This window comes from Streptomyces sp. NPDC048352 (genome assembly GCF_040651895.1).
In the GTDB taxonomy this organism is placed as follows: Bacteria; Actinomycetota; Actinomycetes; order Streptomycetales; family Streptomycetaceae; genus Streptomyces.
This window is the reverse complement of sequence record NZ_JBEZKZ010000010.1, coordinates 1-57,671: the sequence shown is the minus strand read 5'-3', so window position 1 is coordinate 57,671 and position 57,671 is coordinate 1. Positions and strand designations below refer to the sequence as shown.

Here is a 57,671-nt window from a genome sequence, read left to right as displayed (position 1 = left end):
CCGGCCAGCTCCATCAGCTGGTCGCCGAGGAGCGGGTTGCACTCCACCACGACGTTGATCTTGCCCTCGGCCATCGCGGTGAAGGCGTCCTTGATCCCGTCCACCGAGATCACCTTGATGTCCGTCCCGGGCTTCTTGCCGGATTCCTCGATGGCCTGGATGGCGCCGAGGGCCATATCGTCGTTGTGGGCGTAGAGGACGTCGATGTCCTTCTGGGACTTCAGGAACGCCTGCATGACCTCCTTGCCCTTGGCGCGCGTGAAGTCGCCCGTCTGCGAGGCGACGACCTTGAACTTGCCGTCGTCGCGGATGGCCTCGGCGAAGCCGGCCTTGCGGTCGTTGGCGGGTGCGGAGCCCGTGGTGCCCTGGAGCTCGACGATGTTGACCGGACCCTGCTCGTTGGCGTACGCGGCGGTCAGCCACTCCCCTGCGGACCTGCCCTCCTTGACGAAGTCCGAGCCCAGGAAGGTCTTGTAGAGGGAGGTGTCCTTGGTGTCCACGGCGCGGTCGGTGAGGATGACCGGGATGCCAGCGTCCTTGGCCTCCTTCAGCACCGTGTCCCAGCCGGACTCCACGACCGGTGAGAAGGCGATCACGTCCACCTTCTGCTGGATGAAGGTGCGGATCGCCTTGATCTGGTTCTCCTGCTTCTGCTGCGCGTCGGAGAACTTGAGCTGGATCCCGGCCTTCTTCGCCGCCTCCTGGACCGACTTGGTGTTGGCGGTGCGCCACCCGCTCTCGGCGCCGACCTGGGCGAAGCCCATGGTGAACGCGCCGCCGCCCACCTTGGCCTTGGAGGACGGGCCCTTGGCGGGGCCGCCTGAGGGACCCTCGGTCGAGCAGGCGGTCAGCGCCGAGGAGGCGAGAAGCGCGGTGGCGGCGAGGAGGAGAGCTGCTCTGCGGGCCATGAGGGAATCCTTCGGGTCGGATGCGGCTGGGGAGGCGTGCCGGGAGGAAAGGGGAGCCGCGAGGAAGGGGGAGCCGTCGCATTGTGAGCGTTAACAAAGACGGTTCTCAACCCCCGTGCAGGCACTACCTCTCCGCGTTACCTGTCCGTTATGGAGCTGGGGCGCTCCCATGAGGCGTCATGCATGCGATCTTCTCGGACCCCTTGCCTCGCCATATTGTTAGCGCTCACACTGCACGGGGCAACGGGCTCCCCCGCCGCCCCGCCCCTCCTGCGAAAGGCACTCCGTTGACGTCACCCCCACGCCTCACGCCCGCCCCGCCCTCCGGGGAACCGGAGCAGTACACGGTCGGCGTCGACTTCGGCACGCTGTCGGGCCGCGCCGTGGTGGTGCGCGTCCGCGACGGGCAGGAGCTGGCGGCGGCGGTCCACCCGTACCGGCACGGCGTCATCGACCGGCGCCTGCCGCACGGGGGCGCCCGGCTGCCTCCGGACTGGGCCCTGCAACACCCCGAGGACTGGCGGGACGTACTGCGTCACGCCGTGCCGCAGGCCGTGGCGGCGGCCGGGATCGATCCCGCCTCGGTGATCGGCATCGCCACCGACTTCACCGCCTGCACCGTCCTGCCCACCCTCGCCGACGGCACCCCCCTCGCCGAGACGGATCTCGCCGGACGGCCGCACGCGTGGCCCAAGTTGTGGAAGCACCACGCGGCCCAGCCGCATGCCGACCGCATCAACGCGCTCGCCCACGCCCGCGGGGAGAAGTGGATCGCCCGCTACGGCGGCCGGATCTCCGCGGAGTGGCAGTTCGCCAAGGCCCTCCAGGTCCTGGAGGAGGATCCACTCGTCTACGACACCTGTGAGCGGTGGATCGAAGCCGCCGACTGGATCGTGTGGCAGCTCACCGGAACCGAGTCCCGCAACGCCTGCACCGCCGGATACAAGGGCATCCACCAGGACGGCGCCTACCCGAGCGAGGAGTACCTGGCGGAGCTGAACCCCCGGTTCGCCGACTTCGCACGCACCCGCCTCGCGTTCCCCCTCTCCCCGCTGGGCTCACGCGTCGGCTCCCTCCGCCCCGAGGCGGCGGCGTGGACCGGGCTGCGCGCCGGGATCGCCGTGGCCGCGGGCAACGTCGACGCCCATGTCACCGCGGCGGCCGCCCAGGCCATGGAGGACGGCCGGCTGCTCGCCATCATGGGCACCTCCACCTGCCACGTCGTGAACGCCTCCGTCCTCGCCGAGGTCCCCGGCATCTGCGGCGTCGTGAACGGCGGGATCGCCGAGGGGACCTACGGCTACGAGGCGGGCCAGAGCGCGGTCGGCGACATCTTCGCCTGGGTCCTTGACCAGGGCGTCCCGTCGGACTACCTCTCCGAGGCCGCCGAGCGCGGCGAGGACCTGCACACCCTGCTGACCCGCAAGGCCGCCGCCCAGCCGGTCGGGGCCCACGGACTGGTCGCCCTCGACTGGCTGGGCGGCAACCGGTCGGTCCTCGTCGACCACCGCCTCTCCGGAGTCATCGTGGGTCTGACCCTCGCCACCCGCCCCGAGGACGTCTACCGCGCGCTGCTCGAAGCCACCGCGTTCGGCACCCGCGTCATCGTGGAGGCCCTGGAGAGGGGCGGCGTACCGGTGCACGAGTTCATCGTCGCGGGCGGACTGGCCAAGAACGAACTGCTGATGCAGATCTACTCCGACGTGCTGCGCCGCCCCGTCTCCCTCGCCGCGTCGGACCAGGGGCCCGCCCTCGGGTCCGCCATCCACGCCGCCGTGGCCGCCGGCGCCCACCCCGACGTACGGACGGCCGCTGCCGCGATGGGCCGCCGGCTGCCCGCCGTCTACACGCCCGACGCCTCCCGGGCCGACGCCTACGACGCCCTCTTCGACGCATACCGGCTCCTCCACGACCACTTCGCCGCCGGCGGCCTGCTGCACCGGCTGAGGAGCATCCGCGACACGGCCCACCGCACCGGCTGACCCGCCGCGCCGTCCGTCCATCCCCGCCCGTCCTCCCTCGTCCGTCCTCCCCGTCCGCCATCCCCGTCCGCCCGACGCGCCGACGCCGTCGCGGGACACCGCCCTTCAGGAGTCCATGTGCCCAGCCCCACGTCTCCCGCCCAGGAAATCTGGTTCCTCACGGGCAGTCAGCGCCTGTACGGGGAGGAGACGCTGCGCCAGGTCGCCGAACAGTCGCGGCGGATAGCCGCCGCGCTGGCCGACGCCTCCGGCATCCCCGCACGCGTCGTGTGGAAGCCGGTGCTCACCGACGCCGACGCCATCCGCCGGGTGTGCCTCGACGCGAACGCCGAGGACCGGTGCACCGGGCTCATCGCCTGGATGCACACCTTCTCCCCGGCGAAGATGTGGATCGCCGGACTGGACGCACTGCGCAAGCCGTTGCTCCACCTCCACACCCAGGCGGACACGGCCCTGCCCTGGGACACCATCGACATGGACTTCATGAACCTCAACCAGGCGGCCCACGGCGACCGCGAGTTCGGGTTCGTCCAAACCCGCCTGGGCGTACCCCGCAAGACCGTGGCCGGCCACGTCAGCGACCCGGTGACGCGGGCGCGCGTCGCGGTCTGGGCGCGGGCGGCGGCGGCCCGGTCCGAACTGGCGACCCTCAAGCTCGCCCGCTTCGGCGACAACATGCGCGACGTGGCCGTCACGGAAGGGGACAAGGTCGAGGCCCAGCTGCGCTTCGGCGCCTCCGTCAACACCTACGGCGTCAACGACCTGGTGGAGGTCGTCGACAGCGCGGACGAGAGCGAGGTGACGTCCCTCGTCGAGGAGTACGCGGACCTCTACCGCCTGGCGCCGGAGCTGCGGCCGGGGGGCGAACGGCACGACTCGCTGCGCTACGCGGCCCGCATCGAGGCCGGACTGCGCACCTTCCTCACCTCAGGCGGCTTCAGGGCCTTCACCACCAATTTCGAGGACCTGGGCGGGCTGCGCCAGCTGCCCGGCCTCGCGGTGCAGCGGCTCATGGCCCAGGGGTACGGCTTCGGAGGGGAGGGCGACTGGAAGACCGCCGTCCTCCTGCGCGCCCTCAAGGTGGCCGCCGCCGGGCTCCCCGGCGGCACCTCCTTCATGGAGGACTACACGTATGACATGACGCCCGGCGAGGAACTGATCCTCGGCGCGCACATGCTGGAGGTCTGTCCCTCCCTCACGACCGCCAGGCCCAGCTGCGAGATCCACCCCCTGGGCATCGGCGGGCGGGAGGACCCGGTCCGTCTGGTGTTCGACGCCGACCCGGGCCAGGCGGTCGTGGTCGGTCTCGCCGACCTCGGCGACCGCTTCCGCCTGGTCGCCAACGACGTCGACGTCGTGGCGGCCCCGCACCCGCTGCCGGCCCTGCCGGTCGCCCGCGCGGTCTGGCGGCCCCGCCCCGATCTGCGGACCTCCACCGAATCCTGGCTGACGGCCGGAGGGCCGCACCACACCGTCCTCAGCACCGCCCTGACCTCCGACCACCTCGACGACCTCGCGGAAATGATCCGCCTGGAACTCCTCCTCATCGAGAAGACCACCACCACCCGGCAGTTCCGGCGCGAGCTCCGCTGGAACCAGGCGTACCACCGGCTGGCACGGGGGCTGTGAGGGGGTGCGTGAGGACGGGCGCGGCGCCGCCGGCGCCGGCCACGGCGTCCGGCGGGGGATGTGCCTGACATGACAGAGGTTCTCCTCGCTGCTCGGGGGGACGGGCAGGGGCAGAGGGGTCGTACACGAGCCGTGCGCCAGTGGGAGCGCTCCCACTGTGCGGACCCGGAATGGCGGCGTCAAGACGCGTGAGGGTGCGAAAGCCTTTCGCCGAAGAATTTCACCGACCCCCTTTTCCTCGGGGTCAGTTGGCGCTACGGTCTGGCCCCAACCAGTGGGAGCGCTTCCACCGATCGGCGCCTCACGAGCGCGGCCTCGCTCTCTTCCCGGTCGCGGCCCGGCCCTTCCCGCCCGCGCACCGGGACGGCCCCACCCCCCGCGGACATGCGTGCACCGGCCCACGCCCCGGCCTGGTTCCGGCGAACGCGCTCCTCCCGTACGAGGCAACGCCCCCCACACCGGCGCCCGGCCTGACGACGGCCTGCGCGCCCCGACCCGAAAGGCACCCCACGACATGAGCCGCGTCATCCCCCGCACCGCGCTACTGGCGGCCCTCGGTCTCGTCACGGCCGCCGGCGCCACCGCCACCGTGTTCGGCACCCCCGCCGGCGCCGCCGCCGCCGGCTGCAAGGTCGAGTACCAGATCACCAACCAGTGGAACAACGGCTTCGGCGCCAACGTGATCGTCACGAACACCGGCGACCCGGTCGCCTCCTGGACCGTGGAGTGGTCCTACGCCAACGGCCAGCAGGTCACCCAGGGCTGGAACGCAGCGATCACCCAGTCGGGGGCGGCCGTGACGGCCAAGAGCCTCTCGTACAACGGGTCGCTGACCACCGGCGGTTCGACGTCGTTCGGGTTAAACGGTTCCCACAACGGCACGAACGCCGTGCCCGCGACGTTCAAGCTCAACGGAGTCACCTGCAACGGTGCCACCGAGCCCCCCACCACACCGCCGACGACACCGCCCACCACCCCGCCGACCACGCCTCCGCCCTCGGGCGGCAAGGCCGACAACCCGTACGCCGGCGCCAGGGTGTACGTGAATCCCGAGTGGTCCGCCAAGGCGGCCGCCGAGCCGGGCGGCACGAGGGTGTCGAACCAGCCCACCGCCGTCTGGCTGGACCGCATCGCCCTCGTCACGGGCACCAGCGGCAAGATGGGCCTGCGCGACCACCTCGACGCGGCCCTGGCGCAGAAGGGCAGCGGCGAACTCGTCGTCCAGCTGGTGATCTACGACCTGCCCGGACGGGACTGCTCCGCGCTCGCCTCCAACGGCGAGCTGGGCCCGACCGAGATCGACAGGTACAAGACGCAGTTCATCGACCCGATCGCCGCGATCCTCGCCGATCCCAAGTACGCCGGTCTGCGGATCGTCACCGCCGTCGAGATCGACTCGCTGCCCAACCTCGTCACCAACGTCTCGGGCCGCCCGACGGCCACGCCCAACTGCGACGTGATGAAGGCCAACGGCAACTACATCAAGGGGGTCGGCTACGCGCTGAACAAGCTGGGCTCGCTCGCCAACGTCTACAACTACGTGGACGCGGGCCATCACGGCTGGCTCGGCTGGGACGACAACTTCACCGCATCCGCGGAGATGTTCAAGCAGGCCGCGACCGCCGAGGGCTCCACGCTCTCCAAGGTGCACGGCTTCATCGTGAACACCGCCAACTTCAGCGCGCTGAAGGAGGACCACTTCTCGATCGACGACTCGGTGGGCGGCACCTCCGTACGCCAGTCCAAGTGGGTCGACTGGAACCGCTACACCGACGAGCTGTCCTACGCCCAGGCCATGCGGGCCAAGGTGGTCTCCCTCGGCTTCGACGCCGGCGTCGGCATGCTCATCGACACCTCCCGCAACGGCTGGGGCGGCACGGCCCGCCCGACCGGACCCGGCGCGACGACCAGCGTGGACTCCTACGTCAACGGCGGCCGCTACGACCGGCGCATCCACCTCGGCAACTGGTGCAACCAGGCGGGAGCCGGGCTCGGCGAACGGCCGCAGGCGGCGCCCGCGGCCGGCATCGACGCCTACGTGTGGATGAAGCCGCCGGGCGAGTCGGACGGGGCGAGCAAGGAGATCCCGAACAACGAGGGCAAGGGCTTCGACCGGATGTGCGACCCCACCTACACGGGCAACGTCCGCAACGGCAACAGCATGTCGGGCGCGCTCCCGGACGCCCCGCTCGCGGGACAGTGGTTCTCCGCCCAGTTCCAGCAGCTCATGAAGAACGCCTACCCGGCTCTGTGACGGACCGCCGGTGAAGACCCCGCAGCCGTACGGATCCCTCCGGATTCCGTACGGCTGCGGGGCGTACCGCGCCCAGGGCCCGGCAGCCTGCGGAGTCCGCTCGGAGCTTCCGCCCTCAGGAGGAATCGCGCACGATGAGCTCGGTGGGCAGGACCCGGCGCCGCTCCTCCCCCGCCGCGGGACCGGCTCCGGTGCCCTCCGCGATCTTCTCCAGCAGCAGCCGGGTCATCGTGCGGCCCATCTCCTCGATGGGCTGGCGCACGCTCGTCAGAGGCGGATCCATCAGACGGGCCACCACCGAGTCGTCGACGCCGACGAGGGCCACGTCCTCGGGGACCCGTCGCCCGGCCTCGCGCAGCACCCCGCGCGCGCCCGCCGCCATGACGTCGGAGGCGGCGAAGACCGCGTCCAGGCCGGGGGCGCGCTCCAGCAGGGCGCGCATCGCCCGTCTGCCGCCCTCCTCGGTGAAGTCCGCGGTCGCCACGAGCGCCTCGTCGGGCGCGATCCCGGCCTCGGCCAGCCCCGCGCGGTAGCCGCCGAGACGGGCGCGGGCCACGTACATGTCGGACGGGCCGCTGATGGTCGCGATCCGGCCGCGGCCCCGGCCCACCAGATGGGCGACGGCGGCGCGTCCGGCGCCGATGTTGTCGGAGTCCACGTAGTCGACGGGTTCCGCCTCGGAGCGCCGGCCGTTCATGACGACCGGCAGCCCCAGCCGCGCGATCCGGTCGGGCAGGGGATCGTCCCCGTGGACGGACGCCAGCAGGACGCCGTCGACCCGCTGGGCGGCCAGGTAGTGCTCAAACCGTCGCCGCTCCGCCTCGGTCCGGACCAGGGTCAGCAGCAACTGCTTGTCGGCCTGGGCGAGTTCGGCGCTGACCCCGCGGATCAGGTCCAGGAAGTACGGCTCCGAGAACACCCGGGCCTCGGTCTCCGGGATGACCAGGGCGACCGCGTCGGTCCGGCTGCCGGCCAGTGCCCTGGCGGCCTGGTTGGGTACGTACCCGAGCTCGGCCACCGCGCGGGCCACGGCCTGCCGGGCCTGCTCGCTCACCCTCGGCGAGCCGTTGATCACGCGGGAGACCGTGCCCCGGCCGACGCCGGCCAGGGCCGCGACCTCCTCCAGGGTGGGCCTGCCGTTCCGCCGTCCGCTCACGCCTCTCGCACTCCCCTCGTGCATCGCACTCCGCGTGGGTCCTGATCCCGTGGACCAGGCACGATGATGGACCCCACCGCGCCGCGCGGGGCACCTTACGCCGGTGAACCTTACGCTGGTGACCCCTGTGGGAGCGCTCCCACACTACCCCCGATTTCCCCTCCACGCCACGTAGGCGCCCACCGGGCCTCCGCCCGGGGAATCCGCCCTCCTCTCTTGACACCCGCACCCCTGAGGCAGCAACCTTCCGGCAACGACGTGGGAGCGCTCCCATCCAGGGGTGCGACAACGCCCTTCACCTTTCAGGTCCGCGCGGGCACTCGCCCGGAGCCGCGAACAGCCCGGCGGGCCCCTGGCGCACAACGAGCACCACCTTGGACGAGGAGAGTGGAATGCGCACTTCCAGCAGCAGACGCGGGCGCGGGCGCCGCACCGCGAGCAACACGCTCGTCGCGGCCGTCGCCCTCGTGACGGGCACGGCCTTGCTCGCCGGCTGCGCGGGCGACGACGGCGCGGACACGGGCGCGGCCGGCGGCGGGCAGATCACGCTGCGGGTCGGAACCTTCGGTTCCTTCGGCTACGACAACGCCACCGGAGCGAAGCTCTACGCCGAGTACGAGAAGTCCCACCCGCACATCAAGATCGAGGAATCGAACGTCGCGGACGGCCAGAAGTACTGGGACACGCTCAAGCTGCGCCTCTCCCGCGACAGCGGCCTCGCGGACATCCAGGCCCTGGAGGTCGGGTACATCGCCGAGGCGACCGGCCCCGCGATGGCCGGCAAGTGGGTGGACCTGGGCACGACGGGCGGCGCGGACCTCGGCGCGTTCCTCGGCTGGAAGGTCAAGCAGGCCACCACGGCCGACGGCAAGGTCATCGGGCTCGGCACGGACATCGGCCCGATGGCCATCTGCTACAACAAGGACCTCTTCGCCCAGGCCAAGCTGCCGACCGAGCGCTCGGAGGTCGCGAAGCTCTGGGAAGGCGACTGGGCGAAGTTCCTGGCCGCCGGGGAGACGTACAGGAAGAACGCCCCCGCCGGGACGGCCTTCCACGACTCCGCCAGCGGGCTGTTCAACGCCGTGATATCCAGCGAGCCCGTGCAGTACGCCAACGCCAAGGGCGAGCTGGACTACGAGAACAGCCCGGGCGTGAAGAAGGCGTGGGACACGGCCGTGGCGGCGGCGAAGGGCGAACTGACGGCCAAGCTGCGCCAGTTCGACGAGAAGGGCACGTGGAACGCGGCCTTCAAAAACTCCAGGTTCGCCACCGTCGCCTGTCCCAGCTGGATGACGGGCATCATCAAGGAACAGGCGGGGCCGGAGAACCAGGGGAAGTGGGACATCGCCGCGCCGCCCGTGGCCGGCAACTGGGGCGGCGCCTTCCTCGCCGTGCCGAAGTCGGGCAAGCACGCCAAGGAGGCGGCGGAACTCGCCGCCTGGCTCACCGCTCCCGCCCAGCATGCCAAGGTCTTCGGGGTGAACGGCAACATCCCGTCCTCCAAGGACACCCTCACCTCCCCCACGGTCCAGGAGGCCAAGCTGCCGTACTTCGGTGACACCCCGGTCGGCAGGATCTACTCGCAGGCCGCGGCCGGCATCACACCCGCCCCGATCAGCCGATGGGACGGCCAGGTGAAGACCTTCCTCACCGACAACGGCATCCTCGACATCGAGCAGCGCGGCACCGACCCGGCGAAGGCGTGGGAGAACGTCAGGAAGCTGGTCCAGGACAAGATCGACCGGTAACGGGAGCAGCTCGACGGCCCGCCGCCACCCGCTGCCTCCCCCGGGTGAGGCGGGCCGCCGCTCGACGGCACCGCCGTACCACCGCACGCATCGACCTGGAAGGAAGCCCCCGTGGCCACCTCCGTACGGGCGACGGGCGGCTCCGCCCCGCCCGCCCCACCCGCTCCGGGCGCCGACGCCGCCCCCGGCCCCCGCAGACAGCGGCCCTCCGGCCGGAGCCGCCGGCGCAGCACGCTGTACCGCCTCGACCTGAAGGCGGTCCCCTATCTCCTCGTCGCCCCCTTCTTCCTCACCTTCGCCGCCTTCGGTTTCTTCCCCCTGGTCTACACGGGCTGGCTCTCGCTCCACCGGGTCGAGCTCGGCGGGGTCCCCCAGTGGAAGGGAACGGAGAACTACAGTGCCCTGGCGACCAGCGAGTTCTTCTGGAACGCGCTGGCCAACACCTTCACCATCGGTGTGATCTCGACCGTTCCCCAGCTGCTGATGGCTCTGGGCCTGGCCCATCTGCTCAACTACAAGCTCCGCGGCCGGGCGTTCTTCCGGGTCGCGGTCCTCGCTCCGTACGCCACCTCCATCGCGGCGGCGACGCTCGTCTTCGCCCAGCTCTTCAACACCGACTACGGCCTGATCAACACGGTGCTGGGCTGGGCCGGTTTCGGCCCGGTCGACTGGGAGTCCTCCAAGTGGCCCGCGCAGATCGCGATCTCGGTCATCGTGACGTGGCGCTGGACGGGCTACAACGCGCTCATCTACCTGGCGGCGATGCAGGCCGTATCCCAGGACCTCTACGAGGCCGCCGCTCTGGACGGGGCTTCGCGCTGGCGCCAGTTCCTCAACGTGACCATCCCTTCCATCCGGCCGACGATCCTGTTCACCATCGTCGTCTCGACCATCGGCGCCACGCAGCTGTTCGGCGAGCCGATGCTCTTCGGCGGCAGCGTCGGGATCAGCGGCGGCAGCGGCAACCAGTTCCAGACCCTGAGCCTGCTCATGTACGAGAAGGGCTGGGTGACCGGTGCGCTGGGCCAGGCATCCGCCATCGCCTGGGTCATGCTCCTGCTGCTCCTGCTCGTCGGCGGCCTCCAGGCCCTGGTCTCCCGCTCGCACCGCAACCGCGACCGGAGCCGCGCCGACCGCGCGCGTACGAAGGCGGGGAGCTGAACCATGGCCCGCACCCTCCCCACGTCCACCCGCAACGCGCCGCGCGCCGGGCGCCTCCGCCCGTCGGCCGGCCGTCAGCACCACGCGGGACCGCTGACCTACGTCCTTCTCGGCCTGGCCGCCCTGGTCTCCCTCTTCCCCCTCTACTGGAACCTCGTCGCCGCCTCCCACACGGGTGAGCGCGTGGTCAAGGCGCCGGCGCCGCTCCTGCCCGGGCCCCGGCTGTTCGACAACCTCTCCTTCGCCTGGAACCAGGTCGACATGGGCGAGGCACTGGTCAACACGACGGTCGTGGCCGGGCTGGTCGCGCTGTCGACCGTCCTGTTCTCCACGCTGGCCGGATTCGCCTTCGCCAAACTGCCCTTCAGGGGCCGGGGCGCGCTGCTGGCGCTGGTGGTGGCCACCATGACGATCCCGCCGCAGCTCAGCGTGATCCCGCTGTACCAGATCATCACCGGCCTCGGCTGGGTCGATCAGCTCCAGTCGGTCGTCCTGCCCTCATTGGTGGCCGCGTTCGGGGTGTTCTTCATGCGCCAGTACCTCGTCGAGGCGCTCCCGGTGGAGCTCGTGGAGGCGGCCAGGATGGATGGTGCGCACAGCCTGCGGGTCATCTGGCACGTGGTGTTCCCGGTGGCACGGCCGGCGATGGCGGTCCTCGGGATGCTGGTCTTCGTCCAGGCGTGGAACGACTTCTTCTGGCCGTTCATCGCCCTCACCCCCGACGGCAGTCCGACCCTCCAGGTCGCCCTGGCCGGCCTCGGGGCGGGCAACCACACCGTCGACCAGGCCGTCGTGCTGACCGGTGCGCTCATCTCCACGCTGCCGCTGCTGCTGGTCTTCGCCGTCCTCGGCAAGCACGTCGTGGGCGGCATCACCGCCGGCGCCGTGAAGAACTGACGAACATCCGAACCCGCGTTGGGAGCGCTCCATGACCGTGTCCGAGACCCGGCCGCCCACCACCCCCCGCACCTTCCCGTCCGGCTTCCTGTGGGGCACGGCCACCGCCGCCTACCAGATCGAGGGCGCCGCCCGTGAGGACGGCCGGACCCCGTCCATCTGGGACACCTTCTCGCACACCCCCGGCAAGGTCTTCGGGGGCCACACCGGTGACGTGGCCGTGGACCATTACCACCGCTTCTCCGAGGACGTCCGCCTCATGGCCGAACTCGGCCTGGGGGCCTACCGGTTCTCGGTCTCCTGGTCACGCGTCCAGCCGACCGGCCGGGGCCCGGCCGTCCAGAAGGGCCTGGACTTCTACCGCCGGCTCGTCGACGAACTGCTCGCCGCGGGCATCGAACCGGCGCTCACGCTCTACCACTGGGACCTGCCGCAGGACCTGGAGGACGCGGGCGGCTGGCCGGAGCGGGCGACCGCGGGGCGGTTCGCCGAGTACGCGGGCCTCGTGGCCGATGCCCTCGGGGACCGGGTGAAGCGCTGGACGACGCTCAACGAGCCCTGGTGCAGCGCGTTCCTCGGCTACGGCTCCGGGGTCCACGCCCCGGGCCGGACCGACCCGGTCGCCGCCCTGCGCGCGGCCCACCACCTCAACCTCGGCCATGGCCTCGCCGTCCAGGTCCTGCGGGCCTCGCTGCCGGGTGACGCCCAGCTCGCGGTCTCCCTGAACCTCCACGCCGTCCGCCCCCTGACCCCCTCGGACGAGGACGGGGAGGCGGCCCGCCGCATCGACGCCGTCGGCAACCGGATCTGGCTGGGCCCGATGCTGGAGGGCGCGTACCCCCGGGACCTGCTCGCGGACACCGCGCACCTGACCGACTGGTCCTTCGTCCGGGACGGCGACACCGCGACGATCCACCAGCCCCTGGACCTCCTCGCCGTGAACTACTACACCCCGACCGTCGTCTCGCACGTCGCGGAGGGCGCCGAGCGGCCGCAGGACGACGGCCACGGCCACAGCGAGCACTCGCCCTGGCCCGGCGCGGACGACGTCGCCTTCCACCGGGCGCCGGGCGAACGCACGGCCATGGGCTGGTCGGTCGACCCGGGCGCGCTCTACGACCTGCTCACCCGCACCGCCGCCCGCTATCCCGGCCTGCCGCTCGTCATCAGCGAGAACGGCGCCGCGTACGAGGACGAGGTGGGCCCCGACGGGACGGTCCACGACCCGCGGCGCACCGCCTACGTCCACGCGCACCTCGACGCCGTGCACCGGGCGATCACGGACGGGGCGGACGTGCGCGGCTACTTCCTCTGGTCGCTGCTCGACAACTTCGAGTGGGCCCACGGCTACGCCAAGCGCTTCGGCGCCGTCCACGTCGACTACGACACGCTGAAGCGCACTCCCAAGTCGAGCGCGCTCTGGTACTCCCGCGTGGCCCGGACGGGACGGCTGCACGCTCCCGGCGACGCCGCTAGGTCGTCTCTTTCGGATCTTGCCGGTTAAGCCCGCGTTGTCCGGTGCCGTGCATCGCAAGGCGGAGAGGCTCCCGATTACTGGACGTCCTCGGGTGCCTCGACAACGCGGCGAGGTGCGGTGCCGGGCGACGCGGGTCAGGCAAGATCCGGAAGAGACGGCCTAGGTCGTGACCGGCGGCTCACTCGGCCCGGCGGACCGGCAGGCGGGCGGGGTCGGCGATGATCCGCTGGACGGTCGACCAGGCCGCGCCCAGGACCGGTCCGCCGCGCCCCAGGGAGGAGGGCCGTACCGCCTCCGGTGCCCAGGGCCGGACGGTGACCCGGGCGGCCAGTTCGGCGCGCAGCGGCGGGAGGAGCCAGTCGGCGAGTTCGGCGTAGGCGCCGCCCAGGACGAGGGCGTCGGGGTCGATCAGGTCGACCGCCGAGGTGAGGGCGAGGCCCAGGGCCCGTCCGGCGCGGTCCAGGGCGCGCAGGGTCGCCGGGTCCCCGGCGCCCGCCCGTCCGGCCAGTACGGCCACCGGGTCCCCGGTGTCGTCCAGCCCGGCCTCGCGCAGGACGGCCCGTTCGCCCGCGTACTGCTCCAGGCAGCCTCGTGCCCCGCAGGGGCAGGGTGCGCCGTCCGGGTGGACGGGCAGGTGGCCGAGTTCGCCCGCGAAACCGCGGGCGCCGCGGAACAGCCGGCCGTCGATGACCAGTGCGGCGCCGATTCCGGCTTCGGCCGAGACGTGGACGAAGGTCTCGGCGGACCGTCCGCGCCGGCGCTGCTCGGCGAGCGCCCCGAGGTTGGCCTCGTTCTCCGGCTCGGGCACGGTGTGGGGGTCGGGCCAGTGGTCGGCGGGGCGGACGTCCCGCCAGCCCAGGTTGGGGGCGTGGGCGACCAGTCCGCCGGGGGCGTTCGGCACCACCCCGGGCACGGCCAGGACGCGGCCCTGGACGCGCAGGCCGAGGGCGGCGGCCTCGGTCTCCGCGTCGGCGCCCAGTGCGGCGGTCTCCGCCAGCACCTGCCCGGCCGGTCGGCCCGCGTTGGCCCGCTGTATCCGCCGCCAGACCCGGGGTTCGCCGCGCAGGTCCACCACGCAGGCGGCGAGATGGGTGACGCCGATCTCCAGGCCGAGGCCCGCGGGGCCCTTGTCGTTCAGGGCCAGGGCCCGCCCGGGGCGGCCGACGCGTCCGCTGGGCGCGGTCTGCGTCTCGATCAGTGCGGCGCGGCCGATGAGTTCGTCGGCCAGGGAGGAGACGGCCGGCCTGGTCAGGCCCGTGTGTCCGGCGATGTCGGCCCGGGAGAGCCGGCCGTGCGCGGCGACCGCGCCGATCACCGCCGCGAGGTTCTGCCGGCGCATCCCCTGCTGTGAGGCGGGCGCGGTCTCCACGTTCCCGCCCGCTCTGCCGTTGGCCGTCATGGTCCCGGCCCTCCTATCGTCCGTCCGGCGGGACCTGTTGCAGGGCCCGTGCCCGCCGCAGCGTACGGGTGATCCGTTCGAGCGCGTCGTCGTCACGGGGGACGGGTTCGAGCACCCGGCCCTCCGCGGTCCGCCAGCGCCGGGCGACGGCGTCGGCGGGCTCACCGGTGAGCAGGGCGGCGGCCTGGGCGGCGGCCCCGAGCGCGACGAGTTCCCGGGCCTCGGGTACCTGGACGGCCCGGCCGGACAGCCGCAGGACCGTACGCTGCCAGGCCCTGCCCCTGGCTCCGCCGCCGATCAGCAGCAGGGGTTCGTCCGCGGCGGGGTCCTCGCCGCCGGCCCGCAGTACGGCGTCCAGAGCCGCGAGCAGGGCGTGGGCGGCGCCGTCGTAGGCGGCCTGGAGCAGCCGGCCCGGGGTCGTGTCGTGGCGCAGGCCGTGGACCAGGCCGGAGGCGTCCGGGAGGTCGGGAGTGCGCTCGCCGTCCAGGTAGGGGAGCACCACCGCCGTGCCGCCTTCCTCGACGTCCTCGCGGTCGCGGCCGAGGAGGGCGGCGAAGCGGTCGACGGCCAGGGTGCAGTTGAGGGTGCAGGCGAGCGGCAGCCAGCCGCCGAGGGCGTCGGCGAAGCCGGCGACGGCCCTGTCGGGGCCGGTGGGCCGGGTGCGGCAAACGGCGTAGACGGTGCCCGAGGTGCCCAGGCTCAGCACCGGACGGCCGGGGGTCAGGCCGAGCCCGAGTGCGGCGGCCATGTTGTCCCCGGTCCCGGTGGCCACGGGCGTGCCCTCGCGCAGGGGCGTTCCGGCGCGGGCCCGGCCCGCCCGGGCGCCGGGCGGGAGGACCTCGGGAAGCAGTGCGGAGGGCAGCCCGATCCGGGCGAGGACCTCCTGGTCGTAGCCGTCGGGGCCCCACCATCCGGTGCCCGAGGCGTCACCGCGGTCCGTCACCGCCTCACCGGTCAGCCGCTCCGTGAGGAAGTCGTGGGGGAGCCGGACGGCGGCGACGCGGTCGGCGGTGGCCGGCTCGTGGGCGCGCAGCCAGGCCCACTTGGCGGAGGTGAAGGCGGCCGTCGGGACGCTGCCGGTGCGGCGGGCCAGCTCCGCGGGGCCGACGGCGGCCGCGAGCGCGGCGGCCTGCGGGGCGGAGCGGACGTCGTTCCACAGCAGGGCCGGGCGCAGGGGCCGGCCGGCCGGGTCGAGGGTGACCAGGCCGTGCTGCTGGCCGGCGATCGAGCAGGCCGCGGCGCGGTCGACCCAGCCGGTGGCCGCCATCGCCTCGCCGAGCGCCCGCCACCAGTGCTCGGGGTCGCTCTCGCGCCCGGGGCCCGCGCTGACGGCGTGCGCGGCGCGGCCCTCCCCCAGGACGGCGCCGGTCTCCAGGTCGACGGCGAGTGCCTTGGTGGACTGGGTCGAGCTGTCGACACCGATCACGACACGCTGAGCGGACATGGTCCCTCCGATGGGGTTCCTCCTTGCGTCCCGGCATACTAATTTGTTTTTCGCCCTTACAAACAGCCCCCGGCCCGATGCGGAGCCCCTCATGACCAGCGACCCGCTCGTCCCCTCCCCCGCGCACAAGTTCACCTTCGGCCTGTGGACCGTCGGCTGGCAGGGGCGGGACCCCTTCGGCGACCCGACCCGGGCGGCCCTCGACCCCGTCGAGAGCGTGCACCGGCTGGCCGACCTCGGCGCCTACGGCGTCACGTTCCACGACGACGACCTGATCCCCTTCGCCGCCGGCGAGGCCGCCCGCGAGCAGGCGGTCAAGCGCTTCCGCACCGCCCTCGACGTGGCGGGGCTGAAGGTGCCGATGGCCACCACGAACCTCTTCACCCACCCGGTGTTCAAGGACGGCGCCTTCACCGCCAACGACCGCGACGTGCGCCGGTACGCGCTGCGCAAGACGATCCGCAACATCGACCTGGCGGTGGAGCTCGGCGCCACGGTCTACGTCGCCTGGGGCGGGCGCGAGGGCGCGGAGTCGGGTGCGGCCAAGGACGTGCGCGCCGCCCTCGACCGGTTGAAGGAGGCCTTCGACCTGCTGGGCGAGTACGTCGACGAGCAGGGCTACGACCTGCGCTTCGCGATCGAACCCAAGCCGAACGAGCCGCGCGGCGACATGCTCCTGCCCACCGTCGGCCACGCCCTGGCGTTCATCGACGCCCTGGAGCGGCCCGAGCGGGTCGGCCTCAACCCGGAGGTCGGCCACGAGCAGATGGCCGGACTGAACTTCCCGCACGGCATCGCCCAGGCCCTGTGGCACGGCAAGCTGTTCCACATCGACCTCAACGGCCAGTCCGGCATCAAGTACGACCAGGACCTGCGCTTCGGCGCGGGCGACCTGCGCCAGGCCTTCTGGCTGGTCGACCTGCTGGAGTCGGCGGGCTACGAGGGGCCGCGCCACTTCGACTTCAAGCCGCCGCGCACGGAGGACTCCGCCGGCGTCTGGGCGTCCGCGGCGGCCTGCATGCGCAACTACCTCCTCCTGGCGCAGCGCTCCCGCGCCTTCCGGTCCGACCCGGAGGTCCGGGCGGCGCTCGCCGCTTCCCGGCTGCCCGAACTCGCCGTCCCCACGGCCGAGGACGGCCTGGCCGGGCTCCTGGCCGACCGGTCGGCCTTCGACGGGTTCGACGCCGAGGCCGCCTCCCGCCGCGGCATGGCCTTCGAACAGCTGGACCAGCTCGCGCTCGAACACCTCCTCGGCGCCCGCTGACCGGAAGCGGGTGGACTTTTCCCACCGAAGAGCCATGTTAGCGCTAACAATTACCTCTCAGAAAGGACCTCGCGCCCGAGATCGGCGGGTCCGGACGCACCCGACCCGCTGATGCTCCCGGAAGACTGCGACCTCCAGCACCGCCGTTGACCGACGTTGATCCGAACAGACCCTTGACGGCGTTCTTGTGAGCGTTAACACTCAGGATCGCCAGGCCAGGCCGCTCCCCACCCCGGCGCTCCGTCCGGTGTGAGGAAGCGACACCCGGCCGGCCCCGCTCGACCGCTTCCGGTTCCCCCAGCCGGATCGCACTGTGCCGGTCGCGGAACATCACTGGAGGAACTGTGCGGAAGCTTTCAGCGGGTCTCGCCACCCTGGGCCTGACGCTGTCGCTGGCGGCCTGCGGCCAGAGTGCCAACGGAGTCGGTGACGGCGGGGACGGCAAGGACGCCAAAGGCGGTCTCGTCGGCATCTCGATGCCGACCAAGTCCTCGGAGCGCTGGATCAACGACGGCACCAACATGGTCGAGGAGTTCCGGGCCAAGGGGTACAAGACCGACCTCCAGTACGGCGACAACGTCGTGGAGAACCAGGTCTCCCAGGTGGAGAACATGATCACCAAGGGGGCCAGGCTGCTGGTGATCGCCGCCATCGACGGTTCCTCGCTCACCAACGTGCTCCAGCGGGCCGCCGACGCCCACGTCCGCGTGATCTCCTACGACCGGCTGATCCGCGGCACCGGGAACGTCGACTGCTACGCGACCTTCGACAACTTCAAGGTCGGTGTCCTCCAAGGCAGTTACATCGTCGACAAGCTCGGCCTCAAGGACGGCAAGGGCCCCTTCAACGTCGAGCTGTTCGCCGGCTCGCCGGACGACAACAACGCCGCGTTCTTCTACAACGGCGCGATGAGCGTCCTCAAGCCGTACATCGACAGCAGGAAGCTGGTCGTGCAGAGCGGTCAGACCACCCTGGAACAGACCGCCACGCTGCGCTGGGACGGCGGTCTCGCCCAGTCCCGGATGGACAACCTGCTCAGCAAGTCGTACACCAACGCCCGCGTCGACGCCGTGCTCTCCCCCTACGACGGCATCTCGATCGGGATCATCTCCTCGCTCAAGGGCGCCGGCTACGGCGCGGGCCGGCCCCTGCCCGTCGTCACGGGCCAGGACGGCGAGCTGGCCTCGGTGAAGTCGATCATCGCGGGCGAGCAGACCCAGACCGTCTACAAGGACACCCGCCAACTGGCCAAGGCCGCGGTCCAGATGGGCGACGCGCTGCTGTCCGGCGTCAAGCCCGAGGTCAACGACACCCGTCAGTACGACAACGGCGTCAAGACCGTACCGGCGCAGCTGCTCCAGCCGGTCAGTGTCGACAAGGACAACTACCGGAAGGTCCTGGTGGACAGCGGCCAGTACACCGCGGACCAGCTCAAGTAGCCCACGGGCCCGACCCACGGGTCCGCGACGCCGAACCGGCGGTGCGGGCGCCCGGGAGACCGCCCGGCACCGCACCGCCCCGACGATACGGATGCACAACCATGGCCCGACCCGTTCTCGAGATGCGGTCGATCAGCAAGACGTTTCCCGGCGTCAAGGCGCTCTCCGAAGTCAACCTGACCGTCGCCGCCGGAGAGGTGCACGCCGTCTGCGGTGAGAACGGCGCCGGCAAGTCCACTCTGATGAAGGTGCTCAGCGGGGTCCACCCCCACGGCAGCTACGAAGGCGAGATCCGCTTCGAGGGCGAGCCCTGCCGGTTCCGGTCCATCCGGGCCAGCGAGGAGCGCGGCATCGTGATCATCCACCAGGAACTCGCGCTGGTGCCCTACCTGTCCGTCGCCGAGAACATCTTCCTCGGCAACGAGCACGCGACGCGGGGCGTGATCAGCTGGCACCGGACCCTGACCCACGCCGCCGACCTGATCCGGCGGGTCGGACTCGACGAGAGCCCGCACACCAGGATCGCCGATCTGGGCGTGGGCAAACAGCAGTTGGTCGAGATCGCCAAGGCGCTCGCCAAGAAGGTCAAGCTGCTCATCCTGGACGAGCCGACGGCCGCCCTGAACGACGAGGACAGCCGCAAGCTGCTCGACCTGATCCTCGCGCTCAAGGCGCAGGGCATCTCCTGCGTCCTCATCTCGCACAAACTGAACGAGATCGCCCGGGTCGCCGACTCCGTCACCATCCTGCGCGACGGGCGGACCGTCGAGACCCTCGCCATCGGCCCCGAGGGCGTCTCCGAGGAGCGGATCATCCGCGGCATGGTCGGCCGCGACCTGGAGCACCGCTACCCCGAGCGCACCCCGGCGGTCGGCGACGTCGCCTTCGAGATCGAGGACTGGAGCGTCCGGCACCCGATCGACCACCGGCGCACGGTGGTCGACGGCGTCTCGCTGAACGTCCGCCGGGGCGAGATCGTCGGCATCGCGGGGCTCATGGGCGCCGGCCGCACCGAACTGGCCATGAGCGTCTTCGGCCGCTCCTACGGGCGCTGGACGGGCGGCCGGGTACGGCTGGACGGCCGCGAGATCCGCACCCGGACGGTGCCCGAGGCGATCGGGCACGGCATCGCGTACGTGACCGAGGACCGCAAGCGGTTCGGCCTCGTCCTCGACGACGACATCACCCGGAACATCTCGCTGAGCGCCCTCGGCAAGGTCGCCCGGCGGGGCTGGGTCGACCGGCACGAGGAGGCGCGGGTCGCCGAATCGTTCCGGCGGACCATGAACATCAAAGCCCCCTCGGTGGTCACGCAGACCGGCAAGCTCAGCGGCGGCAACCAGCAGAAGGTCGTCCTCAGCAAGTGGATCTTCGCCGAGCCGGAGGTGCTGATCCTCGACGAGCCCACCCGGGGCATCGACATCGGCGCCAAGGCGGAGATCTACACGGTCATCGCCGAACTCGCCGCCCAGGGCAAGGCGGTCCTCGTCATCTCCTCCGAACTCCCCGAACTCCTGGGCCTGTGCGACCGCATCTACACCATGGCCGCGGGCCGGATCACCGGTGAGGTGAACCGCGCGGACGCCACCCAGGAATCCCTCATGCGCCTCATGACCATGAGTGCGGCATCCCCCGACAAGCAGGTGTGAGGCATGGCCCAGACCAAGACCACCCCGGACACCACGCCCAGCGGAGCGCGGACCGGCCCCTCCCCCTCGGCGGGCGCGGTGCTGGCCCGGGCGCTGCGCGGCAACCTGCGGCAGTACGGAATGCTGCTCGCGCTGGCGCTGATCGTGCTGCTCTTCCAGTTCTGGACGGACGGCATCCTGCTCCAGCCGCTCAACATCACCAACCTGATCCAGCAGAACGGCTACGTCCTCATCCTGGCCATCGGCATGATGATCGTCATCATCGCCGGGCACATCGACCTGTCGGTCGGCTCGCTCGCCGCCTTCGTCGGGGCGGCCGCGGCGGTGATGATGGTCGAGCACCGGATGCCCTGGCCCCTGGCGCTGACGGCCGGACTGCTGATCGGGGCTCTCGCCGGCGCCTGGCAGGGGTTCTGGATCGCCTATCTGGGGATCCCCTCGTTCATCGTCACCCTGGCCGGCATGCTGCTGTTCCGCGGCGGGACCCAGATCCTGCTGCACGGCCAGTCGGTGGCGCCGTTCCCCAAGGGCTTCCAGAACATCAGCAGCGGATTCCTCCCCGAGGCCGGCCCCCACACCGACTACCACAACCTCACGCTGCTGCTGGGCCTGGCGGTGCTGGCCGTGACGGTCGTGCAGGAGCTGCGCGGACGGCGGCGGGCCGCCTCGTACGGGCTGGAGCCGCTCCCGGCCGGGCTGTTCCTGCTGAAGCTCGGGGCGATCACCGCGGCCGTGGTCGCGTTCACGCTGCTGCTGGCCAGCTACCACGGCGTGCCGGTCGTCCTGGTGATCCTCGGCGTCCTGCTGGCCGGATTCGGCTACGTGATGCGCAACTCGATCCTCGGCCGGCACACCTACGCCATCGGCGGCAACGAGGCGGCGGCGCGGCTGTCCGGGGTGAAGAGCAAGCGGGTCGTCTTCCTGGCCTTCGTGAACATGGGCGTCCTCGCGGCCCTGGCCGGGATGGTGTTCGCCGCGCGGCTCAACGCCGGTACGCCGCAGGCCGGCATCAACTTCGAGCTCGAGGCGATCGCCGCCGCCTTCATCGGAGGCGCCTCCGCGAGCGGCGGTGTCGGTACCGTCCTCGGCGCGCTCACCGGCGGTCTGGTGCTCGGCGTGCTGAACAACGGCATGTCACTGGTCGGGGTGGGGACCGACTACCAGCAGGTGATCAAGGGTCTGGTCCTGCTGGCGGCCGTCGGCTTCGACGTCTACAACAAGCGCAAGGCCCAGGGCTGATCCCGTGGCGACGTGCACCGGACCGCACGGCTGTGCCAGCCTGGACACCATGTCGATCATCGCCACCGCCGCGGTGCTGCTCATCGCCGCCGTGCACCTCTTCATCATGGTCCTGGAGATGTTCCTGTGGACCGGCCCCAGGGCCCGGGCGGCGTTCGGGACCACCCCTGAGTTCGCCTCCGCGACGAAGACCCTCGCGGCCAATCAGGGGCTCTACAACGGCTTCCTCGCCGCGGGCCTGGTGTGGGGCGCCGTCGCCTCCGATCCGGTGGGCTTCCAGGTGAAGGTGTTCTTCCTGGCCTGTGTGGCCGTGGCCGGCGCGTACGGAGCCGCCACGGCCGGCCGGAAGATCGTCTTCGTCCAGACCGTTCCGGCCCTGGCCGCGCTGGCCCTGGTCCTGGCGGCCCGCTGACGCACGCCGCCGCACCGCCCGTGAGCCCGGCCGCTCCCCCGGCCGGGCTCACGCGTGCGCCGGGCGGTTCAGCCCGTCGGCAGGCCCGTCCGCGGCCGGCCGGCGGGGATCCCCTCGGCCTCGGGGGCGGCCGGCTTGCGCATCCCCTTCAGGACGACCACCAGGCCGCCGGCGGCCGCCCATGCCGAAGGCCATCACGGCACCGAGCGGGGCACCGAGCAGGACGGCGGGGGAACCGGAGAGGCCGTTCAGCCAGCCGGTCAGGACGTTCATCGCCGAGGCGATCGGCGAGCCGACCACCACGAACATCAGGCACAAGGTCCGCTCGCGCCTCGGGGGACCCTGACCCCGGGCGGGGCTCCACGGCCGAAAGCCGCTCCCGCGACCGGGATGTCGTACCGGTTCGCGGGAGCGGCTTTCCGTGCTGTTCCTGTCGCGCGCGTCAGCCCGGGTGGTGGGCGGGCGCCCGCTTCAGGGGGACGGTCAGGACGGGTCGCCGTACTGGAGGCCGCGTCCGTTGGTGCCGACGTAGACGCGGCCGTAGGTGTCGGGGTCGCCGGTGATGACGCCGACGCTTCCGATACCGCCCCACTGGTGCGCGTCGTCGTTGACGCGGAGCCAGGTGGCGCCCTGGTCGGTGGAGCGGAAGACGCCGGTGACGTCCTTCACGGTGCCGATCAGGTAGAGGGCCTGGTAGGAGGCGCCCGGTGCGGCCTTGCCGAAGCCGAGGGCGGAGGCGGACCGCACCGTGGTGAGCGTGGTGAAGGTGCGGCCGCCGTCGGTGGAGTGCAGCAGCCCCTTGGCGCCCCCGGCGATCCACAGGTCGCCGGCGGCGCCGGGGACGGCCTTGAGCCGGCCGTCGGGCAGCTGGGTGGCGCGGGTGGTGAAGGTCGCGCCGCCGTCGGTGCTGGCGTAGAGCGTGCCACCGGCCAGTGAGTAGAAGGTCCTGGCCGAGGAGCGGTCGGCGACGACCACGGCGTCCGTGCCCAGGCCGCTGACCTTCGACCAGCTCGCCCCCCTGTCGGTCGAGCGGTACGGGACCTGTCCGGCCTGGGTCCAGACGATGGCCGAGCCGTCCGCCGAGAGCGCCACGTGGCCGCTGTCGGCGCTGCCCACCGGCTCCGACGCGAAGCCGTTCCAGCTGACGCCGCCGTCGGTGGACCAGGCGCCGTCCTTCTCGCCGCCCTTGCCGACCCGGACCATCACCGCGGGGTTGGACTGGGCGAAGTCGATGCCGGTGCTGTTGGCCATCGTCGGGTTCTTCAGCCGGCCGGCGGGCACCTCGGTCAGGGAGCCGTGGCGGAATCCGCCCTGGTCGCCCATGGCCGTGATGACCTGGGCGCCGCCGGGCGGGGCGATCGCGTCCAGCAGTGCGGTCTCCTCCAGCCCCCGGGCACCCACGCTCCAGTGGCTGGTGCCGCCGCTGTCGGAGGCGTTGGCGTCCTTGCTGCGCAGGATGCCGCTGCCGGTGCCGTACAGCGCGTGCCCGGAGTCGAAGGGATCGATGGCCAGGGCGGTCATCCAGTGCCCGGTGCCGGTCCCGACGTAGGGAGCGGCGGAAGCGTCCCGTACCGAGGAGTCGGCCAGGGCCTTCCAGGTCGTTCCGCCGTCGGTGGTCCGGTAGATCTCGTCCTGCGGCCACCAGCGGTCGAGGGTGGTGACCATCACCGTGGAGGGCTTGCGCGGGTCGACGGCCAGACCGGAGAACCCGTAGCTGCCCTGGGACGGGGAAACGTTCTTCCACGCCCCGCCGGCCGGGGTGTGCTTCCACACCGAGCCCCCCGTCACGCCGTTGGGTCCCAGGGCGTTGGTGTAGGACACGTACAGCGAGCCGTCACCGGAGAGCACGCCGTGCTGCGGCAGCTGGCCGGTGGGCTGCCCGGGGACCGCCTGCCAGGTGCTGCCGCCGTCGGTGGAGCGGTACAGGGAGGTGGACTTGTCGGCGACGCCGACGTAGACCGTCCTGCTGCCGGCGGGGCCGTACGTCACGAAGGAGATGCCCGCGCCGCTGCCCGCCCCGTCCTTCACCGGGAAGGTGGAGACCTGGCTCCACGTCGCGCCGTGGTCGGTGCTGCGCCAGAGGCCGTTCTTACGGGTGCCCAGCAGCAGGGTGCCGTTGTCCGAGGGGTTGACCGCCAGCCGTTCTCCGGCCCCGCGGCCGTCCTCGTTGCCGCCCAGCTTGAAGGGGAGCTCGGTGCGCTGGAAGGTGCGGCCGCGGTCGGTGGAGCGCAGGATCGCGCCGTTGCCTGCCCAGTTGTTGGTGTAGGTGCCCGCCGCGAGGTAGAGCCGGCCCGGGTCGACCGGGTCGGTGGCCAGCGCGTCGATGCCCAGCAGGTTCCAGTCCTTCTCGCCGAGCCAGTCGGTCAGCGGGATCCACTGCTCGGCGCCGGTGTCCCAGCGGTAGGCGCCGCCCATGTCGGTCCGCGCGTACAGCAGGCCCTTCTCCCGCGGGTTGAACACCAGCCCGGTGACGTAACCGCCGCCCACCACCTGGGCGTTGCGCCACGTGTACGGTCCGGATCCGGGCGCCTTGCCGCCTGCCGCCTTCACCAGCTTCCACTGCTGGTTGGCGCTGCCGTGGCCGGGATACTGGATGACGGCCGCGCCATCGGCCGTGGAGCCTCCGGAGACGTCCAGGACCTGGCCGCTCTTGCGGGAGGTGAGGATGACGGCGTCGGAACCGCTCACCTCGTCGATCCGCCATTGCTGGGAGGTGGCGAAACTGTCGCTCTGCTGCTCGGCGGCGGCCGCCCGGCCGGTCGAGTCCCCCGCTATGCCGAGGACTTTGCCGCTGTTGCGGTTGACCAGCTCGTAGTAGCCGTCCCCGGTGGGGCGCAGCTTCCATTGCTGGTTGGCGGTGTTCTGGTCGGTCCACTGCTGGACGCGGGTGCCGTCGGCGGTGGAGAAGGCATTGACGTCCAGCACCTTGCCGCTGCGTACGGAGACCAGCCGGTAGTAGGCGTCGCCGTCGACCGTCGCGGCCTGCGAGTCGTCCTGGACGAACAGGAGGTACGGCACGAGGACGGCGGGCACGCCGAGCAGCAGTCCGGTGCCGGCCCAGCGACGGCGGTGACGCCCGCGGCGCCCGCCGTTGGTGGGGTGGTTCATGGTGAGGTGTTCTCCTTGCATGTCACCGTGGGACGGGCAGGTCAGCGCTGCAGGGTGAGGACACCCGGCCGGTACGGCAGTCGGTCGTAGGGGCCGCCCGCGGTCGGGGACTTGCCCTGGTAGAGGAACTGCAGGTGGCAGGGGTCGATGGTCATGGTCTGGTCGGGGTTGTCGCGGACCAGGTCACCGTGGCTGATGTCGTTGGTCCAGGTGGCACCGCTGTTCGCCTTGCCGGCGAAGGGGTTGCCCTCACTGCCTGCCTGCGGGGTCCACGGACCGTTCAGGCTGGAGGCCGTGAACGAGCGGAAGTAGCGGACCTGGTTCGCACCCCTGGCCTCGACGATCATGAGGTACTGGTTCTGGCCCTTGACCTTGTAGACCTGCGGCGCCTCGAACAGGTTGTCCGGCGTGTCGCTCATGACGGTCGTGTACGAGGAGCCGAAGTTGCCGGGGAAGTTCCCGATCGGCATGCTCGCCCGGTAGATCTTGCCGTTGTCACCCGCGAAGAACAGGTACATGTTCTTGTCGTCGGCGATCAGGGTCTGGTCGATCGGGCCGGTCGGGGATTCGGTGCGGGGGATGCTGCCGGTGAACAGCGGCTGCGGCGCGGACCAGCCGTTGGGGTTGGCCGGGTCGCTCGACGTGCGGTAGATGAAGGGCCACTGACCCCACTGGTACGCCAGCACCCAGATCTTCTTGGGTGCGAAGTAGAACAGCGTGGGCGCCACCGCAGGCTGGTTCATCCCGGTCTGGCCGGCCGACGCCATGTCCGACCAGTTCGTGAAGGGGGCGAACATCATCGAGTTGTAGGACGATCCCGAGAAGTTGGAGCCGTAGACCAGGTGCTTGCCGTTGTACGTCACGGTGGTGAAGTCCTTCAGCGAGGCCCACCCGTTCGCGGGCTGCGCCAGCGCACCGGTCGACGTCCATCGGTACGTCGACGGAAGGGCGCACGTGCCGCCCGTCGGCGCGGGCGTCGTCGGGGTCGGCGTTCCGGGGCCGGTCCACTTCTGGTTGGCGCCGGACCAGCAGGAGTGCAGCTGGATCCTGGTGCGGTTGGCGGTGCCCGCGCCGACGGCGTCGAGGCACAGCCCGGACTGGACGCCGGCGATCGTGCCGTCGGTGTTGATGTTCCACTGCTGGCCGGCGCCGCCGGTGCAGTCCTCGATGACCACCGCGGTGCCGTTGGCGGTGCCGTTGGCCTTGGCGCTCAGGCACTTGTTGCCGTACACCGTCAGCTGCTTGCCGGCGGTGTGGGTCCAGCGCTGGTTGGCCTGCCCGTTGCAGTCCCACAGCTGGGCCTGCGTGCCGTTGGCGGTGCTGGAGTTGTCGATGTCGATGCACCGGCCGGAGGCGACGCCCTTGATGGCCCCGGGACCGGTTCCGCCGGTGGCGCCGGGGGCGGCCTTGAGTGCGTTGACGACGGCGGTGTAGGCCGGCTTGGGCTTGCCCTTGTCGTCGAACAGCAGGGGGCTCTCGCCGCGACGCCAGGAATCGCTGTCACGGATGCCCCACACCGTGATGCCGGTGCACCGGGCCACGGACGTGCAGGCCTTGACCGTGTCGGCGTAGTGGGCGGGTGAGGCCTGGGCGATGTCCAGCTCGGTGATCTGCACGTCGACGCCGAGGGCGGCGAAGCTCGACAGGGTGGTCCGCAGGCTGGCCGGCGGGCCGCCGGGGCCGAAGTGGCTCTGGAATCCGACGCAGTCGATCGGCACGCCGCGGGACTTGAAGTCCTTGACCATGGCGTAGACGCCCTGGGTCTTGGCGTCCGACCAGTTCTCGATGTTGTAGTCGTTGTAGCAGAGCTTGGCCGCGGGGTCGGCCGCCCGGGCGGTGCGGAACGCCTCCTCGATGAAGCCGTTGCCCAGCACCTTCTGGAACACCGAGTCGCGGTGCTGGGTGGAGCCGTCGGCGAACGCCTCGTTGACCACGTCCCAGGCGTAGATCTTGCCCTTGTAGTGGGTCATCAGGGCGGTGATGTGGTTGTTCATCACGCTGCGCAGCGTGTTCGCGTCGCCGATCGATCGGACCCAGGCCGGGAGTTGCGCGTGCCAGACCGCGGTGTGGCCGCGCAGGCGCTGGCCGTGTGCCGTGGCATGGCCGACGATCCGGTCGGCGGAGCCGAAGGTGAAGGTGCCGCGGGACGGTTCGGTGGCGTCCCACTTCATCTCGTTCTCCGGGGTGATCACGTTGAATTCCCGGTCCAGGATGGTGGAGTACGCCGAGTCGCCCAGCCTGCCGGCGGCCACGGCGGTGCCGAAGTACCTGCCCGAGGGGGCCGCCTGGGTGCCCAGGGGTGTCGCGGCTCCGGCGGAGCTGGGCAGGAGCGTCACGACGCCCGCCACCAGCGCCGCGGCCGCCAGTGCCGTCGTCACCGTCCGGCGCGGCCGGGTCAGCCGGTGTGTGCCCTTCATGATTCACCTCGGGGGTCGCGGTTCGCCTTGGGTGCCGCGGTCGTCGTCCGCGGGCCGGGCGCCGGGGGGTGGTGGATGTGTCGTCTCATCGGGGGGGCTTTCTTCAGGCGATACGTACGGGAAGCCGGGGGAGCCTTACGCGCCGTCACGTCGTGGTGGTGCGGCGGAAAGGAAACCCCACGAAGTGGAGGCTTCCGAGCGCGTGGCCTCGTAACGAAAAAGTCGTCCCGCCCGGAGGATTTCCGGGTGATGCATCTCGCAGCCGGAAAGTGTTATGACGAGCCGCGCTCCCTGGTCGTCCCCGGGAAAAGGAGGCCGCGCTGACGCCGGTGAGGGTTCTCGGAAGTTTCTCCGGCAGCCTGTCGGGCGAGGGCCGGCCGAGCGATCAGCCTTCGGGCCGGGCCGGGTGCGGGCGTACCCGAGGAGCGCGTGTCAGCCCTGGGACTTGCGCACGATGAAGGAAGCCTGTCCGGCGAAGGCCCGGGTGCCGTCGGAGCCGTCGAGCCAGATGCCGCCGTCGCGGTGGCGGATGACCGATCCCGGGTAGTTGTGCGCGTGCAGGGTCACCGACCCGGCAGCCGCCGCGGGGCGCGGACAGAAGGTGGCGTCCTCGCGGAAGAGTGCGCTGCCGTCGTCGGTGCTCAGCCGGAGGCGCAGCTCACGGTGGCGCAGATAGCGGCCGTCGGCCGCGCGGAAGGTCACGCATCGTGTGTCGGCCAGTCCCCGGACGACCGTGAAGGTGATCCGCTGCCGGGCCTGCGCGCTGCTGGAGGCGGAGACCCGGCCGAGCGTCGCGAAGTCGTCGGCGTACGAGAGGTACAGTCCCGGTTCGTCCACGGACTCCAGCGACTGCGCGCCCAGCGGAACGGTGCCCGCGACGGCGGACGGACTCACCTGGGACGGTGACGGGGACGGGGTCGGGGACGGTCCGGCTGACGCGGTGCTGCGCGACGGGACCGGCGCGGGACCGCCGGCCGTGGGGGCGGCGGTGACGCCGGGCTCCCGGTGCGCCGGTTCGGGCCAGGCGGCGTAGGTGGCGGCCCCGGCGATGAGCACCGCGCCGGTGGCGAGGCTCACCAGCGGATGAGCGGTCACCACGGGCAGCTTTCCCATCAGCGCGCCGGGCAGACCGCCTCCCCCCGTCGCCGTGCCGGCGGCGGCGGGTGCCATGGCGAGCCCGGCGGAGCTCGCGGCCGCACCCGACAGCAGGCCCTTGGCGGCCAGCGCGGCGACGAGCCCGGCCGGGACGGCCAGCGGTGTGAGGGTGAGCAGCAGCAGCTCGTCGGCAGGGACCCGCTGCGTCGTCGTGGCCCCGCAGACCGGGCAGTCGCGGGTGTGCCGGGCGATCCGCTTGCGCCACACCGAGACACGGTCGCCGTCCCAGCCGACGACGGTCTCGTCCAACCCCGGACAGCGCGGGTCGGCCTCCAGCGCGGCGACGATCGTCCGGCTCAGGTCGAGCTGCTCGCGCATGCGCTGCAGGCGCACTCCGACGTGGGCCGCGGTGAGCCCGGTCGCGGCGGCGATGTCGTCACGGCTCAGCAGGCCGGCGCACTCCTGCCACCACAGCGACAGCAGCACCCGGTGGTCGGGGTCGAGCCACCGGCCGGCTTCGACGACCCGGCGCCGCTCCTCCGACAGGTGCAGACGCAGCATCGTCGCGTCCTCGGGTTCGGCGCCGGCATCCGGTATCCGGAGCGCCTCGTCGATGACCGCGGTCCGGTCGGCGAAGGCGCGTTGCCGCTGCCAGTGCGTGGTGATCTGGCGGAGCGTGATCGCCACCAGCCAGGACCGGAAGCTCTCGGGGGTGCGCAGGGCGGGCAGGTCGCGCACCACGCGCAGCAGGGTCTCCTGGACGACGTCGTCGGCGTCGGCGTCCGCGCTCAGGGCCCGCCGGACGATGTTGTAGACCAACGGCAGGTAGGCGGCGATCAGCTCCTCGCGCGCCCGGTCGTCACCGGCCTGCGCCGCGACGACCAACGCGGCGTGGTCCGCATCCATGAGCCCCATTCCCACCTTCCTCCGCGCAGCCGTCCGCCGAGCACGGCGTCACACCCTAGCCCCCAACGGTATGCGGCCAAAGCCGGTGCCCTGAGCCACCGTTCGCCCCGGAAGCGGATGGCTGGGTGCCAAAGCCGCCGCCCTTGCACCAGCCCCGCCGGCACCACGAAAACCGTGCGCCGCACCCCACGGCCTACGGCATCACGTGATGATCAGCGCACTCGACCCCGGGGCTTCAGATGAGTCGGCGGGAGTTCCGGCGCCGGAAGCGGAGGGCCGTCGTAGCCCTTGACCTCGCCGAAGCGGGTGCCCTTCATCCAGTCCTCGCGGGCCTGGGCGATGTCTTCGTGGGAGCGGCCGATCCAGTTCCAGAACCATTGGATCTCTGAGCATTTCCGCAGGTCAGAGCATCACGAGTCTCTGGAAGTAAGCAAAAGTCAGCATCCGTGCCTCGCTCAGCGGCACGTTTTCGCCGAAACATGACCACGCAACAGGCACTCGAACGATGAGCCCAGCCGCTCGTCGTATCCGCCGTCACCACCGAGTTCACGTGGTGTGTCATCGGGAAGGGATGGAAGACTCAGCGGGCGCGGGCCTCTAGCAGTAGACCTGGGGCCGTTCCCTAAGCTCGCATCGTCAGGTCCGCCTGCCGGGCTCGGCCTGGTGAACGAGGGCTCCCGACCCATCCGACTCCCGAGCCCTCCCACAAACTCCCATCACACCCGGATCCCACCGCCCAGCGGGGCGAGGCGCACCAAGATCCGGACCAATTCTGGACCAGACCTCTCCAAAGAGCCGTTCCGCCCATCGTTTTCGCTGGTCAGCGCAGGTGCTGCTGCTGTACCAGCAACAGACCAAGAATTTGTTGGCCCTTCCTGACAGGCATCGTCGTCGCCCGTGGTCGCAGGCTGGAGGTCTCCCCCCTTCCGCCTCCGGCGGCGATCACTATGCGCACCAGCGTCGGTCCTGGCCGGATCTACCACCGCTGTGGCTGCAGAAATGCCCAGCACCGCCATCGGCGCACACTGCCTCCACCTGGCCACCCACAGCCGACACGGCGCCTGGGGCTTCGCCGTCGACGTTCCCACCGCCGACCGCCGCCGCACTCACGGTCCGCCGCCGTGGATTCGCCACGCACCCCTCTCGGTACGGTGTCCCGGCGGCGTCTGCGGGCCGGTCACAGCTGGCCGCACCTGCCCGCTCGCCCCCGACCCTGCCCCGTCTCGCCGGCCTTTCACGCCGCTCACTGCGCGAGGTCCCCGACGCCGATCAGTCCACCTCAGCAGTCCATCGCGACAGGTCATAATTGGGGCGAGGCAGGGGGGCACATGAATCCGTCGTTTTCTAACCAGTTCAACGTCCAAGCGATGCTGGACGGAACCCGTCCCGTCCAGTTCGGAACGAACGTACTGGCGGGTCTCGTTGCGGGGATAGACAGCCTTCGGAAGGATCTCGAGCAGCAGCCGCGGTCGCGCAGCTTGGGGCCAGCCATGCTCGGAGCCTTCATGTGGGTAGACGACGCCGAGCTGCTTCAGCGTGTCGCCGAGTTTCCCTCGGCGTGTGTGGTCGTGAGCAAGCAGCAGCGCGGCAAGCACCAACAGGAGCGGCTGCGCAAGGTGGCAGAGGCCGTGTGCGACGCTGCTGGCTTTCCTACTCGTGCCCTGCCGGAGCTGGAGGAACTGCGCCCCCGGCAGGACGGCGCAGCGCCAGTCGTTGGGCCGTGGTCGTTGCCGGAGCAGATCCGGCTCTCCGCTGTGCGCACGCTGGGCTACCGCAAGGACGGTAAGCACCTGGTCCCGATCCTCCACACCAAAATGCTTCTCCTGGGTGAGCTGTGGTGGCACGACGAGGATCCTCTGGGAGGTGTGGCCGATGTCGTCGGCTTCACGCCTCAACGGCTCTGGCTGGGAAGCGCGAACGGCACGGAAAGCTCCCGCCGTAGCCTGGAGTTCGGACTCTGGATAGACGATCCGGTCTTGATGAAGGCAGCGCAGACGTTCCTGGTCGAGGTGCTGGCACAGTCCGAGGAGCTGGATCCGGACAGTGACGACCTGACGCCCGACCTCATGGTGCCGGACTACGACGACGAGGCCATGTGGGAAGCAACGGCTTCGTTCGCCGGCGATGAAGATGAGAGCGCCGACTCCGAGCCCGGCTCGTGAGCAGCACGGGCGAAGTCGTTGCCGTTGGCTCGCCGCGCTTCACCCTGCACACATTGGGGTGGCGGGCCTTTCAGGACCTGTGCGCGGCCGTGCTGCGCGAAGTGTGGGGGCAGTCCGTGCAGGCGTTCGCCGACTCCAATGACGGAGGTCGGGACGGTGCCTTCTACGGCACCTGGAGATCACCGGATGGACCTGGGCCCCTCGGCGATGTCCCGGCAGGGCCGTTCGTTCTCCAGTGCAAGCACTCCAAGAAGGCCGATGCCACGCTGTCCCCGTCGGAGCTGGACGACGAGTTCACCAAGGTCGCCGCGTTGGTCGAACGCGGTGTGTGCGGAACGTGTGTGCTGCTGACCAATGCACGGGTTACCGGCACCTCCGAGGAAGAGATTCGCCACGACTGTGTGCGTCCGGGGTCGCGCATCCACTGGTCCTCGATGGACAGTGGCTCAGCGACATGATCGCCTCGCACCGCGGTCTGCGGATGTTTGTTCCCCGTGTCTACGGACTCGGCGATCTTTCACAGATCCTCGACGAGCGCGCCTACGCCCAAGCCACCCTCCTCATGGCATCCGCGCCCGAGCAGGTGGCCACGTTCGTCGTCACCAGCGCCTACCGGAAAGCAGCCCGCGCCCTGCGCGACCACGGCTTCGTGCTGCTCCTCGGCGACCCTGCCGTCGGCAAATCCGTCATCGCACTGATGCTGGCCATCAGCGCCGCCGACAACTGGGGCTGTCCGGCCGTCAAGGCCCGGACCTCGGAGGACCTCGTCCAACGCTGGAACCCGCATGAGAGGGAACAGTTCTTCTGGCTCGACGACGCGTTCGGTGCGGTCCGTCACGAAGAACACCTCACCCATGCCTGGGCGCGCGATCTGCCCCACGTCATGAGTGCGATCAAGAACGGCGCCCGGGTGGTACTTACCTCCCGCAGCTACATCTACAACGAAGCCCGGCCCCTGCTGAAGACGTACGCCTACCCCCTCCTGCACGAGCAGCACGTCACCGTTGATGTCGCCGAGCTCACCCGCACGGAGCGCCAACAGATCCTCTACAACCACATAGCCGCCGGCGACCAGCCCAACGACGTACGAACGCAGATGAAGCCGCATTTGGAGGCTGCCTCTGATGCCGCCCCCTTCCGCCCTGAGGCCGCTCGCCGGCTGGGGCTCGCGGCATTCACACGCGGCCTGCCGCTGACCCGGCAGGGAATCACGACGTTCATGGTCGAGGCCCAGCAACTTCTCAGCGATGTCTACGACCAACTCGACCCCCACGCCCAAGCAGCACTCGCACTCACCTACGCAACCGCCAAAGGCAAGAAGACAGTGCCCGGCCTGCCCAACCCCATCGACCTCGATGCCGCCGACCGGGACATCATCGAGAGGGCCGGCTCGACACCGGCCGGGGTCAGCAAGGCCCTCGGCGCAGTGACCGGGACCTTCCTTCGCCTCACCACGTCCCCCGAAGGCCAGTCCTACTGGACGTTTCATCACCCCACCCTCCGCGAAGGATTCGCGGCCTGGTTGACCACCCAACCGCACCTTCTTCCCTTGATCCTCATGGGAATGGACGACCAGGCCCTTCTGACACGAACCGACTCCCCCGGCCGGGCCAGCGAACAACGCCAGGGCACCCTGCTGCGAGTTCCGCCATCGCTCTACCGGGAGGTCGCCCGCCGAATTGCTGTGCTCCGCCAGCAACCTCGCGGTCGCCTCGAGCCTTGGCAGCGGCATTACGACCGGCAGCAGGCCGTACGGGCGTATCTGGTACACAACAGCTGTGATGCCTTCCTGCGCGCTTACACACAGGAAGATCCACAGGTCTACGAAGAATTCCTGGCATTCGACTCGCCTGCGGAGCACGACTCCCGGACCACCCTACTCGGCAAACTTCACCAGGCCGGTTGCCTACCCGAGGAGATTCGACAACGTGCCGTGGCTCGGATGAAAGAGCTTGCCGTGTCCAGCCCCGACGCCGCCTGGATCGAAGACGAGGACTGGCAGAAGAAGGTCTGGAGCATGCTCCTCACGGAGAAGGACCGCGAGGAGCTGTTCACACACGTCCGCCAAGATCTCCTACCCCGCCTGTGGAGCCTGGTCGACGGCTGGCTCAAGGATGCCACCGGGGACGACGACGACCCCGTCGACACTGCCTTGTTCTGGTACAGCAGGGCCTTCGAACGTCGAGATGACTTCGATGTTGCAGCAGACTTCGACGCAGCGGGCGAGATGTACAACGACGAGCGGCGATCGCGGCCACCGAGCAGCAGCAGTTGGACGCCTAGCAGCGGAGGTCAGTCAGACGATCTACGGGCAGGAGCCACCCGCACAGACTCCAGCCGCAGCCTTTTCGACGACATCGACCATTAGCGTCGGATCACCGCCCGGTGGCCCGTTGGGCGCTCGCAGGTCGGCCCTCATCGTCGCCGCAGCGGTAGACCGGATGAGTCTGCCGTGCGCGCGTTACGGCGATGGGCCGATCACCGCCGCACCCTTGAGGCCATGGCCTGGAAGCACCGCACCAACTCCCCTTGGCGGGAACTGCTCGACAAGCTCGGCCCGTTCCAGACCGCCCACAAGCGGCTGATCCGGTGGGGAGTCGACGGCACCTGGGAGACGAGCCTGGGAGTGGACGGGGGGTTGGCCACCGGCATGATCGGGCGCCGGGGGCCGGAGTCAGCCGCCTGTTCGTTGCGGGCGGGTGAGGCCGTGGCCGGAGAGATGCAAGGAGATTCATCGGTGAGCTGGCACGAGCACCACGACAGGCAGTTTCTGCGGCTGCGGGCGAGGGAGCCCGAGGTCGCGGCTTGGGCTGCAAGGAGGCGGATGCCGGTCGGGGCGCTGGACGGCGTGGGTGTTCTTCTGGATGCCGAGGCTCCTGCCTGTCACCTCTGGTGGATACCGGACGGTCCCATGCTGGAGCCTCGGGAGATGTACCTGGCGGTGGTGTACTGGCAGTGCGGTCACTGCGCGATCTGCGGGTCGCCGTACAACTACCGGCGCGCGGTGCGGGACTTCGACCCGGTCACGAGGTATGAGCGCGGCATGCTGTGTCCAGACTGCAAGGCTGACGTGGACTCGGGTAGGGGTGATCGGAGGCTGCGCCTGTATCGCGAGCTGCCGCCGGCTGCGATCCTCGGCGTGGTCAGTCGGAGGGTCGGACTCGACGAGCGGTGGCAGCGGCTCGGTGTCGCCGAGCAGGATCACCGCCGGGAGCAACGTCTTGCGGCTGCACGGGCCGCGAGCATGACCGATGTCCGGCTCACCGAGTTGCACGAGCGAATGGCTCGGGTGGGCCTTCCCGACGCGAACTACGACACGCACTGCGGGTGCGGTCCATCGGTCACCTGTGCGGCTCGCTGCATCGAGTCCCGGAAGTGGCGGAAGGCCGCTGTCGAATCAGGGATTGTCTCCAGCGACGAGGACATCGAGCGGCTGGATGAGACATACCGGTGGGCATCCGAGAGGGCGGCGCAAGGGCGTGGGAGGAGGGATCCCCTGACTCCGGTGGTCTCGCCACCGCTGGACTCGCTGAGCGATGTGGATGGGCTGGATGGGCGGCTGTTCGAGCAGTTTGTCGCCGAGCTGCTCCGCCAGAGTGGGGCTGAGGTCGTCCAGGCGTGGGGTGGGGCGAACGACAGAGGGGCGGACATAATCGCCGTCCTGCCCATCTACGGCCGGGTGGTGGTGCAGTGCAAGCACAGGTCGACGGGACGGCCGGTGACGCCGGACGAGATGTACTCCTTGAATGGGACGGCCCGGCCGGAGCACGGCGCGGACACCGTGATGATGGTGACGAACTCGACGTTCACCTCGAAGGCCATGCAGTTCGGGATTCGCCATGGGATCTACCCCGTGGACGGCTACGAGCTGGGTCGTTGGGCGTTCGGAGGGTGGCCTCTGCGCTCTGTCCTCGCCGTGATCGCCGAGCACCCTGATTGGCCGAAGGACGATCGCGAGGAAGGCGCGGACGAGCCGGCTCCCACACTTCCGGACCATCCGTAGCCACATCGCCCTCTTCAACACTCAGAGCTAGGCGTGGACGGGTGATCATGGCTGTCGTGGAGGCCTCATTGCGAGCTCGAAGGGAAGGCCTGACTCGGCAACGAGCTCGCCGAACAAAACGCCTGTCTCATCACAAGGGCGGACCAATCTCTTCGGCAGAAGAGAAGCCTCACGAGGGCCAAGGTCGCACGGCTCCGGATCCCCGTTCTGCGAGAGCTGCGCCTTCCCCGTCCAGCCGCCCTTCCGATGCGTGACCGCTTCATCGACCGGAAAACCCGCGCTACCAGCGACGATACACCTCTCGAAGCAGCGCCCCCTGGAGAGAATCTGAGGAGAGCGAGGCTCCCTTGGAGAGCGTCTGGGGAGAACCGAATGCCTGAGAGGGCTGCAAGACGAAAGCACCTGAGACACTCCTCCGGCCGCTCACAGTGCCTCATCGACCGATTCCCGCGGGTCAGTGCCCCAAGGGCGACGGCTTCAAGAAGATTTCCTCATTCTCCGGCGGACGAAGCTTGAGTGACGTTCAGCACCGAAATCAGCAGGGCTGCGTCATTGTCGCCAGCGTCTGCTGCACGGCGGAGGACCTTGCGGAGGTAGGGCTGGTCTGCGGGGTCGGTTAGCACCGTCGCGAGTGCGATCGCCGCATTGGGGTCACCTGCTTCAGCGGCCGCCTTCCACTGCGCGGTGGCTTCCTCCTTGCGGTCTGTCTGGCTGAGCACGTCGCCGAGTTGGAATAGGGCCTCCTCGTGCCCTTCCGCTGCCGCCCGGCGAAAGAAGTCTTCGGCCTCGGTGAGGCGCTTCTGCCCCTTGAGGAGGAGGGCCAGGTTGTACAGGGCGCTGGTGATTCCGGCATCGGCGGCTTCCCGGTAGAGCGACTCAGCAGGCTCCGGGCGATCACCGTCCCGATGGAGGTTCGCCAAGTTGAAGCAGGCGCGGGCATCACCCGTGTCGATCGCGCGACGGTACCAGTGGGTTGCCTGCAGCAGGTTTCCCTTCGTCTTCGCTGCATTGGCCAGGCAGAACATCGCCTCTCCATCACCCGTCTCCGCGGCCTCCCGTAGCAAGGGTTCCGCCTCGGTCCACCGGTCCTCTGCAAGGAGCAGCATCCCCCAGTTGACCAGTCCGCTTGCCTCCCCGGCGGCGTACGCGCGCGCATACGCGGCCTTGGCCTCGTCAGCTCGCCCGAGCTCGTCCAAGAGCACTCCAAGGTTGTACTCGGCGTCAGGGGCGCCAGCCAGGGCAGCGCTCCGCAGACAGGTCTCGGCGCAGGCGTACTCGCCCCTGTCCTTCATCAGCAGCCCGAGGTTGTTCCAAGCCTTCGTCTGCCCTCGTGCACCCGACTTCCGGTATGCCTCTTCGGCTTCTTCGTGGCGGCCTGTTTTGCACAGCAGGTTGCCGAGATTCATCAGGACCACTGCGTCGTCGGGGTTTGCTCGGGTCCGGAACACATGCTCTGCTTCCTCGTGCCGGCCCAGGTCATCCAGTGCGACACCAAGGTTGTTCGCTGCCTCGTCGAGGCCGGCGTCGGCGAGTGCTCGCCACAGGAACACGCCGATGGAAGGGGCGTGAATGCCGGCATTGAGCGCCACCTTGAACATGTCGTCCAGATCGCCGGCGGCCCCGAGCGCCTGGAACCAGGTGAACGGGTGGACAGTGATGCCCTCCACGTCGGCAGCGGCGGCCAGCTGGGGATGGGCCATCCAAGCGTCCTCGCCCGCCGGCATCAGCATGCTGCTGACGCCAAAGCGCACTTTGCCGGCCCAGGACAATGCGTCATCGGCCAGTTCGGGCCGCAGTACGGGACCGCCGCTGTCGGCGAGATAGGGTAGGTGGGCTTTGAGGAGCAGCGAGGTGGGCAGCGGGCCTGCGAGGCCGACCCGGAGGAGGTCGATACCGGCCCGGATCAGTGCAGCCCCCCGCGGCTGCCCGCCCGCCCGGTCGGCCAGCTTCAGTTCCTGCCACAGCCAGGGTCCAGTGGCCAGGCATTCGGCAACTCCGATGGCCGGGTCCGCCCGCGCCGCCTGGACGACTCGTGAGTCCGGCGCCGCAGCTGCCCGCTGGCGCTCGGCTAGGCTCCAGCGCCGATCGAGAACAAGGGTCTGCATCTGACGCAACACGGGCGATCCGTGCCAGTGTTCGTGGGCGGACGCGTCGAGCGTGGCCAAGACGATGGCCCTCGCGCGGCGCAATTCGCCGAGGCCGTGTGGCGTGAGGCAACGGCCGTCCTCTAGGTAGCGGTGCAACTTGTCGAGCCACAAGACGCAGGGCTCCGCTGCCGCAACGATGCCTGGGATCAACAACGGGACGTCTCCGGGCTGCACGGGGTGCACCAAGCGGTGGCCCGGCAGCTCCGCGCGTAAGGCTTCGTAGAGTGTTCGGGTCTTGCCCGCAGCGGAATCACCCACGATCACGAGCGCTCCGCCTGACTCAGCCGCCGCCTGCATCCGCTCTCGCACGACAGGATCGATGTCACGCGCTACATAGGGAGGCACGTCACCGTTTTCGGGCACGGCGAGGCCGGTATCGATCGGGCTGGTGTCCGCCACCCGAGGCCAGTTCAGCAGGGCGGCCAACGGGGCTTCGGGCTGGAACAGGGCTTCGATGGCAGGGTGCTGGTAGGAGTTGGTGTTGAGCCAGTTCAGATCGTGGCAGTCCAGTGTGAAGGGGAAGCCGTCGCGGAGTCCATCGAACCAGTCCCACTCATTCGGGGTAAGACGGAGTGGTACGACGAGAGTCCAACGCGTGGGCTCGCCCTCAGCCGCTCGTTTCAGTGATCGCTCCACCTGACGGCGCTGGACCGGCTTCAGACGCCCCGTGAAGCTCTTCACCTGGAAGACATGGCGTCCGCCTCCCTGTAGTAGAAGGACGGCGTCCTCCCCTCGATCACCGCCGGAACCGTCAACATGCCTAAGGCCGGGATAGACCATGGCGAGGAGCGTCGTCACGCCCTCTTCGAACGCCTGCCGTCCCCTGGCGAGCTCTTCCCAACGCGGCCGCACACCCATCGACCCAGTGTGCCGCGATCTCGACAAGGCGCACTGCTGGATCGGAGGATTCACCGGTGCAGTACTTGCCCGTTGCGGGAGGATTCGTTGCCAGCACGGCCCCTCCCGGCCGTTGTCAGAGCCGTCGGGCAGACTCAACAGGGGGCTGCAACGCACCAGGCGCTGAGCCGAAATGAGGGTTGGGCAATGACGGACGACGACGTCTTCTATCGAGGGCCGCTCGGGGAAATGGCTCAGGCCGAGGCTGGCTCGGCGGGTGTGGATCCGGCGGACCTCTACTTGGCGGCAATCAGCTGGTGGTCTGCGGCCGTCGCCCCCGCAGTCTCGGTCAGTTCATGGCCGGACGCCCCGGTGACGGTCTGGACGTCTCTGGTGCGTTCTGACATGTCCGAATGCGACATGCTTCATCACCTCCTCCACCGCCTCCTCAACGGGCCCGGCCCGTTGGCAGTCCACCCCGACGTTACGGATCAGAAGCTGCTCAGCGCGGCCTCCCACGCCACCCGCCGAGCGGACAACGCCGGCGCAGGCACGCCCACTCTTCTCCTGACCGGTTCACCGTTCACATCAGGTCGCGGCGGCTCCAAAATCAGCACGTCACTGGAAGCGCACTTGCGGCAGGCCTGGGACGGGCGCCACACCCTGCCCACGCGGGGCATAGGACGCTACCGAGCAGCCAGGAGACCCGTTCCACCGCACTTCGGATCCCTGTGGGACTTGTCCGCAAGCGAATGGCGGGGCTTCCTTTCCACGGACGCCGCCACCTATTCGCGCGTCCTGCACTTCGCCCGGCGGCCAGCGCCTGTCCCACGCCCCAACCCGTCGTCGGGCAAATGGCGTGACGAGCTCGCAACGGCGTACCGCTGGGCCTTCAACACCCGACCGGTTCTGACCTACACCACTCGCGCAAGGCGACAGTGGCACGCAATTCGCGAGGCCGAGTGCAGCTGGGCTGCCACCCTGCCCGAGCGGTACGCCGACTTCTTCGTCCGGATCGGCGATCACGTCTCCCGCGTCGCCGGAACGCTCGCGGCTACTGAACGCACCGCCATCCACAGCACGCACATCGAGGCCGCCTGGTCACTCGCCCGCCGCGCCGTCCTGGACACCGCGCACCTAGCCGCCATGGACCGCAGCACGGTGGAGCCGGTCGTCAGGGAGCTGGACGACCGGCTCTTCGGCATGGAAGCACTTGAGGACGAAGCCCCTGCAATTCGCTCGAGCACGCCTGAATCCGAACCATGGCGGCCGTCCGGCAGAGGTATACACAGGATTCGCCCGCAGACCGGCAGCAGTGCCGTGCGCAAACTCAAGCAGTGGTACCAGGACCGCTGCCAAATGTGCGCCCAAGTCCTGGCCCTGCCCTCACCGCGCCATCGCTACAGCGAAGCGGCCCACATCAGGGCCAGAGAGGACAACGGACCCGACATCGTCGAAAACCTGTTGTGCCTCTGCCCGACCTGCCACGTCCTCTTCGACACGGGAGCACGGGTCCTGACCGACGACCTCACGATCATCGACACCGTGACAGGTCAGTCCGGGAAAAGAATCGAACTCCACCGGTGGCACTTCATCGACTCCCGGTACGTTCGCCACCACCGTCAGCGCTGGACTGGCAACGACCTGACGCCGCCCGCAAGCGAGCCTTCGGCGCCACCCAAGCTCTGAGGCCCTCCACCGACGGCCATCGCTTCGAGACCTGGCCACGTAAGGATAATGCGCCTTCTCTCTTGCCCCCCCCACAACCAAGAACCGGGCCAGTTGCAGGCCAGCACCGGCCAGCTGAGGGCAGATACCTTCATTTGCCTGATCAGGAGCGGTTTGGCACGTGGACTACCAGCACTTCAAAAACCTGCTGGTCGTCTGCAGGAGTGGTCCAAGACGCCGCCCTTGGCGTGCTGACAAGGGAAGCCGCTGGTCACTGCCCGCCAGGCCATGGTGGTCGCGTGTAGTCGCAGGCTGAGGATATCAACTAGCTCCAGCTCATGGAGGTACAGCAGGACGCACATCGCCAACTGCGAAGGTGCAAGAGTCTTTGAATCGCAAGAGGCAGCAGTGTTGTGTGGCCTACCATGAGTCGCTGGCGATTGGACGGTCCCAAGTTCTGACCGCCCCAGTTGGGCCGCGAGTCCCGATGGCTGCTTGGTTCAGGCGAGACAACAGACCACGGCATGGCATGGTCCGGTGATCCGCTCCACGTTTACGTTGCCCAGGAGGACAAACTGCGCTTCATCGTGCTAGATCGAGACGGTCCCACGGACGACGGTTCTCGCGCCTGCTTGCTGGCGCCACGCGGCGATCCAGGGCCTGACAGCTATGCAGCGGACGATGAGTACATGACCCTCTATCAACTGCGGTTCCGTGACCACGGATCGCTCATCGAGTTGGGTGCGGTAAAGATCGGGTATGCCGACCTCATTCGGGGCGAGAGACCTCTCGAGGCAGGATCGTTCTCCACGCTCACAGGACTTGATCAGCGCCTGTACTGGTTTTCCGTGGGGCAGAGCGACCTTTATTACGAGAACATCCGCAGGCTTGGCAGTGAGACGCGGCACGCGGTCTTGAGCGGTCTGTGCGATATGGCGCTCGACCCCTCGGTCTTCACGACCGCCATGCAATGGGACGTCACACACACATCGCTGCTGCGCAGCCTCGAGTCACGGACGGTGGCAGCCCAGTTCCGGCGCATCGCGCAGGGCGGCCCCCGGCTCACGGCCTACCGCTTCGACTACCTGGGCCCCGCCGGGCACGGCAGCTCGGACGGCAGTACCACGAAACCCTGGCACCTCTCCTTTTCAGTCGAGCCGCATGCACAGCCCCCCACTAACATTCACGTGCTGATCGGTCGGAACGGGGTCGGAAAGACCACGGTGCTCGGCGACATCACCAGGGCCGTCGTACATCCGGAAGAAAACAGCGATGCCGTCGGGCGTCTCATCTGGAGCGAGGATGGACCCGGCTCCTTCGTTAACGTAGTCTGCGTGACCTTCAGCGCCTTCGACCCGGCTCAGGAGCAGTTCGAGTCGGAACAGGGCGCTGCTGAACAGGGTGAGCTGGAAGGCTGGGACGGTGCGCTGGACATTGCCGACGGGCAACCACCTCCCGCGGCCGAGGACAAAGTTGCGGGTGTCTCATACAGGTATGTAGGCCTCGCCAAGGTGGATGAGCTGGGTCGCCCGACTCGGGAGCGCAAGACGCGTCTTGACCTAAGCAAGGAGTTCGCGAAGAGCGTGGAGGAGGTTGTCGCCGCCGGCCGAGTCCACAGTTGGATCAAGGCGCTGGATTCGTTGGGTAGCGACCCGCACTTCTTCGAATCTCCGGTCCGCTCCTTCGCGCAGGCTCTCCTGGACCAAGGCGTGTTCGGCCGTACGAGCGACCGTGACACTGCTTTGGAGATCTTTTCCAGTCTCAGCTCGGGGCATGCGATTGTCCTGCTGACGATGACGCGTCTGGTGGAAACCGTCGCCGAGCGGTCGCTGGTGCTCCTCGACGAGCCTGAAGGACATCTGCATCCCCCGCTTCTGGCGTCCTTCGTCAGGGCCCTGTCCGACCTGCTCACTGACCGCAATGCGGTCGCAGTCCTGGGCACTCACTCGCCGGTGGTCCTGCAGGAGGTCCCGCGCTCCTGTGTCTGGAAGGTCAGCCGCCAGGGCACCATGCAGCCGGAGCGGCCATCAATCGAGACCTACGGCGAGAACGTCGGGGTTCTCACCCACGAGATATTCGGCCTCGAGGTCCGGCGGTCCGGGTTTCACGCCGAGATCGAGAAGGCAGTCCGGGAACTGGGCACGTACGAGCAGGTTCTGGCCCGCTTCGGCGGACAGCTCGGCGGGGAGGCGAAGGGCCTTGTACGGATTCTGCTCGCCTACCAAACGTCGCAGGGGCGTCGTTGATGTGGCCGCTGAAGCCGCCTAGGGTCACCGCCCGTCAAAGTTACGAGGCGTGTGTGGCCGGCACCAGGAACGCATCCCGCCAAGCACGACTTCTCGCCGCCACCGACAGCATCGAGGAAGCGGGCGAGCAATTCCGGTGCGCGGCCCAGCAAGGCTCCCTGCACACCCTGGAGTGCGCGGCCTTCGCTCTACCGAATATCTCAGCGTCCGAAGCCGTGGCGTGGATCTACGAGAACGGCATGCTCGGTACCAAGAACGGTCGAGTCATCTACGAGCAGCTGAGAACAGCCCCGCAACACGATCGTTGCCCCTTGTGCGGACACGGGGTCGTAAGAACCCTTGACCACGTCCTGCCAAAGAAGTCGTTCCCTGCTTTGTGCGTCGATCCCTTGAATTTGGTGCCCGCCTGCGCCGACTGCAACCACGCCAAGGGCGACGCCCTCCCGACGAGTCTTGAGACGACTCCCCTGCACCCCTACCTCGACCGCATCGACGATGACCACTGGCTCGACGCGAGGATCGTGGACGATAGCCCTCTTTGGCTCGAATTCTTCGTCAGCCCCTCGCCATCCTGGGATCAAGTCCTCGCTGACCGAGTTCAGTACCACTTCGGACTTTTTGGGCTGTCCAGTCTCTTCGCCATCCAAGCGAACCGCACCCTGAGCGGCATCCTCAGCCTGCTCACCGCCCTGCGTCACATTGGTGGGGCCCAGGAAGTGCGCAACTACTTGGTGGACGAGGCCGCCACGCGCCTCGCTGACCGCCCCAACGGCTGGGAAGGAGTCACTTACCGGACTCTGGCGAGCAGCGACGATTTCTGCAACGGCGGCGTCATACCCTGACTCCGGAGATTCAGCACACACCGCTGGTGATTGGGCAGCAAGCGCGCACGTCCGGGTCTCGATCGCCTACGCGATCAACACATCGTTCTTCGCCGAGCAGCAGCTACGTCTGGTCTGCCCGGAGCCGTAACCCCAGCACCCGCACAGTCTCTCGCCAGTGGCTGGCAGGCGGGACGGAATTAGCAAGGCTGTTGTCACTTGTCCACAAGGTCCACCACATGCGCACGCGCCCACTCCGGCGACGGATCGAACCCCTCGTCGCCTCCGCCGACAAGGCCGCCGGAGCCGACGAGACAAGGGCAGCATCCGCCGTCCTTTGCGGGCGCGGCAACCCGGCGCGAACCCGAGGCCAGATCTAATTACTCGTCAGTAAAGTCAGCAAAAGGTCAGCATTCGTCTGACCAAAGTCGATTACAGCCTGCAACACGTGAGACTCGCCCACCGGCTCCGGCGGCTGTCGCGCCACAGCCAGCCAACTCCCCTGCGGAACGCGAAGCGGAGGGCCAGGTGCGAACACTGCACCCAGCCCGGGTCCACATGAAATGGCAGGTCAACGCACCCTACCCCGCGCTTTCAGGTGGGTTGGAGGCAGCTCCGGCGCCGGAAGCGGAGGGCCGTCGTAGCCCTTGACCTCGCCGAAGCGGGTGCCCTTCATCCAGTCCTCGCGGGCCTGGGCGATGTCCTCGTGGGAGCGGCCGATCCAGTTCCAGAACATGACGATCTCCTCCTCGAACGGTTCTCCGCCCAGGAGCATCAGGCCGGCGTCCGAGGCCGCGCGCAGGGGGAGCTCCGTGCGGCCGCAGCCCAGGTAGAGCATCGAGCCGGGCAGGACCGGGACGCCGTCGACGTGGGCCTCGCCCGACATGGACAGGACCGCGTACTCGAAGTCCGGGTCCAGGGGGAGGCGGGTCTCGGTGCCCGAGGCCAGGGCGAGGTCCGCGCCGACGATGGGGGTGTACGCGGTGCCCGGCGAGGTCGCCGTGTCCAGGGTGCCCAGGATGACCGTCGCCTCCAGGCCGGGGGCCGTGACCTGCGGGAGGTCCGCGTGGTGCTGGAAGTGCGGGGCGACGTCGCGGTGGGCGTCCGGCAGGGCCACCCACAGCTGCGCGCCGTGCAGGAGGCGGGCATGGGGGCGGGGGCTCTCCTCGGAGTGGCTGATGCCCCGGCCGGAGGTCATCAGGCCCAGCTCGCGCGGGCGGATCGTGGCGAGGCTGCCGACGCTGTCGCGGTGCAGCACCTCGCCCTCGTGCAGCCAGCTCACCGTCTGGAGCCCGGTATGGGGGTGGGGCGGGACCTGCATGCCGGGTTCGTCGGCGATGTCGTCGGGGCCGTAGTGGTCGACGAAGCACCAGGCGCCCACCATGCGGCGGCCCAGGTTCGGCAGCAGGCGGCGGACCTCGGTGGACTCCCCGAGCCTGACCGTGCGCGGGCTGAGGAGTTCGCGCACCGGCTCGGCCACGACGAAACCGCGGCCGCCGCAGGCGGAGAGAGCGGGCTGGCGATCGAGATTGCTCATGTCGCACAACTTAGTCCCGACGGGTCCGGCCGGCGCCGCGCCTTCGGGGCGAATGTCAGGGCGCGGAGTGCGGCCGGACACGCGTCCGCGGCCCTCTCGGCTAGCCTGGGTGCCATATGAACCGCCTGACCACGCCTTTCGGCTCCTACGAACTCACCCGCTTCCCCGCCGACCCCCGCGACCGGCTCCGCGCCTGGGACGCCGCCGACGAGTACCTGCTGCACCACCTCGACGCCGGTACCGGCGAACGCGGCCCGGTGGACCTGGCCGGCGCCGGGCAGATCACGATCGTCGGCGACCGCTGGGGGGCGCTGACGACGGCCCTGGCCGCGTACCGTCCCACGCAGATCACCGACTCCTCGCTGGCCCGCGCCGCGACCGAGGCGAACCTGGACCGGGCCGGCATCGGCACCTCCAAGTCCACGGTGACCCTGCTGACCACGCAGGACGCGCCGCCCGAGCGGATCGACGTGCTCCTCGTACGGGTTCCCAAGAGCCTGGCGCTGCTGGAGGACCAGCTGTACCGGCTGGCCCCGCACGTGCACGCGGGCACGGTGATCGTCGGCGCCGGCATGGTCAAGGAGATCCACACCTCGACGCTGCGCCTCTTCGAGAAGATCCTCGGGCCGACGCGGACCTCGCTCGCGGAGAAGAAGGCCCGGCTGATCTTCTGCACCCCGCAGGCGGCCGCCGGCGCCGGGACCACCCCGTGGCCGGTGACGTACACCGTGGACGAGGACGGCGGATCGGGGGCCGGGCTCACGGTGGTGAACCACGCCGGGATCTTCTGCGCCGACCGTCTGGACGTGGGCACCCGCTTCTTCCTCCAGAGCATCCCGACCAACACCGACGGAGCCCGGGTCGTGGACCTGGGCTGCGGCAACGGCGTCGTCGGCACGGCCGTGCAGGTCGCCGACCCGGACGCCGAGGTCGTCTTCACCGACGAGTCGTACCAGGCCGTCGCCTCGGCTCGGGCCACGTACGAGGCCAACGTCCGCCCGGGCCGGCGGACGGCGGAGTTCCTCGTCGGCGACGGGGTGGCCATGCTGCCGCCCTCCTCGGTGGACCTGATCCTGAACAACCCGCCGTTCCACTCCCACCAGGCGACGACGGACGCGACGGCCCTGCGCATGTTCGCGCAGTCGCGCAAGGCGCTGCGCACGGGCGGGGAGCTGTGGGTCGTCGCCAACCGGCACATGGGCTACCACACGCATCTGCGCCGCCTCTTCGGCAACAGCGAAGTCGTCGCGAGCGAGCCGAAGTTCGTGGTGCTGCGGGCGGTCAAGCGCGAGGCGCTGCCCCGCCCCATGTGACCTGCCGGTACACCCGCCGGTAGGTCCTACACTCGGCCGCGTGAGCACCGAGGCGCAGACGGACGGCAGGGCGGACGAGACCGCGGACGGCACTCCGGACGGCGGTGGCGGCCGGCCGCGCTACCGCCGGGAGGACGTGGCCCGGGCGGCGGGGGTCAAGGTGCGCAACCTGCGCTACTACCAGGAGCGCGGGCTGCTCCCGCCGCCGCGCCGGGAGGGCCGGATCGCCTGGTACTCCGAGGACCACCTGACCCGGCTGCGGCTGATCAGCGACCTGCTGGGGCGCGGGTACACCGTCAACGGCATCGGCGAGCTGCTCGCCGCCTGGGAGCAGGGCGGCGGGCTGTCCCAACTGCTGGGCCTGGAGCGGGAGATGACCCGGGACTGGGTGCAGGAGGAGCCGGTGACCATGACCCGGGCCGAGCTGCGGGAGCTGTTCGGACCGGGGGCGACCGCCGAGCACACCCGGCGGGCGGCCGAGCTGGGCTACGTACGCCTCGACGGGGACCGGGTCACGTACCCGAGCCGGCGGCTGCTGGAGGCGACGGTGACGCTGGTGCGCCAGGGGGTGCCGCTCGGGGAGATCCTCGACGCCGCCGACTTCGTGCAGGGCCGGGCGGCGGCGCTGGCGGACCGGTTCGTGGCGTTGTTCCGGCGGCACGTGATCGGCCCGGAGGGGCTGGGGCTGCTTTCGGCCAGCCAGCTGGATCATGTCCGGGAGGCGGTGGCGGCTCTGCGGCCGGTGGCCGGCGAGGTGGTGGCCACGGAGTTCGCGCGGGCGATGGGGCGCCGGGTGGAGGCGGAGGTCGCCGAACTGCTGCGTACGGAGCAGTAGGAGTCGGCCTAAAGGGTGCGCTCGCACAACCTTGCCAACCACCATTGGCACTCTTACATTCAACTCGTCGGTAACAAAGGTGCACAGCCGAGATAAGGGACCATCTCATGGCAGTCTCACCGAACTTATCCGGATCCGAACCGCCCGGCGACGAAGACCTCGCCAGAGACGGGGGCCGGGTCCGCTGGCGCCGGTTCGTCCTCCTGACGGCGCCCGCCGTGGCCGTGACCGCCGGCCTCGGCATCGCCCTCGCGCAGGGCGCGCTCGCCGCCTCGTTCGCGGTGTCGGGCCAGCAGTTCAAGGTGTCGGCGCAGAGCCTGGAGGGCGAGGGCTTCGCCCAGTACGGCAGCGTCGACGTCAACGCCCGCCAGGAGCTGATCCCGGTGGCGGTCACCGCCATCAGGGAGGCCAAGCTGCACAGCCTCTGCCAGTCCGTGGTCACCAGTCTCCCGGTGATCGGGGACATCTCGCTCAGTCTGACCGCCGGCCAGAAGGCCCCCGTCGAGGCCTCGAACCTGTTCGTGGACGCGACGCAGCTCGCCGGCGACGCCGAGTTCACGAACATCGAGATCGGGCGCGACGCGTCCACCCTCGACAAGGGCCCGGCGGAGGCGCAGGGCATGCAGGACCTGTTCGCCCAGCAGGCGGACAAGGTCAGCATCAGCAGTCTCCAGCAGACCGCGTGGGCGACCAACGCCGGCACGTTCAAGCTGTCCGGGCTGAAGATGGACATCAGCAAGGGCAAGAAGGAATGCTTCTGAGCCGCTGGCGGCGGTGGCGGCGCGGGCGGCCCTTCTGGGGCGGGCTCTTCGCCGTCCTGGCCGGGGTCTGGATCAGCGTCCTGCCGCTGGCCCCACTGAAGATCATGCTCCAGCAGGGGGTGGCGGGCATCCCGTCCGTCCTGATGGGCCTGGTCATGATCGTCCTCGGTCTCACCGCCTGGTTCTCCCCCGCACAGCGCACCCTCGCCGGGATCCTCACCACGCTCGTCGCCACCGCCGCGCTGGTCCTGTCGAACCTCGGCGGGTTCCTGATCGGCACCCTGCTCGGCATCCTCGGCGGCGGGCTGATGTTCGCCTGGCAGCCGTACGCCGCCCCGCGCACCGGGGGCTCCGCCGCCCCCTCCCGGCCCTCCCCCGCCGGGAATCCCCCCACTCCGCACCCCGATCCCCAAGGAGCTCAGCCATGAGCCGTACGCGTACCGCGCTCGCCCTCGGGATGGCCGCCGCGGCCGCCCTCACGGTGGCCTCGGCCTCCGCCACCGCCGCGCCGTTACCGCTGGCCGGGTCGACGACCGTCACCCCGGCCGGGCACGCCTTCAAGGCCACCCTCAGCGGGAAGGCCACCCTCAAGGCCGGATCGGTCACGGTGACGTGCACGGTCTCGGTGTCCACCGGCACCGTGCCGGCCGCCCCCGGCAACCAGAACCCGGCCGGTCCGGTCTCCTCGCCCATCTCGCCCCCGACCTACAGCTCCTGTACGTCCAGCATGCCGGGCGTGACCCCGACGGTCACGACCAGCGGCTCCTGGGCGGTGTCCATGCAGAACGGCTCCCCCGTCACCGCGACCATGACGGTGCCGGCGGGCGGCCTCGTCGTCCACACCACCGGCCTGGCCACCTGCACCGTCACCGCCGCGCCCGCCGGCCCGGCGAGCGTCCCGGGCACCTGGACCAACGGGGCCCCGTCGAGCCTGACCTTCGCCAACGCGACCGTTCCCGTCACCGTCACCGGCGGATTCGGCTGCCCGACGAGCGCGACCACGTCCACCTTCAACGCCGTCTACAAGGTCACCGACACCACCGACCCCGCCCAGCAGATCACCGTCACCCCCTGACGGCCCCGGCGCGACGTCCCGCCCCCCGGGCCGGCCCGGGGGGCGGGGAAAACGCGTTGCGGGCACCCGCGGGCGCGGGTGAAGCTCGGCCCATGTCACAGAGCCACCGGCAAGAGACCACCGACCAGCGGGAATCCGCGGACCCCCGGCACCGGCGCGGGGTCGCCGACCTGTTCTCCGGCGGGCGCCTCGTCGCCATCCCGCGCAGGGCCGCCCGGCGCGAGCAGCTGCTGGAGCACCTCAGCGAGACCCTGTTCGCGGTGGACCGGGAGTACTCCGAGCCCGAGGTGAACGACGCGCTGCGGACCGTCCACGAGGACTGTTCCGCCCTGCGCCGCTACCTGATCACCTCGGGCCGGCTCACCCGCACCCGGGACGGCAGCAGCTACCGGCGGGCCGTGACCACCCGGTAGTGGGTCGTCAGCCGGCCGTCCTCCCCCAGCACGTGGAAGGCGACGGCCGGCGGCTCGTCGAGGTGGACGTGGTGGGCGGGGTCCGCCTGCGCCTCCCACGGGAGCCGGAGCGTGGACACCACCCCGGGCGCCACGAGCAGCGGCCGGCCCGCGAAGGTGGTCGCCGCCGCGGTGTGGGCGTGCCCGCACAGGAAGGCGCGCAGGTGGGGGTGGCGCAGGGCCAGCGCCTCCAGGCGCTCCTCGCCGAACTGCCTGATGCCGTCCACGTACGGGGTGTGCAGCTCGACCGGCGGGTGGTGGAAGGCCACCAGCACCGGCACGTCCCGCGGGGTGCCGGCCAGGACGCCGTCGAGCCAGGCGAGGGTGGAATCCGCCAGGTACCCCTGGTCCTCGCCGGGGACGGAGGAGTCGCACACCGCCAGGACGAAGCCCTCGCCGCGCAGCACCTGGTCGACGGGGGCGGCGGAGGGCCCGTCCTCGCCCAGCAGGACCCGGCGGAAGGCGAGGCGCTCGTCGTGGTTGCCGGGACAGATCACCACCGGGTGCCGGGAGGCGAGCAGCCCGCGGGCCTCCTCGTACTCCTCGGGCCTGCCGTGATCGGCTATGTCCCCGCTGACCAGGACCGCCGCGAGCCCGTACGGGAGGCCGTCGAGGTACTCCATCACCGCGCGGGTGCGTTCGGCGGCCCTGGGGCCCCCGTCGAGGTGGACGTCGCTGAGCTGCGCGATCACGATCACGGGCGGTGGCTCCTTCGTCGCCGGTACGGACCGGTCCCGGCCGGGCCGGCGACGATCTGTCACCGTGGCGCCGGGGGCGGTGCCTTCAACCTAACCGACGTGATCTTCGGCGGGCGAGGACCGGCGGCGAGCCCCCTGGCCGCCGGCGGACGGCACACCTCCGGTTGCGCGGAGCCCGGCCATGGGGTTCGTTCGAAGGGGGTGCCCGGGACGGGGTGAGCCACCGTGATCTTCACCGACCGTACGGACGCGGGACGGCGTCTCGCGGACGCGCTGCGTCACCTGCGGGGACGGGATCCCGTCGTGCTCGGGCTGCCGCGCGGCGGGGTGCCCGTGGCGCGTGAGGTGGCGCGGGCGCTGGACGCCGCCCTGGACGTCATCGTGGTGCGCAAGCTCGGGGTCCCGCACCACCGGGAGCTCGGGTTCGGCGCCATCGGCGAGGGCGGGGTGCGGATCATCAACGACGACGTCGTCGGCCTCAGCCGCGCCTCCGCGCAGGAGCTCGCCGCGGTCGAGCGGGCCGAGGAGGCGGAACTGGAGCGCCGGGCGCGCCGGTTCCGGGAAGGGCGCCCGCGGGTACCGCTCGACGGCCGGACGGTGGTCGTGGTCGACGACGGGATCGCGACCGGTGCCACGGCGGCGGCCGCCTGCGAGATCGCCCGCGCGTCGGGCGCGGTGCGGGTCGTGCTGGCCGTGCCGGTGGCGCCGCCGGACGCGGTCGCCCGGCTGCGGGGGCCGGCGGACGAGGTGGTGTGCCTCTCGACGCCGCCCGCGTTCCGCGCCGTCGGCGAGTGGTACCGGGACTTCACGCAGACGCCGGACGAGGAGGTGGTCGCCGTACTCGCCGAGGCGGCGGCCCGCGCGCGGCCGGAAACCGGGTGAGGGGCGCGCGGTCTCGTGATGGGATGGCCACGTCAAGATCGTCGAGGCCCGGTTTTCGCCGCCAGAGGAGTTCCGATGCACCTGCCCGCAGCCGACCCCGCCCGCGCCTTCCGCCCGGGGGCGGCGGCATGAGCCGGGGCGTCCTGGTCACCGGCGCGTCCCGCGGCATCGGACGGGCCGTCGCCGCGGCGTTCGCCCGGCAGGGCGACCGCGTCGCCGTCCACTGTTCGACCCGGCACGCCGACGCCGAGCAGACCCTGGCGTCGCTGGAGGGCGAGGGCCACGTCCTGGTCGAGGGCGACCTCGCCGATCCGGCCCGCGTGGAGGCCCTGGCCGCGGAGGCCGCCGAAGCGCTCGGCGCGGTGGACGTGCTGGTCAACAACGCCGCCGCCATGGTCCGGCACCCGCTGCCGTCCACCTCGTACGCCGAGTGGCAGGAGGCCTGGCAGCGCACGGCCTCGGTGAACCTCTTCGGCGCCGCCAACCTCAGCTACTGCGTGGCCCGCCGGATGATCGACGGGGGGCGCGGCGGGCACATCGTGAACGTCGGCTCGCGCGGAGCGTTCCGGGGCGAGCCCGACCATCCGGCGTACGGCGCCACCAAGGCCGCCCTGCACGCCTTCGGCCAGTCCCTGGCCGTCTCCCTCGCTCCGCACGGGATAGCGGTGGCCTCGGTGGCACCGGGGTTCGTCGCCACCGAACGGGTCTCGGACCGGCTCGGCGGCGCGGAGGGCGAGGGGATCCGCGCCCAGAGCCCCTTCGGCAGGGTCGCGGCACCGGAGGAGATCGCCGCGGCCGTGCTGTACCTGGCGTCCCCGGCGGCGGTCTGGAGCTCGGGCACGGTGCTGGACGCCAACGGCGCCTCGTACCTGCGCACGTAGGCCTGCTGGGCCGGCGACCGGGTCCGTGGGCCTGCGGGGCTGGCGACCGCGCACATGGGCATGCGTCCCGGCTGCCGCGGCATGCGGGTCAGGCTGCCGCACATGTGGGCCTGTGGGTCGGCTACCGCGTACGAAGGCCTCAGGTCGGTCGACCGCGTAAGTGGGCCTGCGGCCCGGCTGCCGCGCACGAAGGCCTGCGCGTCGGGCGACCGCATACCTGGCCTGCGGGCCCGGAGACCGCGCACGTGGGCATGCGGCCCGGCGGCCGCGTACGACGGCCTGCGCGTCGGGCGACCGCATACCTGGGCCTGCGGCCAGGCGGCCGCCTACGTGGGCCGGCGCGCACCCGGCGACCGGTGCGTGGGCCTGCGGGCCCGGAGACCGGTGCCTGGCGTGGAGGCCCGGCGGCCGCGTACCTGGGCTGCGGGCCGGCGGGCGCGTACAAGGCCTGCGGGCCCGGCGGGCCCGTGTCGGGCCGCCGACGTCAGCCCCGGTAGGCCTCCAGTAGGCGCAGCCAGACCTCGCTGACGGTCGGGAAGGCGGGCACCGCGTGCCACAGCCGGTCGAGCGGGACCTCGCCGACGACGGCGACGGTCGCCGCGTGCAGCAGTTCGGCGGCGCCCGGCCCCACGAAGGTGGCCCCCAGCAGCACCTGCCGGTCCAGGTCGACCACCATCCGCGCCCGGCCCCGGTAGCCGTCGGCGTACAGACCGGCGCCGGAGACCTTGCCGAGGTCGTAGTCGACGGCGCGGACCCGGTGGCCGGCCCGCTCCGCCTCGGCCAGGGTGAGGCCGACCGCCGCCGCCTCCGGATCGGTGAAGACGGCCTGCGTCAGGGCCTCGGTGTCGGCGGTGGCCGCGTGCGCGCCCCACCGGCCGGTGTCGGGGGCCGGGGCGCCCGGGCCGGCCGCCCGGGCGGCGATGGCGGCGCCCGCGATACGGGCCTGGTACTTGCCCTGGTGGGTGAGGAGCGCGCGGTGGTTGACGTCCCCGACGGCGTACAGCCAGTCGTGGCCGGGGACCCGGCAGCTCTCGTCGACCCCGATCCAGTCGCCGGGGGTCAGCCCCACCGTGTCCAGCCCGATGTCCTCGGTGCGGGGCGCGCGGCCGGTCGCCATCAGCAGCTCGTCGCCCTCCAGCAGCTCGCCGCCCTCCAGGACCACCGTGACCGGGCCGGTCGGCCCGTCCCGTACGACCGCCTCGACCGCCACCCCGGTACGCACCACCGCGCCCGCCTCGGTCAGCGCCTCGGCGACGAGCTCGCCGGCGAAGGGCTCCATCCTGGGGAGCAGCCCGGAGCCCCGCACGAGGACGGTGACCCGGGAGCCGAGGGCCTGCCAGGCGGTGGCCATCTCGGCGGCGACCACGGAGCCGCCGACGATCAGCAGCCGGCCGGGCACCTGCCGGGCGGAGGTGGCCTCGCGGCTGGTCCACGGGCCCGCCCCGGCGAGCCCGGGAAGGTCCGGGACCACGGCCCGGGTGCCGGTGGCGACGACCACGGCGTAGCGGGCCGACAGGACGTGGTGGACGCCCTCGGGGCTGGTGACGGCGACTTTGCGGGTGCCATAGAGGCGGCCGTGGCCCCGGTAGAGGTGGGCGCCGATGGAGTCGAGCCAGTCGGCCTGGCCGTCGTCCTTCCAGTGGCCCGTCCAGTAGTCGCGGTGCGCGAAGACCGCCTCGGCGTCGAGCGGCCCCCGGACGGAGTCCGCGAGCCCCGGCACGCGGCGGGCGTCGGCGCGGGCCAGCACCGGGCGCAGCAGGGCCTTGCTGGGGATGCAGGCCCAGTACGAGCATTCCCCGCCGACGAGCTCGCTCTCCACCAGGGCGGTGGTCAGCCCGGCGGCGCGGGTCCGGTCGACGACGTTCTCGCCGGCCGGGCCCCCGCCGAGCACCACGACGTCGTACTCCACGGCTTCGGTCATGCGGTCCAGTGTCACCGCTGTGCCGGGGCCGTGTCCGGCAATCTCAGGCCTCCGGCGTGCCGGGGGCCTCTCCGGGCTCCTGGGAGGCGGCGCCCGGCTCCTGGGAGGCGGCGATCTTCGCGCGGACCGCGTCCATGTCGAGCGCGCGGGCCTGCCCGATGAGGTCGGTCAGCGCGGCCTCCGGCAGCGCTCCGGGCTGCGCGAAGACGGCCACCTGGTCCCGGACGATCATCAGGGTCGGGATCGAGGTGATCTGGAAGGCAGCGGCCAGCTCCTGCTCTGCCTCGGTGTCCACCTTGGCGAAGAGCAGATCGGGATTGGCCTGCGCGGCCTTCTCGTAGACGGGCGCGAACTGCAGGCAGGGCCGGCACCAGCCCGCCCAGAAGTCGATCAGCACGAACGGGTTCTCGCTGACCGTGCGGTCGAAGTTCTCCTTGGTGAGCTCCACGGTAGCCACGGTGTCCGGACCTCCTCGTTGCGGGTGTCCTGCTGGAACGAACGGGCGGCCCGGAGCATTCCGGACCCCTGCCGGACGGGTGAGGCCGCCCCTGGTCGTGCCGTCGAAGTCCTAGAAGGGGTGGACGGGCGGGGTGGTGCGGGCGGTGGTCCAGCGCAGCTCGGTGAAGGCGTCCAGGTTGGCCTCGCCTCCGAACCGGGCCCCCGTACCGGAGGCGCCCACCCCGCCGAAGGGGGCCACCGCCTCGTCGTTCACGGTCTGGTCGTTGATGTGCGCGATCCCCGTCGGGATGCGCCGCGCCAGCTCCAGGCCGCGGGCCGCGTCGGCGGTGACGATGCCGAGGGAGAGCCCGTACGGGCCCGCCGAGGCCAGCTCCACGGCCTCGTCCTCGGTCGCGAAGGAGCGTACGGGGGCCACGGGGCCGAAGACCTCCTCGGCGTAGGCGGGGGTGTCGTCGGCCACGCCGGCCAGCACCGTCGGCCGGTAGAAGAGGTCCCGGTGGGTGCCGCCCGCGAGGAGCTTGGCGCCCTGTTCGAGGCTGGCCTCCACCAGGCCGTGGACCCGCTCCAGCTGGGTCCGGTCGAGCAGCGGGCCCAGGTGCACGCGCTCGCGGAAGGGGTCGCCGACCGCGAGGGCCTCCGCGCGGGCGGCGAGCCGCTCGACGTACTCGTCGTACAGCGAGGTGTGGACGAGGTGGCGCCCGGCGGTCATGCAGATCTGGCCCTGGTGGAAGAAGGAGCCCCAGGAGGCCTGCGCGACGGCGGCCTCGACGTCGGCGTCGGGGAGCACGACCAGGGCCGAGTTGCCGCCCAACTCCAGGTGCGCCCGCTTGAGGTGACGGCCGGCCAGTTCGGCGACGGCCCGGCCGGCGGCGGTGGACCCGGTGAAGGAGACCACGCGCACGCGCGGGTCGGCGACCACCGCGGCGCCCGTCCCGGCCCCGCCGGGCAGGACGTGCAGCAGCCCGGCCGGCAGTCCGGCCGCGGCGAAGACGGCGGCCAGGGCGAGGCCGCCGCTGACGGCGGTGCGGCGGTCCGGCTTGAGGAGGACCGCGTTGCCGAGCGCGAGGGCGGGGGCGACGGAGCGGATGGAGAGGATCAGCGGGGCGTTGAACGGGGCGATCACCCCGACCACCCCCGCCGGGACGCGGCGGGTGAAGGAGAGCCGCGGCGCTTCGCTCTGCAGCACCTGCCCGGCCGGGCGCGACGCCAGCGCGGCGGCCTCGTAGCACTCCTGGGCGGCGACGTGCAGCTCGAAGTCCGCCTTGCCGGGTACCGAGCCCGACTCCCGGACGAGCCACTCCCGCAGCTCGTCCGCGTGCGCCGCGAACAGGTCCCCGGCCCGGCGCAGGACGGCAGCCCGCTCCGGGTGGGTGGCCCGCGCCCAGTCGCGCTGCGCCGCCTGGGCCCGTACGGCGGCCTCGGCGACGTCGGCGGGGGCGGCGAGGTCGAGGGTGGCGAGGGTACGGCCGGTCGCGGGTTCGAGGACCGGGGCCGTGCCGCCGGTGAGGGTGGGTCCGTCCTGCCAGAGTGTCGGATCGAGCAGCGGCATGGCGGCGGGGCCTCCGGGTGGGGAAGGGCGGGCGGGGCGGGGGGCGGCAGCAGGCGCCATCGTGCCAGACCGGGGGCGTCATCTCTGTTCAGTTATTGGGCAGTTGAGGGGACCCCGTGACCGGAAATGATCGACGGGGTCCATGGCGGCCTGCCTCGTCAGCGCGCGAGGGCCGGCGCGATGCCCCGGCCGACGCCGTCAGCCACGCCGGGTCCCGTCAGCGCTCGAGGACCAGCGCGATGCCCTGGCCGACGCCGATGCACAGCGCCGCCATGCCGGTGCCCGAGCCGGCCGCCGCCAGCTGGTGCGCCACCGACCCCGCCAGCCGCGCGCCCGACGCCCCGAGGGGGTGGCCGATGGCGATGGCACCGCCGCGCGGGTTGACCACGGTGGGGTCCAGCTCCGGCCAGGCGGCGAGACAGCCCAACGCCTGCGCCGCGAAGGCCTCGTTGAGCTCGAAGGCGGTCAGGTCCGCGAGGGTGCGGCCCGCCTTGGCGAGTGCCCGCTGCACGGCGTCGACGGGGCCGAGGCCGAAGAGCTGCGGCTCGATGCCGGTGACGGCGGAGGCGCTGATCCGGGCGAGCGGCTCGCGGCCCGTCGCGGCCAGACCCTCCTCGTCGGTGAGCAGCAGGGCGGCGGCGCCGTCGTTGAGGGGGGAGGCGTTGGCGGCCGTCACCGTGCCCGACCCGTCCGTCCGGAAGGCCGGCTTGAGCTTGGCGAGCGCCTCGGGGGTGGAGCCCTCCCGGATGCACTCGTCGCGGGCGAGCTCGATGCCGGGGTAGGGGACGACCTCGTCGTCGTACTGCCCGGCGGCCCAGGCGGCCGCGGCCTTGCGGTGGCTCTCCAGGGCGAAGGCGTCCTGCGCCTCACGGGTGATGCCGTGCTTCTCGGCGACGAGTTCGGCGCCCTCGCCGAGGGAGGCGGTCCAATCGGCGGGCATGCGGGGGTTGGTCATCCGCCAGCCGAGGGTGGTGGACCACATCTGCTGGTGCCCGGCGGGGAAGGCGCGCTCGGGCTTCTGCACCACCCAGGGGGCGCGGGTCATCGACTCGACGCCGCCGGCGATGGCGACGGAGGCGTCACCGAGGGCGATCGCACGGGCCGCCTGGATCACGGCTTCGAGGCCGGATCCGCAGAGGCGGTTGACGGTCACGCCGGGCACCGTCACGGGGAGGCCGGCCAGCAGCACCGCCATGCGGGCGACGTCGCGGTTGTCCTCGCCCGCGCCGTTGGCGTCGCCGAAGACGACGTCGTCGATCCGGGCGGGGTCGAGGTCGGGCGTACGGTCCACCAGCGCACGCACGACGTGCGCGGCGAGGTCGTCGGGGCGGACCCCGGCCAGGGCGCCGCCGAACTTGCCGATGGGGGTGCGGACGGCGTCGACGACGTAGACGTCGCGGACGGGGCGGATGCTCATGGGGGCTCTCCTGGGCGGCTCCGTGCGGTTCGGCGGCGGCCGGTGCCGGTGTGGGGCACCGGGACACCACCGGGCGCGCCCGGTGGGGCGCGCCCGCAGTTTCCGCTGCGGGGTCGGGGGGTGTCAACGGTGACCTTGCCGTTGCCCTGGCCGGGCGGGGTGCGGGTGCCCAGGCGGGCCGGTGTCGCCGTGCCGGGCGGGGGCCGTTGTCCTGGCCGGGCGGGGCCGGGTGCCGGGGTCCCGGTGAGACCCTTGTCCTGCCGGGCGGGGCGCGGGGTCCCGGTGGGGCCGTTGCCCCGTTGCGCGGGGGCTGTGGGCGGGATGCTGTGGGCCGGGGTCGGGGGCGGGGTGGGGTGTCGTCCGGGACGGGCTTCGATGTTCGGCGCCTATTCCGGATCCGGTGGGGCACCGGTAACGCGCCCC

40 protein-coding genes and 2 pseudogenes (1 of these 42 running past the window's edge) are annotated in these 57,671 nt (G+C 70.9%); 27 read left to right on the top strand and 15 right to left on the bottom strand.

All coding sequences use genetic code 11. The features are described 5' to 3' along the window. Positions 1-908, bottom strand: partial view of an ABC transporter substrate-binding protein gene (locus AB0D45_RS08225; protein WP_362456021.1) — the 5' portion only. Its footprint begins 103 nt before the window's first position; only the first 908 of its 1,011 coding nucleotides appear in the window; the start codon lies at positions 906-908; the stop codon falls past the left edge of the window. 287 nt (positions 909-1,195) lie between these two features. On the opposite strand from AB0D45_RS08225, the gene araB reads away from it, so the two are divergent. The 3 genes from araB (at position 1,196) to AB0D45_RS08210 (ending at position 6,773) form a co-directional block, all read left to right on the top strand. Further along, the gene (araB, locus tag AB0D45_RS08220; protein WP_362456019.1) at positions 1,196-2,890 is read left to right on the top strand and encodes a ribulokinase; all 1,695 of its coding nucleotides are present in this window, start codon (positions 1,196-1,198) and stop codon (positions 2,888-2,890) included. Between the two features lie 117 nt (positions 2,891-3,007). Beyond that, complete coding sequence (gene araA / locus AB0D45_RS08215) at positions 3,008-4,519, top strand: L-arabinose isomerase (protein WP_362456018.1); 1,512 nt, start codon at positions 3,008-3,010, stop codon at positions 4,517-4,519. A gap of 514 nt (positions 4,520-5,033) precedes the next feature. Then, positions 5,034-6,773 (top strand): glycoside hydrolase family 6 protein, encoded by a 1,740-nt coding sequence (locus AB0D45_RS08210; protein ID WP_362456016.1) that lies wholly within the window; start codon positions 5,034-5,036, stop codon positions 6,771-6,773. A gap of 115 nt (positions 6,774-6,888) precedes the next feature. Here AB0D45_RS08210 and AB0D45_RS08205 read toward each other — a convergent pair whose 3' ends face one another. After that, positions 6,889-7,953: a LacI family DNA-binding transcriptional regulator gene (locus tag AB0D45_RS08205; RefSeq protein WP_362456015.1), complete on the bottom strand. Its 1,065-nt coding sequence runs from the start codon at positions 7,951-7,953 to the stop codon at positions 6,889-6,891. Positions 7,954-8,321: 368 nt separating this feature from the next. Here AB0D45_RS08205 and AB0D45_RS08200 point away from each other — a divergent pair, with 368 nt between their 5' ends. The 4 genes from AB0D45_RS08200 to AB0D45_RS08185 all read left to right on the top strand — a co-directional run bounded on the left by AB0D45_RS08200 (position 8,322) and on the right by AB0D45_RS08185 (position 13,239). After that, the gene (locus tag AB0D45_RS08200; protein ID WP_362456013.1) at positions 8,322-9,677 is read left to right on the top strand and encodes an ABC transporter substrate-binding protein; all 1,356 of its coding nucleotides are present in this window, start codon (positions 8,322-8,324) and stop codon (positions 9,675-9,677) included. Positions 9,678-9,788: 111 nt separating this feature from the next. Next, positions 9,789-10,838, top strand: a complete 1,050-nt coding sequence (locus AB0D45_RS08195) for a sugar ABC transporter permease (RefSeq protein ID WP_362456011.1) — start codon at positions 9,789-9,791, stop codon at positions 10,836-10,838. Between the two features lie 3 nt (positions 10,839-10,841). Then, the gene (locus tag AB0D45_RS08190; RefSeq protein ID WP_361597288.1) at positions 10,842-11,735 is read left to right on the top strand and encodes a carbohydrate ABC transporter permease; all 894 of its coding nucleotides are present in this window, start codon (positions 10,842-10,844) and stop codon (positions 11,733-11,735) included. Between the two features lie 31 nt (positions 11,736-11,766). Next, on the top strand, positions 11,767-13,239 hold the full coding sequence (locus tag AB0D45_RS08185; protein WP_362456009.1) for a GH1 family beta-glucosidase: 1,473 nt from the start codon (positions 11,767-11,769) through the stop codon (positions 13,237-13,239). A gap of 151 nt (positions 13,240-13,390) precedes the next feature. On the opposite strand, the gene AB0D45_RS08180 is transcribed toward AB0D45_RS08185, so the two are convergent. Next, on the bottom strand, positions 13,391-14,611 hold the full coding sequence (locus AB0D45_RS08180) for an ROK family transcriptional regulator (RefSeq protein ID WP_362456007.1): 1,221 nt from the start codon (positions 14,609-14,611) through the stop codon (positions 13,391-13,393). A 13-nt stretch (positions 14,612-14,624) separates the two neighbouring features. After that, the gene (gene xylB, locus AB0D45_RS08175; protein WP_362456005.1) at positions 14,625-16,055 is read right to left on the bottom strand and encodes a xylulokinase; all 1,431 of its coding nucleotides are present in this window, start codon (positions 16,053-16,055) and stop codon (positions 14,625-14,627) included. A gap of 91 nt (positions 16,056-16,146) precedes the next feature. On the opposite strand from xylB, the gene xylA reads away from it, so the two are divergent. The 5 genes from xylA to AB0D45_RS08150 all read left to right on the top strand — a co-directional run bounded on the left by xylA (position 16,147) and on the right by AB0D45_RS08150 (position 22,058). Further along, entirely contained in the window at positions 16,147-17,319 is a 1,173-nt protein-coding gene (gene xylA / locus AB0D45_RS08170) for a xylose isomerase (protein WP_362456003.1), read from the top strand. Positions 17,320-17,663: 344 nt separating this feature from the next. Further along, entirely contained in the window at positions 17,664-18,758 is a 1,095-nt protein-coding gene (gene chvE, locus AB0D45_RS08165) for a multiple monosaccharide ABC transporter substrate-binding protein (protein ID WP_362456001.1), read from the top strand. 101 nt (positions 18,759-18,859) lie between these two features. Beyond that, complete coding sequence (gene mmsA, locus AB0D45_RS08160) at positions 18,860-20,407, top strand: multiple monosaccharide ABC transporter ATP-binding protein (RefSeq protein WP_362455999.1); 1,548 nt, start codon at positions 18,860-18,862, stop codon at positions 20,405-20,407. Positions 20,408-20,410: 3 nt separating this feature from the next. Further along, positions 20,411-21,646 (top strand): multiple monosaccharide ABC transporter permease, encoded by a 1,236-nt coding sequence (mmsB, locus tag AB0D45_RS08155; RefSeq protein WP_362455997.1) that lies wholly within the window; start codon positions 20,411-20,413, stop codon positions 21,644-21,646. A gap of 49 nt (positions 21,647-21,695) precedes the next feature. Next, positions 21,696-22,058: a DUF1304 domain-containing protein gene (locus AB0D45_RS08150; protein ID WP_361597313.1), complete on the top strand. Its 363-nt coding sequence runs from the start codon at positions 21,696-21,698 to the stop codon at positions 22,056-22,058. Positions 22,059-22,541: 483 nt separating this feature from the next. Here the strand turns inward: AB0D45_RS08150 and AB0D45_RS08145 are convergent, their stop codons facing one another. From AB0D45_RS08145 to AB0D45_RS08130, 4 genes and pseudogenes are all read right to left on the bottom strand, one after another. After that, positions 22,542-25,166 (bottom strand): RICIN domain-containing protein, encoded by a 2,625-nt coding sequence (locus tag AB0D45_RS08145; protein ID WP_362455995.1) that lies wholly within the window; start codon positions 25,164-25,166, stop codon positions 22,542-22,544. Between the two features lie 41 nt (positions 25,167-25,207). Further along, on the bottom strand, positions 25,208-27,583 hold the full coding sequence (locus AB0D45_RS08140; protein ID WP_362455993.1) for a non-reducing end alpha-L-arabinofuranosidase family hydrolase: 2,376 nt from the start codon (positions 27,581-27,583) through the stop codon (positions 25,208-25,210). Between the two features lie 432 nt (positions 27,584-28,015). Beyond that, positions 28,016-29,593 carry a sigma-70 family RNA polymerase sigma factor gene (locus tag AB0D45_RS08135; protein WP_362455991.1) on the bottom strand — a complete coding sequence of 526 codons (1,578 nt, stop codon included), beginning with the start codon at positions 29,591-29,593 and terminating at the stop codon, positions 28,016-28,018. A gap of 203 nt (positions 29,594-29,796) precedes the next feature. Continuing rightward, a pseudogene (locus AB0D45_RS08130) lies at positions 29,797-29,970 on the bottom strand (pirin family protein); the annotation flags it as partial. A gap of 942 nt (positions 29,971-30,912) precedes the next feature. Here AB0D45_RS08130 and AB0D45_RS08125 point away from each other — a divergent pair. The 4 genes from AB0D45_RS08125 (at position 30,913) to AB0D45_RS08110 (ending at position 35,749) form a co-directional block, all read left to right on the top strand. After that, the gene (locus tag AB0D45_RS08125; RefSeq protein ID WP_362455989.1) at positions 30,913-31,746 is read left to right on the top strand and encodes a hypothetical protein; all 834 of its coding nucleotides are present in this window, start codon (positions 30,913-30,915) and stop codon (positions 31,744-31,746) included. Continuing rightward, positions 31,743-32,204, top strand: a complete 462-nt coding sequence (locus tag AB0D45_RS08120) for a restriction endonuclease (RefSeq protein ID WP_362455987.1) — start codon at positions 31,743-31,745, stop codon at positions 32,202-32,204. The genes AB0D45_RS08125 and AB0D45_RS08120 overlap by 4 nt, the downstream gene beginning before the upstream one ends. After that, a complete protein-coding gene (locus AB0D45_RS08115) occupies positions 32,201-34,114 on the top strand; it encodes a hypothetical protein (protein ID WP_362455985.1) in 1,914 nt (637 codons plus the stop codon). The genes AB0D45_RS08120 and AB0D45_RS08115 overlap by 4 nt, the downstream gene beginning before the upstream one ends. A gap of 84 nt (positions 34,115-34,198) precedes the next feature. Then, entirely contained in the window at positions 34,199-35,749 is a 1,551-nt protein-coding gene (locus AB0D45_RS08110) for a restriction endonuclease (protein WP_362455983.1), read from the top strand. Positions 35,750-36,240: 491 nt separating this feature from the next. On the opposite strand, the gene AB0D45_RS08105 is transcribed toward AB0D45_RS08110, so the two are convergent. Next, a complete protein-coding gene (locus tag AB0D45_RS08105; RefSeq protein ID WP_362455981.1) occupies positions 36,241-38,754 on the bottom strand; it encodes a tetratricopeptide repeat protein in 2,514 nt (837 codons plus the stop codon). A gap of 186 nt (positions 38,755-38,940) precedes the next feature. Here AB0D45_RS08105 and AB0D45_RS08100 point away from each other — a divergent pair, with 186 nt between their 5' ends. The 3 genes from AB0D45_RS08100 (at position 38,941) to AB0D45_RS08090 (ending at position 43,489) form a co-directional block, all read left to right on the top strand. Beyond that, positions 38,941-40,422: an HNH endonuclease gene (locus AB0D45_RS08100; RefSeq protein WP_362455979.1), complete on the top strand. Its 1,482-nt coding sequence runs from the start codon at positions 38,941-38,943 to the stop codon at positions 40,420-40,422. 668 nt (positions 40,423-41,090) lie between these two features. After that, on the top strand, positions 41,091-42,647 hold the full coding sequence (locus tag AB0D45_RS08095; RefSeq protein WP_362455977.1) for an AAA family ATPase: 1,557 nt from the start codon (positions 41,091-41,093) through the stop codon (positions 42,645-42,647). A gap of 53 nt (positions 42,648-42,700) precedes the next feature. Further along, entirely contained in the window at positions 42,701-43,489 is a 789-nt protein-coding gene (locus AB0D45_RS08090) for a hypothetical protein (protein ID WP_362455975.1), read from the top strand. 550 nt (positions 43,490-44,039) lie between these two features. Here AB0D45_RS08090 and AB0D45_RS08085 read toward each other — a convergent pair. Beyond that, positions 44,040-45,005 carry a pirin family protein gene (locus tag AB0D45_RS08085; protein WP_362455973.1) on the bottom strand — a complete coding sequence of 322 codons (966 nt, stop codon included), beginning with the start codon at positions 45,003-45,005 and terminating at the stop codon, positions 44,040-44,042. 125 nt (positions 45,006-45,130) lie between these two features. Here AB0D45_RS08085 and AB0D45_RS08080 point away from each other — a divergent pair, with 125 nt between their 5' ends. From AB0D45_RS08080 to AB0D45_RS08055, 6 genes are all read left to right on the top strand, one after another. Next, positions 45,131-46,318 (top strand): methyltransferase, encoded by a 1,188-nt coding sequence (locus AB0D45_RS08080; protein ID WP_362456101.1) that lies wholly within the window; start codon positions 45,131-45,133, stop codon positions 46,316-46,318. Between the two features lie 40 nt (positions 46,319-46,358). Continuing rightward, positions 46,359-47,153 (top strand): MerR family transcriptional regulator, encoded by a 795-nt coding sequence (locus AB0D45_RS08075; protein WP_362455971.1) that lies wholly within the window; start codon positions 46,359-46,361, stop codon positions 47,151-47,153. Positions 47,154-47,260: 107 nt separating this feature from the next. Next, positions 47,261-47,914 (top strand): DUF6230 family protein, encoded by a 654-nt coding sequence (locus AB0D45_RS08070; protein WP_361597329.1) that lies wholly within the window; start codon positions 47,261-47,263, stop codon positions 47,912-47,914. Further along, complete coding sequence (locus AB0D45_RS08065) at positions 47,905-48,342, top strand: DUF6114 domain-containing protein (RefSeq protein ID WP_361597332.1); 438 nt, start codon at positions 47,905-47,907, stop codon at positions 48,340-48,342. The genes AB0D45_RS08070 and AB0D45_RS08065 overlap by 10 nt, the downstream gene beginning before the upstream one ends. Further along, positions 48,339-48,989: a hypothetical protein gene (locus tag AB0D45_RS08060; RefSeq protein WP_361597335.1), complete on the top strand. Its 651-nt coding sequence runs from the start codon at positions 48,339-48,341 to the stop codon at positions 48,987-48,989. The genes AB0D45_RS08065 and AB0D45_RS08060 overlap by 4 nt, the downstream gene beginning before the upstream one ends. Before the next feature lie 92 nt (positions 48,990-49,081). After that, positions 49,082-49,402, top strand: coding sequence for a DUF2087 domain-containing protein (locus AB0D45_RS08055; RefSeq protein WP_361597338.1), 321 nt, complete (start codon positions 49,082-49,084; stop codon positions 49,400-49,402). On the opposite strand, the gene AB0D45_RS08050 is transcribed toward AB0D45_RS08055, so the two are convergent. Continuing rightward, complete coding sequence (locus AB0D45_RS08050; RefSeq protein ID WP_362455968.1) at positions 49,375-50,139, bottom strand: metallophosphoesterase; 765 nt, start codon at positions 50,137-50,139, stop codon at positions 49,375-49,377. The genes AB0D45_RS08055 and AB0D45_RS08050 overlap by 28 nt on opposite strands. 225 nt (positions 50,140-50,364) lie before the next feature. Between AB0D45_RS08050 and AB0D45_RS08045 the strand changes: the two are divergent. Both AB0D45_RS08045 and AB0D45_RS08040 read left to right on the top strand, forming a co-directional pair. Then, positions 50,365-50,997, top strand: a pseudogene (locus AB0D45_RS08045) (phosphoribosyltransferase family protein); the annotation flags it as partial. 152 nt (positions 50,998-51,149) lie between these two features. Further along, positions 51,150-51,902 carry an SDR family oxidoreductase gene (locus tag AB0D45_RS08040; RefSeq protein WP_362455966.1) on the top strand — a complete coding sequence of 251 codons (753 nt, stop codon included), beginning with the start codon at positions 51,150-51,152 and terminating at the stop codon, positions 51,900-51,902. Between the two features lie 484 nt (positions 51,903-52,386). On the opposite strand, the gene AB0D45_RS08035 is transcribed toward AB0D45_RS08040, so the two are convergent. The 4 genes from AB0D45_RS08035 to AB0D45_RS08020 all read right to left on the bottom strand — a co-directional run bounded on the left by AB0D45_RS08035 (position 52,387) and on the right by AB0D45_RS08020 (position 57,248). Beyond that, entirely contained in the window at positions 52,387-53,823 is a 1,437-nt protein-coding gene (locus AB0D45_RS08035) for an NAD(P)/FAD-dependent oxidoreductase (protein WP_362455964.1), read from the bottom strand. A 43-nt stretch (positions 53,824-53,866) separates the two neighbouring features. Further along, complete coding sequence (locus AB0D45_RS08030) at positions 53,867-54,280, bottom strand: thioredoxin family protein (RefSeq protein ID WP_362455962.1); 414 nt, start codon at positions 54,278-54,280, stop codon at positions 53,867-53,869. A gap of 111 nt (positions 54,281-54,391) precedes the next feature. Further along, on the bottom strand, positions 54,392-55,831 hold the full coding sequence (locus AB0D45_RS08025) for an aldehyde dehydrogenase family protein (RefSeq protein ID WP_362455960.1): 1,440 nt from the start codon (positions 55,829-55,831) through the stop codon (positions 54,392-54,394). Positions 55,832-56,048: 217 nt separating this feature from the next. Further along, positions 56,049-57,248 (bottom strand): thiolase family protein, encoded by a 1,200-nt coding sequence (locus AB0D45_RS08020; protein ID WP_362455958.1) that lies wholly within the window; start codon positions 57,246-57,248, stop codon positions 56,049-56,051. Between the last annotated feature and the right edge of the window lie 423 nt (positions 57,249-57,671).

Bases quoted from the DNA above. Each gene is read 5' to 3' on its own strand.
- AB0D45_RS08210 (WP_362456016.1), top strand. From the start codon at position 5,034: ATGAGCCGCGTCATCCCCCGCACCGCGCTACTGGCGGCCCTCGGTCTC.
- AB0D45_RS08205 (WP_362456015.1), bottom strand. From the start codon at position 7,953: ATGCACGAGGGGAGTGCGAGAGGCGTGAGCGGACGGCGGAACGGCAGG.
- AB0D45_RS08200 (WP_362456013.1), top strand. From the start codon at position 8,322: ATGCGCACTTCCAGCAGCAGACGCGGGCGCGGGCGCCGCACCGCGAGC.
- AB0D45_RS08190 (WP_361597288.1), top strand. From the start codon at position 10,842: ATGGCCCGCACCCTCCCCACGTCCACCCGCAACGCGCCGCGCGCCGGG.
- AB0D45_RS08185 (WP_362456009.1), top strand. From the start codon at position 11,767: ATGACCGTGTCCGAGACCCGGCCGCCCACCACCCCCCGCACCTTCCCG.
- AB0D45_RS08180 (WP_362456007.1), bottom strand. From the start codon at position 14,611: ATGACGGCCAACGGCAGAGCGGGCGGGAACGTGGAGACCGCGCCCGCC.
- xylB (WP_362456005.1), bottom strand. From the start codon at position 16,055: ATGTCCGCTCAGCGTGTCGTGATCGGTGTCGACAGCTCGACCCAGTCC.
- xylA (WP_362456003.1), top strand. From the start codon at position 16,147: ATGACCAGCGACCCGCTCGTCCCCTCCCCCGCGCACAAGTTCACCTTC.
- mmsA (WP_362455999.1), top strand. From the start codon at position 18,860: ATGGCCCGACCCGTTCTCGAGATGCGGTCGATCAGCAAGACGTTTCCC.
- mmsB (WP_362455997.1), top strand. From the start codon at position 20,411: ATGGCCCAGACCAAGACCACCCCGGACACCACGCCCAGCGGAGCGCGG.
- AB0D45_RS08150 (WP_361597313.1), top strand. From the start codon at position 21,696: ATGTCGATCATCGCCACCGCCGCGGTGCTGCTCATCGCCGCCGTGCAC.
- AB0D45_RS08145 (WP_362455995.1), bottom strand. From the start codon at position 25,166: ATGAACCACCCCACCAACGGCGGGCGCCGCGGGCGTCACCGCCGTCGC.
- AB0D45_RS08140 (WP_362455993.1), bottom strand. From the start codon at position 27,583: ATGAAGGGCACACACCGGCTGACCCGGCCGCGCCGGACGGTGACGACG.
- AB0D45_RS08135 (WP_362455991.1), bottom strand. From the start codon at position 29,593: ATGGGGCTCATGGATGCGGACCACGCCGCGTTGGTCGTCGCGGCGCAG.
- AB0D45_RS08125 (WP_362455989.1), top strand. From the start codon at position 30,913: ATGAATCCGTCGTTTTCTAACCAGTTCAACGTCCAAGCGATGCTGGAC.
- AB0D45_RS08115 (WP_362455985.1), top strand. From the start codon at position 32,201: ATGATCGCCTCGCACCGCGGTCTGCGGATGTTTGTTCCCCGTGTCTAC.
- AB0D45_RS08105 (WP_362455981.1), bottom strand. From the start codon at position 38,754: ATGGGTGTGCGGCCGCGTTGGGAAGAGCTCGCCAGGGGACGGCAGGCG.
- AB0D45_RS08100 (WP_362455979.1), top strand. From the start codon at position 38,941: ATGACGGACGACGACGTCTTCTATCGAGGGCCGCTCGGGGAAATGGCT.
- AB0D45_RS08095 (WP_362455977.1), top strand. From the start codon at position 41,091: ATGACCCTCTATCAACTGCGGTTCCGTGACCACGGATCGCTCATCGAG.
- AB0D45_RS08085 (WP_362455973.1), bottom strand. From the start codon at position 45,005: ATGAGCAATCTCGATCGCCAGCCCGCTCTCTCCGCCTGCGGCGGCCGC.
- AB0D45_RS08070 (WP_361597329.1), top strand. From the start codon at position 47,261: ATGGCAGTCTCACCGAACTTATCCGGATCCGAACCGCCCGGCGACGAA.
- AB0D45_RS08065 (WP_361597332.1), top strand. From the start codon at position 47,905: ATGCTTCTGAGCCGCTGGCGGCGGTGGCGGCGCGGGCGGCCCTTCTGG.
- AB0D45_RS08060 (WP_361597335.1), top strand. From the start codon at position 48,339: ATGAGCCGTACGCGTACCGCGCTCGCCCTCGGGATGGCCGCCGCGGCC.
- AB0D45_RS08055 (WP_361597338.1), top strand. From the start codon at position 49,082: ATGTCACAGAGCCACCGGCAAGAGACCACCGACCAGCGGGAATCCGCG.
- AB0D45_RS08040 (WP_362455966.1), top strand. From the start codon at position 51,150: ATGAGCCGGGGCGTCCTGGTCACCGGCGCGTCCCGCGGCATCGGACGG.
- AB0D45_RS08035 (WP_362455964.1), bottom strand. From the start codon at position 53,823: ATGACCGAAGCCGTGGAGTACGACGTCGTGGTGCTCGGCGGGGGCCCG.
- AB0D45_RS08025 (WP_362455960.1), bottom strand. From the start codon at position 55,831: ATGCCGCTGCTCGATCCGACACTCTGGCAGGACGGACCCACCCTCACC.
- AB0D45_RS08020 (WP_362455958.1), bottom strand. From the start codon at position 57,248: ATGAGCATCCGCCCCGTCCGCGACGTCTACGTCGTCGACGCCGTCCGC.